The organism is Psychrobacillus sp. NPDC093200 (assembly GCF_050280345.1).
Lineage (GTDB): Bacteria > Bacillota > Bacilli > Bacillales_A > Planococcaceae > Psychrobacillus > Psychrobacillus faecigallinarum.
The window spans coordinates 56,172-113,842 of sequence record NZ_JBNNVC010000002.1 but is presented as its reverse complement, the minus strand read 5'-3'; the positions used below and the strand labels follow the sequence as shown (position 1 = coordinate 113,842).

Below are 57,671 nucleotides of genomic sequence, written 5' to 3'. Positions count from 1 at the left end.
TCCTGAGGGAGCACCATCTATAAACACGTCCCCCTGCAAAGAATTCATACGTTCCTTCATCGATACTAGACCATTGCCAAATTTCTTCATCTCTATTCCTATTCCATCGTCCTTTATGTGTACGCAGAATAACCTATCATTTATGCTTGTATGTATCTCACAACGTTTCGCTTGACTATGTCTAAGAATATTAGTTGTCGCTTCTCTTAAACAAAGAGATATCATAGTTTCTTCTACACTAGATAACAACTGCTGGAAATTATTATTATAGTGAACGATAATACCAGCAGATTTTAGCAATTCCTGTGTATGTTCTAACTCACTTTCTAGAGATACAAATTTCATATCCGTCACTAATTCTCTCACTTGCTTCATAGCAGTCCTAGTGGTTGCTAAGATGTCGTTTAGCTCTCCCTTTACCTTGGTTTGTTCCGGCTCTACTAATTTCGAAGCAAGCTCAGTCTTCAGCTTGATCATCGTTAAAGTATGGCCGATTGTATCATGAAGATCTCTTGCAATTCGTTGCCTTTCTTCTTGTTGAACGAGTTGTTTATTTACTTCATTTAATTTTGTTTGTAGGTTCGTTGTTTTTAAAAGAAAATATCTAAGTATTGGCAAGGCAAGCTGAATAATCATGAATGCCACTAATACAGCGAAATCTATACCACTAAGCTGCTCCTTCCAGAGAATAAGAAGAAACAGGGTGGCAACTCCTACTATTCCAAGCCCTATGTGAAGTTTAGACTTAGCTCTCCCTAACAAATCTGCAAACAAAAAACCAAAAGTAATAATTACTGAGCCTTCGAAAAAGCTTAATATTATAAGGAAGAAGTAACCTGCTAGCACAGCACATAGAAGGCGCCAATCCTTATTCCACAATGCAATATAGTAGGAACAAACAATCGATAGGAGGAGGATTAGCTTCAGGCCATTATGCAAGTCTGAATCAGACAACATTACTACGGTAAAAAGAAAAACTATTGAGGCTACATCTATGATCAAGTATTTGGCGGCTTGATCTTTTGGATAAAATTTTATATTGATCACCTCAATTTTTAAAATTATTTAGATACTATCGCTACCGCTTTTCTTCTCATCCACTCTAACGGTCCAGTGTGTAGCTTCCTTATACAAAAATAGGCAAATAGAAATTGAAATAGAGTAATACTGAGCCAAATAGTAATGATAGATAAACTTCCTAATTTCCCGCCTAATCCTAGACCCCAGCCATAAAATACAATAGAAGCTATGAGATTCTGTGATACATAGCAGCTTAGAGACATTTTCCCAACCTCTTCAAATCGAGACCAAAGCCACTCAAACTTTCTATATTCTATTAATATACCAAATAATCCTATATAGCCAAGAGACATAATTGGTGCGAATAAATAACGAACAGGTAAATCAAATGCTCCTCCTGGTATAAAAATAAGAAGATTTAACGGAACACCTATATACATCCCTATTTGAAACAGTTTTTTACGCTGACTTTTGCCCTTCTCTGTTTTTGAAAATACTCCTGAACGCATAAGAAACACTCCTAATAAAAACAAGCATATGTTCATCGGTACTATCAAAATAGCTTCTAATCTATAATAAACAAAATTTAGTAAACGATTTTCAACCTGTTTTAGCCATGTTCCACTTTCATAGAGTGCAGCTCCTTCATATGGACCTAAGGACATGTTTACGACCCCTACTAGTGCTCCCACTAAGATCAATAGAACAATTATCGCATGAAAACTACCAACTCCAATCATTATTTTTTTTATAAAGGTATCTCCTCTTTTTAGAACAAAAGCAACGATTAATCCAGTTATCGCATAGCTCATCAAAATGTCATATTCCATTACTAGAGTAAAATGAATAAACCCTTCTAATAGTAAAAACAATAAAGTCCATATATATACACCAGGCCAGGCATTACCCTTCCTGATTGCCTGCTGATATTTCATCTCTAATCCCACTCCAAACATAATCGTAAGTAATCCGAGAAGCTTCCCATTAACAATAAAGAGCACTACCATTCGTAAAAAGTCCTCTAATACCCACCATTCGGAAAAGTTAGCAGTCGTTATATAAGATAGGTCTCCCAAATAAGCAAAAATCCAAATATTAGTTCCCAGCGTTCCAAGCACTGCAAAGCCTCGGAGAATATCGATTAAGCGCAGTCTTTCACTTGTCATCAGAAATCCCTCTTTCATTTTAAGTATGAGCTCATGGCCCCTAGATAAAATATAAAGAAAAACGACAGTAACTAACATTCACAGCAGTCAGGAGTATAAGATGACACATGTCATAAGGAGGTTTTACATGAAATGTTGGTTATGACTATTTATTTTTAGTAACAAAACCAATATATTATACCGATATAATTATTGATTTATATTGGAGGTAAGCGAATACATATGAAAAATCTAATAATAGCTGCTTTAATATTTCCAGCTTTGTTAATAACAACTGCAACATTAGCAGAAGCATCAACAAAAGTGATGTGGGGAAAAACTGAATCACGAAATGGTCAAATTGGTAAAGTGACTGTGTTATGTACAACACAGCTTTATCAGAAGGATAATGAAAGGATACTGAGACACAGTAATAGGCCTTTATATAAAGGGGAAGAGTTTAGAGTTCTTAAGTATGAAACTCCATCCAAATTTAAACTTGCTTTGTTAAAAACAATACTGTAGACGAGAAATCTAGTCTACCTAAAACTAAAATTGAAAGACTCCCTGTAGCTGAAGATATGTCTAATGCTCCAATATCGAATGGTCAGACTTCACCAATTTCTAACGAATTCACCGATAAATAGTTATATCAACAGTAACCTTACCCTTGCTAAACAACCTCCCAGCTATGCCTGTAAGTTTCCACGGGAGGCTTGAACATCTTGTTGATGAAAGAAGAAGTAAGGAAGTCAAAGTTAGTTGTTATCTTTAGTTTTAGGGAGTCAAATGTTTCATATAAAAAGATAAGAAAACATTGTTCTGCAGTTTATCGATATCGAGACTCAGATCCGATTAGACTTCTATTTCCTGCAGAATGCATCTTCCCTTACCAAATGGAATACATAATGGCGTACCAAACAGTGGATCTTTTGTAATCTGACAATCCATACCAAATACATTTTTTACTAAAGGACAGCTTATAATATGCTCTGGTTTACCCTGAGCATATATTTCCCGGTCCTTAATCGCTACTATATTATCCGCATATCTGCATGCCAAATTGATATCATGTAGTACCATTACAATCGTTCGTTTCTCATTTTCATTTAGCTCATAAAGCAAATCAAGAATTTCAATTTGATGTGTCATATCAAGATAAGTAGTTGGCTCATCCAGTAGGATAATATCTGTATCTTGAGCTAAAGTCATGGCAATCCATGCTCTTTGACGTTGCCCCCCGGATAAAGAATCCACCGGTCGATCTTTGAGGTCTTCAATACCAGTTGCTTTTAAAGCATTTTTTACTTTTTCTTCATCTTCCTCTGTCCATTGTTTTAACCATGTTTGGTAAGGATATCTTCCTTGCTTCACTAACTGTAGAACCGTTAATCCCTCAGGCGCAATTGGCGATTGTGGAAGAATAGACATTTGTTTAGCAACATCCTTAGTGGACATTTTAGATATTGCACTACCTTCAAGCAATACTGCGCCATTTTTTGGCTTTAACAAACGAGCAATTGAACGAAGAAGTGTTGATTTCCCACACCCGTTTCCACCGATGAAAACAGTAATTTCCCCTTTTGGTATTTGAAGATTTAAATCATCTATAATAATACTTTCCCCATAAGAAAGGGTTAAATTTTGTGTCTCAATCACTTGTTTCATTTCAATACACTCCTTCACATTTAAGCATTCCTAGTTTTAAACAATAAGTAAATAAAATAAGGTGCTCCTATTCCTGCCGTAAATACACCTGCAGGAATTTCCAAGGGAGAAAACATCGTTCTTCCAATTAGATCAGCCAGCATGACTAGGATTCCACCTATTAATGCAGATACAGGCAAAAGTGCTCCAAATGAAGAGCCTACTAGCCTTCTTGCCATATGTGGAGCCATCAAACCGACGAAACCAATACCACCTGCAAAAGCTACAGCCCCTCCTACAAGAGCAGTACTTATTAATAATAGAACGAAACGGTGGCGTTGAATGCGTCCTCCTACTCCAGTAGCTATGTCATCTCCAAGCTCTAAAATATTTATATTTTTAACCATAAAAAAAGCAATAGCTATAAAAATAATCGTCCATGGAACTAATATAGCAACATTATTCCAACTAGAACCATAAACTGTGCCAGTTATCCATATATTCGCCTGACTTGCTCTATAAATCGGTCCCATAATCATCATCAATGTAGTTAATGCTTGCATGAGCGCAGATATCCCTATACCGATAAGTACTATTCTTATAGGTGATACGCCATTTTTCCACGCAAGAAAATATACAAGTAGTGCAATGACCACTGCGCCAACAAACGCTGCGAGAGGTAACCATTTAATACTTACTGTCAGAGAATTATTTGTATCACTGAATAAAGTTAAAAAACTAACAACAGCCACAGATGCACCGCCTGTTATCCCTAAAATATCAGGCGATGCCAAAGGGTTTCGAATCATCCCTTGAAGGATGCCACCAGCTACCGCTAAAGCAATCCCCACCATTAATGCGACAATAATTCTAGGCAAACGAAAGGATTGAACTACAAGTTGTTCCAAATCGCTTCCACCACCAAAAAAAACACTCAGAACGGTTAAGGGGCTTAATTTCATATCACCTAAACCTGTGCTTACGATAAAAACAATTCCTGTAATTACTAGGAGACTCATTAATATGAATATAGCTTTTTTATCTAATAGAAAGGATACTTTTCCTTTAAACACTCTAAAATTTTTATATTGATTCATCGTGCATTAAACCCCTTTCTTGCAATGTAAATGAAGAATGGAGTCCCTATGATAGCAGTCATAACTCCTACTGGAACTTCTTGAGGCATGATGATATATCTGGCGAATATATCTGCAACCAACAACAAAATTCCTCCTAGAAGACCTGAAAAAGGTATAAGCCAACGATGATCGATACCAACGATATATCTAGTTAGATGGGGAATAACAATTCCAATAAAGCCAATTGGTCCAGCGATAGCTACAGATCCTCCAGCTAAGAGTATAACGATAATAGCAACTATTATTTTTAAAAATCCAGTGTTTACTCCTAGACCTTTGGCAACATCTTCTCCCATAGATAAAACATTCATTTTAGAAGCTATAATAAAAGATCCTATCCAACCTAACAGTAAATATGGAAAAACATTTAATAAAATTTCCATCTTTCTACCTTCAACTGATCCAGCTAACCAAAATAACACCTGCTCAAAAGCAGCCTCATTAATGACAAGAAATCCTTGGGTAAAAGAAGCAAACATAGCTGACATAGCTGCTCCAGCTAAAGTTAACTTCATTGGTGTAAGTCCTTCTCTTCCTGCAGAACCGATTGTATATACTGCAATTGCTGCCACAGCAGCTCCTGAAAAAGAAATCCAAGCGAATGCTTGAAGATTAGTTACTGAGAAAAGAGTTACTGCTAAAACTACTGCAAACCCTGCTCCAGCGTTAATGCCAAAAATCCCAGGCGATGCAAGCGGATTTTTCGTTAGAGTTTGCATTAAAACGCCAGAAATAGCTAAGCTACTTCCAACAGCTGCAGCGATTAGAGCTCTTGGGAGTCTAACTGTTTCAATTACAATATGTTCGTTTGAACCATTATTATTTTGAAAAGCATCTAGCACCATTTTCCAAGATGTCTGTGTATATCCATAAATAACACTTGCACACATTAAGAAGACTAGTATAGAAATGACAATAATTAGTCCCACTAGTCTTTGTCCGTTCGTTTTTAATAACATAAAAGTAACCTTTCTATTATCCGTAAATTTACACTATTTACCTCTAGTCTATTGCATGTTATATAGAGTGTCAATGAGTTTGAGAATCATTTTCATTTTCATATTGACATAAGTTTACAAGAGAACTATTATAAGGTTTGTATTGAAAATGATTATCATTAATATTTAACTTTAGGAGGTAAGCTAATTGAATAAAATAAAACCTTTTTTCGCTATTATTTCTATATTTTCTTTATTGCTATTAGCAGCTTGTGGGCAAACAGAAGAAGATACTACAACTGGTAAAGAAAAACAAGACGACACTAGCTACACAGTAGAACATGCAATGGGTAGTACTACACTCAAAAAAACACCTGAAAAGATTGTAATTCTTACTAACGAAGGCACGGAAGCCCTGCTCTCTTTAGGAGTGAAACCAGTTGGTGCTGTTCAATCTTGGCTTGGAGATCCTTGGTACGACCACATCACTGACGAGATGAAGGACGTAGAAGTTGTAGGAGTAGAGCAAGAGGTAAATTTAGAAAAGATAGCAGCATTAAAACCTGATTTAATTATAGGAACCAAAGTGCGTCAAGAAGCTGTATACGATCAACTAAGTGCAATTGCCCCAACTGTATTTTCTGATACTTTACGAGGCGATTGGAAAGAAAACTTTAAATTATATGCTAAAGCGTTAAACCTTGAAGAAAAAGGCAATGAAGTATTAAGTCAGTTTGACGCACATCTAGATGAAGTAAAACAGAGTCTTGGGGATAAAACTGATCAAGAAATTTCTATTGTACGCTTCATGGCAGGCCAATCTAGAATTTATTATACTGATTCTTTCTCCGGCGTAATTTTTGAAGAATTAGGATTTAAACGTGCTTCACAACAAACCGAACTTTTTACTGCTGATAACAAGCTTGGGAATTTAGCTATAGAAGTAGGCAAAGAAGTTATTCCTAAAATGGACGGGGACGTACTATTCTACTTCACATATGCACCACAAGGTGATAAAGCTGCCCTAGATACCGCAAAGGAATGGACAAACGATCCTCTTTGGAATAATTTAAATGCTGTTAAAAGCGGAAATGTTCATGAAGTAAGTGATGCTATTTGGAATACAGCAGGTGGAGTTTTAGCAGCTAATATTATGTTAGATGAAATCGAAGATATTTTTAATAAATAAAAGATTATAAATGAAAAAAACTAGACAATCTTGGTTGTCTAGTTTTTTTACAAAGCTTTACCCTCTCTATACTTCATCAATTTGCAAGGAAGTTTAAGGAATTCAATTAAAAATACCTACACTTTAGTAGCTATTCTTTTGTTAGTGTCCTAAATTTATTCTTTAAACATCCCTTCAATATTATTAAGCTCTATTCGATCTTCCTCCCTTCGATAATCGCTATAATCATTTTCCTCCGTTATCTTTTTCAAACCTTTTTGATAAAAAGATAATAAACGCATAGCTTCATTAATAACCTTGGGCTTAATACTATTAAGTAGTTCTCTTTTACGGTCAAATTCATTTTTATCCCACTCATCTTTTTGTTCTACCTTGGGAATGGCATCAATTCCAGTAATATAGGTAAGACCTAAATATCGTAGAAATGTGTATCCACTACAATAATCCTCATATAATTGTTCTAAAATATCTACTAAGTCATTCTTTTCTTTTATTATGCTTTCCAAGAGTGACATGATTCGTTCCTGTTCAAATGCATAAAACGGAATTTTCGTCTCGATAAGATTCAATAATTCATTTTTTATGTATTTCTTTCTATAATTCAAATCAAGTAAATCAAAGTAAAAATTAGAGCCATAAATACTTTCTATTTCTTTTGTTTTATAAAGCCATTCTTCAAATTCAGATACAGTAATATATCCTTTATAGATCCTGTAAAACTGCTTTTGTATATTAAATTCATTATTCATTCTTAAACTTAAACTCCTTAATTTGCAGTAACCTCTTTAGTTAAGTTATAAAAAAGAGCAATATATAATAGCTCACAATATAAAGTTGCCTTTTCTTTAATCAATTGACGATATATTTCTACAGACATCTTTCTTTAGCGTACTTATGTAACAAAAGATCATTTATTTTGTTCACAACGATTCAACCAATCGGTTAAATAAGCATTAAATAGAACAGACCTTTCAATTTGTAAATTATGACCAGCCCCACTTAAAATTGCAAAGGATGCGCTAGGAAAATTTTCTTTTAAGTCTAGTGCATCCTGATAACCTACCACGTCATCCTGCCTTCCAAGTAAAAACACAGCAGGATTATTAAATTGTGGCTCTTCAAACCAATTACTAAAGGCATAGTTACCGGCGATTTTCTGTAAAAACGCTACATCCCCTCGCTTCATTCCTGCAACAACCTCTTCAGTCCATCGATTAAATGTTAGTTCGTTTAATACTACACAGTTATTCTCGAACTCTTTTTGTATATTACTAGACAATTTTTTAAAGAAACATTCGTCTCTTTCTGCTATATTTTTAACAGGAAGTGTCCTTTGATCATGGTTTGCATTAATAACAGGACAAATAAAGAAAGCACCTAGAATAGGAAACCTATTTTTGGCAATAACTCCACGAGCTAAATAGCCACCGTATGACTCTCCTGCAATTAAAAATGGCTCATTTTGCATTTCCTTCTCTATAAAACCAATAACTACTTCCATTAAATCATCTGTATTGTTTAGATGAGCAAATTGTTTTGATTTTCCCATCCCCGGTAAATCTATGTATATCCTTTTATAAGATCTTCTAGTTTTTTGAAAAAACGGCTCCATGCAACCCTTCATCAGCTCCATATCTGGTGAAAATCCATGAAGCATTAAAATAGGAGTCCCCTCTCCGTATATTTCATAGCAAACTTCTACATCATTTACAGTTGTATACATTTAATTGTCCTCCTCTTTTACTGACAAGCACCAAGTGGATTACCATCCGGATCAAAAAACGTAAAGTATTTCTTTTCCTCATCACCTTCAAGGGGTTTTACTGCAATTCCTTTGTTTTTTAGCTCATCGTAAAGTTTCTCAATATTTTCTGGTATAAAGTTAACATATTTCCCCACTCCAAAATTATTGGAAGGAAATTTCATAGGCGTATAATTTTCTACTTTAACTAAACAAACGACAGTCGGTGAATTATTCGATATTTTCATGACAGCTGCTTCTTCTTCAATATAATTTAACTTAAATCCTAGAACGGTTTCATACCATTGTGCTGAAACAGCTGGATTCTTCACAGGAATAAAAATTCCCTCTACTCCATTTAATAACGATGTTCCCAATATGTGTCCTCCTACCTTTGTATATTATGTATTTACTATTCGATGTCTTTCCAGATTTCCCTTTAATAATTCATGATTTCCCACTACTTAATCAACTAAATAATTTACTATTTTAATCTATTTCCCCAAAGATTATTTTTCAAAAAGAAAACCTTGAAGCTAAATCAGCTTCAAGGTTTTTAGTTCTTTTCCATATTCTCGATTAAGTCCAATAATCTTTGTCTTTTATCATCGGCTTCCTCATGAATAATTTTAAAATCATATCCTGTCTTATCTTCGTTAATAGAAATCTCTAAAAGATCTCCTTCTTTTGCGTCGATTGTAAACTTCTCTTTTAAAATAACTAGCTTATCAGCTTTATCATTTTTCCCAAAAAGAATAACAAAAAAATCATCGAAATGATTTAGTACATATTTTTTCGCTTCCATGTTTACTAACCCCCTTTTTTTAAAAGCTAATATATTCAAAAATAATAAGAATTTATTTTAATTATTTTAGGTGAAGTGTTCCTAAATCTTATTCTATACTATATAGTTACTTATTTTCACCTATTTTGTCCACTATTTATATAAACTTTTTAAAACGTTCAAAATTTAACCTTTTTAATGAAAAGCATGAAACTTTTTCTATATAACATAAATATTTGGCATGTTTTTAAAAAAGTTGAATAAAAATCGTATAAAAGGCTAATTTTTAACAAAAAAAATTGCTTCCCATTAGTATGAGAAGCAACTAAAATATTATACAAATTTAATCATTTTATAGTTTTTCTTACCTCTTCTAATAATCATAAATTCATCTTCTAATCTGTCCACTTGCCCTACAACATATCCAACTTCTGTAATTTTTTCGCCATTTATAGAAATAGCACCATTAGTTACATCTTCACGTGCTTGTCTTTTAGATGGAGATACAGTTGCTTCTACAATGAAATCAACTATATTTTTTTCATCCTTTGTCATTTCTACCGATGGAACATCCTTAAAAGCATCCTTCATTTCGTCCGCTGTAAGCGCCTTTAGGTTTCCACTAAACAATGCTTGAGAAATTCTCACTGCTTGATCCAACGCCTCTTGACCATGTATCAAGCGAGTCATTTCTTCTGCTAAAGTCATTTGAGCTTTACGTAAATGTGGCTCATTTTGTACAGTTACTTCTAATCCTTCGATTTCCTCTCTCTCAAGGAAAGTAAAAATTTTCAAGTATTTAATAACATCTGAATCGGCTGTATTTATCCAAAATTGGTAGAACTCATATGGAGATGTTTTTTGTGCATCTAACCATACTGAACCTGAAGCTGATTTACCAAATTTAGTACCATCTGCTTTAGTCACTAAAGGAATCGTAATGCCAAATGCCTTTGTTTCTTCCTCATGTGTTTTACGAATTATTTCTAAACCAGTCGTAATATTGCCCCATTGATCTGATCCACCCACTTGAACTCGGCAGCCATAATGATTGAATAAGTGATTAAAATCGATTCCTTGAATTAATGTATAGGCAAACTCTGTAAAGGAAAGTCCTGAGTCTAAGCGTGAAGCAATAGAATCCTTCCCTAGCATATAATTGATATTAATAAGCTTTCCATAATCTCTTAAAAATTCGATAACAGACATAGGTCCAATCCATTCACGATTGTTTACCATCTGTGCTCCATTTTCAGATTGGAAATCAAAAATACGTTCCATTTGCTTTTTAATCCCTTGAACATTTAAATCAATTTGTTCGGTAGTTTGTAGTTGTCTTTCTTCTGAACGACCAGACGGGTCACCAATCATTCCAGTAGCTCCGCCGACTAAAAGAATTGGACGATGACCATGCATTTGAAATCTGCGAAGTGTTAATAACGGAACAATGTGACCAATATGCATACTGTCTGCAGTTGGGTCAACTCCACAATATAAGGATACTTTTTCAGTGGATAGAAGCTCATCCATTCCTTCTGCATCAGTTTGCTGATACAAAAGTCCTCTCCATTGCAGGTCTTCAATTAATGAGTTTGTCATTTTTGTCTCCTCCTTATTATTGGAAAAGGCAGTACTGATTTAATTGCCAAAAAACAAAAAGTCCCTGCATGATAAAAATCATGCAGGGACGCTTATTAGTTAGCGCGGTACCACCCAGCTTGAAGGAACAATCCTTCCGCTTTTTCACATGTAACGTTGTGACGACGTATAACTCCAAGCCTGTAATTCGCATCTTAACCACCGACTAACTTTCACCAACCGTTAGCTCTCTAAACAGTATGTATAAGCACTACTTCGGACTTTTCTTCGTTAAATGTTATACCTATTTTACCTAATTTGAATCGTATGTCAATAACTATCGTCTATAATATAGGACTATGATATAATATTGTTGATTTGGAGGTCGAGAAATTAATGAATAAATGGATGGAGAAATTCCACTTATATAAAGAGAAAGTAGATGCCTGGCAATCAACCAAATGGGCAAGAAGATTGCGTATATCTTCAAGTGTAGTGTGGAACTTATGCTTAATATTTTTAGTAGTTGGTCTAACACTTGGAATATTTGCCGCTTCTGTTGGGGCAGGTTATTTTACTTCTTTAATAAAGGATGAACCTTTACGAGAAAAAGAAAAAATGCGAGCTGCTGTGTTTAATTATGAAGAAACCTCAGAAATATACTTCGCTGGAGATGTCTACTTAGGGAAACTTAGAACAGATTTAGAAAGAACTGAAACAAAATTATCGAATGTCTCCCCATATGTCATTGATGCTGTCCTAGCTACAGAGGATGAATATTTTAAAGTTCATAATGGAATAGTTCCTAAAGCAATCATCCGTGGTCTATTACAAGACATGACAAACTCAGATACGCAAACAGGTGGTTCAACACTTACTCAACAGCTGATTAAAAATCAAATTTTAACAAATGAAGTTTCTTATGAAAGAAAAGCAAAAGAAATTCTCTTAGCCATGCGATTAGAGGAATTTATGTCTAAGGATGAAATATTAGAAGCCTATCTAAATATCATCCCTTATGGAAGAAACGCTAACGGTCGTAATATCGCTGGTATTGAAACTGCCGCACAGGGAATTTTTAATGTGAAGGCGAAAGACCTTACACTTCCTCAAGCTGCATACATTGCTGGGATTCCCCAAGCCCCATTCAAATATACGCCTTTTAGTAATGGTGGTGTTTTAAAAGAAGGAGAATCGTTACAGCATGGAATTGACCGTATGAAGGTTGTTTTATATCGTATGAAAGAAACAGGTTACATAACTGAAGCTGAATATGAAGCTTCTGTTAACTATGATATTACAAAAGATTTTAGAAGTAAGGAAGCTCTTCCAGAAGAAAAATATCCTTGGTTAACCTTTGAGATTGAAAAGAGAGTACGAGATATTTTAAGCGTTCAGCTAGCTGAAAAGGATGGAGTCGATTTAGAGGCCTTGGAAAACGGTGATCCTCTAATCGAGAAGTACAATATTATGGCTCAACGTGCTGCAAGCACTGGTGGCTATCGTATTCATACTACTATCAACAAAGATATGTATGAGAAAATGCTTCAAGTAAGGGACGAATTTGAATCCTATGGTCATACTTATACTAATATTAGTGTGAAGGACCCTACTACTGGAGAAACAATTACAAAAGATTTTCCTGTCCAAGTCGGCAGTATGCTGATTGAAAACGGAACCGGTCGGATTCTTTCCTTCCTAGGTGGACGTGATTATAATGTAGAGCAATATAATCATGCTACTCAGGCTGTGCGCTCAATGGGTTCTACTATTAAACCATTGGTAGTATATGCACCTGCTCTTGAATACGGTGTTATCGGAGCCGGAAGCCCCCTTGCAGATGTTAAATTTAATATTAATGATAACGGAAACAAATGGGCACCAACTAACTATACAACTGCTCAGGAGTTAGGAATTATTTCAGCTCGACAAGCAGTTACTACCTCCCAAAACTTATCGACCATTAGACTTTACGATCAAATAAAGGATAAAAAGCCAACTGATTTCATGATGAAAATGGGCTTCAAAAGCATTGAAGAAGATGAATATGCTAACCTTGCACTTTCTATTGGTGGTATGAAAAAAGGAGCTTCTATAGAAGAAACTACAAATGCATATGGAACTTTTGCTAATAATGGTCAGTTCATTCATGCATATATGATTGAAAAGATAGAAGATGTTGAAGGGAATCTTATTTACCAGCACAAAGTAGAGCCTGTCGATGTTTTTAGTCCACAGACAGCTTACATTATGACTGATATTTTAAGAGATGTTATGACACAAGGTACAGCTAAATTAGCAAATTCTCGTCTAAAATTCCAATCAGATTTTGGAGCAAAAACTGGTACAACACAAGGACACAGTGATTCGTGGCTAATAGGCTATAACCCTAATGTTTCCTTAGGTGTCTGGCTAGGTTATGACGAGCAAAAGCTTACGCTATTCCATATGAACAACCGTTATGGACACCCAAGCGTTCGTATTAATACACTTTGGTCCAATATGATGAATGCAATGTACGATATCAACCCCGAGCTTGTGGATGCACCAAACGCTTTCAAAGCACCTGATGGAGTGGTATCTAGGTCATTCTGTGGTATTTCTGGTCTAGCACCTTCTACTGCATGTGAACAAGCAGGTCTTGTGAAATCTGACTTATTTAATGCAAAGGTGATGTTGCCTACTCAGGCTGATGATAGTTTAATATCATCGTCTTACGTAGTCATCAACGGAAGTAAGTACCGTTCATTGGACTCTACTCCAAGTGAATTTGTTGTTGCAGGTGGACATGGAGTAAGTGAGAGCTTTATAAAACGAATGCTTGGTCGCTTTGGTGGGGACGCTAGTAAGCTATTCCCGAACGACTCATCATTTGCTAGCAATGTCGTATCAGAAAAAGTATTTGAGGCAGACGGTGCTCCACCAGCTCCAGTTGTCACCTCTCTTTCAGGAAACACAATGACTTGGACGAAATCAGCTTCTAATGATGTAGTTGGTTATCGTGTATATCAAGTGGTGAATGGAAACAGAGTTCTTATAACGACTAAGCTCGAGGCGGAAAACTATAGTCATCAAATTACTTCTCCTGGACAATATGTGGTAGTAACAGTAGATATCACTGGTCTACAGTCTGGTGCTTCTAATATAACTACTTTGAATGCGCCAGATCCAGTAATCCCAGTTCTTCCTCCCGAGGAGCCAGTGGGAGAAGAGCCTGAGCAGCCTGCCCCTGGTGATGGTAATGGTGGCGGAAGTGATGTAATTATCACTCCTCCTGTAGAGCCAACTACACCAGAAGAGTCTACTCCGTAACTAATAAAGAAGAAGGCGGTGACAAAAGTCACCGCCTTCTTTATATACTCACATCTTTAGAACGTTAAAAACGACGTGTGAGGATGGGGAAGTTCTATCTCTCCCCCTCTTAAAAAATCGATTAACATTACTTTTTTATTTCTCCAAATCAATGTTGCATTAAGTAGTATAATACCAATCGAAACCCCAAAATTTGGTCTAATAAAAGTTCACAAGTTCAAAATTAACCATATAACTACTCAACGCAAGAACCAGTTGATGCTCGATCGCTCTGTAGAAAGAACAGAACAGGAAAATAGACTTCCCATCACCTAATCATAATAAAAGCCCTACCTCAATAAATCACTGAATTGAGGAAAGGGCTTTTCATTATTGAATCAAATTCAGGAACTGTCGTGTCCGCTCTTCTTTAGGATTTGTGAACATCTCGGACGGCTGGCTTCGTTCGACGACCTTCCCTTGATCCATAAAGATAACTTCAGATGCTACATCGTTTGCAAACCGCATTTCATGGGTAACTACGACCATGGTAATGCCCGTCCCTGCGAGATCTTTCATGACCTGCAGTACTTCCCCTACGAGCTCGGGATCCAGTGCAGAAGTCGGTTCATCGAAAAGCATTACTTTTGGCTCTAGCGCAAGGGCTCTGGCAATCCCTACACGCTGCTGTTGTCCGCCAGAAAGCTGATGTGGATAATAGTCAAGTTTGTCTCCCAGCCCTACTTTAGTCAATAATTGTGTTGCTTTTTGACGGGCTTCTTCTTTTGATTTCTGTTGCACGATCATCGGCCCTTCCATGACGTTCTGAAGTGCCGTCATATGAGGGAAAAGATTGTAGTGCTGGAAAACCATTGCTGATTTTCTTCTGATTAAATCAACTTCTTTCTTAGGTACAGGTTTGGAAAAATCAATCGTTTGGCCGTCAATGGAAATGCTTCCAGCCGAAGGGACTTCCAGTATATTCAGACAGCGAAGCAAAGTCGTTTTTCCAGAACCTGAAGGTCCGATGACAACGACCACTTTACCTTGATCGATTTCCAGGTCGATTCCCTTCAAAACTTCAAGGTCGCCAAATCGTTTGTGCAGTCCATTAATTTTTATCAATCCTATTCTCCTTTCTACTTCATCCGTTAAATAGATTTATTTCATTACGTAGCGATCGAATCGATTTTCCAATCTACCTTGGACAAGCGAAAGCAAGAAACAGATGATCCAATACAGGATAGCAACCTCAGTATAAAGTAATAGGACCTCATAGTTGAATGCCGCAATCTCTTGCGCTCTTCTAAACATTTCGGTTACTAGAATAGCAGATGCCAAAGAAGTATCTTTCACCAGACCGATGAATGTATTCGAAAGAGGCGGGATGGATACTCTTGTAGCCTGAGGCAAAATCACTCGGCGCAATGTCTGGGAATATGTCATCCCTATCATTTGTGCAGCTTCCCACTGCCCTTTAGGGATAGATAGGATAGCCGCACGGATCACTTCAGAAGCGTATGCCCCCACATTCAATGAAAACCCAATAACAGCGGCTGGGAACGGGTCAATGACAACCCCAACTGATCCCAAACCATAAAATAGAATAAACAACTGTACCAATAAAGGCGTTCCCCGAATGGCGGAGACATAAATGCGTGCAATCCATTGGAACGGTTTGATGGTTGATATTCTAGCCAACGCTGTAAGAATTGCTAGTACAAGTCCACAAACGAATGTAATTAGCGTCAATGGGAGCGTATATACAACAGCACCCTCCAGCAGAGGGAGGAGAGAAGATTGAGCAATATCTATATAGCGCTCCACTTTATCAGGATCATTCCAAAACATTTTCGCCGAACCATTTCTCAGAAATTTCGTTGTACGTGCCATCTTCGATCATTTCGTTCAATGCTTTGTTTACAGCTTCCACTAGTGTTTCGCTTCCTTTACGGAACATCAAACCACTTTGTGCAGCATCGTCAGCTTCTGCTACAATCTTGATATTTGCTTCAGGTTTTTGTTTTTGGTAATCAAGTACAGTTAATTTATCGTTGATGGTTACATCTACACGGTTTGAATTCAACAATTCAATTGCTTGAATGAACCCGTCAATGCCAACTAATTCAGCCCCATATGACTTCGCTATTTCACCGTAGTTGCTTGTAAGGGATTGAGCAGATTTCAAGCCTTTAATATCTTCAAATGCTTTAACGTCATTGTTGTCTGCTTGTGTTACCAATACTGCAGATGATGAAATATATGGGTCAGAGAAATCATATTTTTCTTGGCGTTCTGGTTTAATTCCCACTTGGTTGGCAATCATATCGAAACGTTCTGAATCTAGACCCGGGAACATTGCATCCCACTGTGTTTCCATGAATTTTGCCTTTACGCCAAGGCGTGAAGCAATTTCTTCTACAATCTCAACGTCAAACCCAGTCAACTTACCAGACTCATCATGGAATGTGAAAGGTGCGTATGTTCCTTCAGTACCGACCAATAGCTCACTGCTGTTTTTTACCTTCGCTAGCAGATCCCCATCAGCATTGCCCGATTCGTTTTGATTTCCATTTCCGCCTTCGTTTCCGTTCTCTTTGCCGCTGCATGCCGCTAACACTAGCACAGCAGAAATAATCAATAATAGCAAATAGCTAAATTTTTTCATGTCATGATTCCTCCTAATTCAGATAAACATACTTGGTAATCATTATCTTAATACATGGATACCCACGAGTCAAAACAATTATCTCCAAGTATTAATACCCAAATCATTAAGAATTATCACATATATTTCAATCGTTTATAATATAGTAGAAGGTCTAATTATCGCAATAAATTTGAAAACATTGTTATTATAACCAAGACCACTAATTTCTGAACGTTTAATACTAAGCTTTCCTACCAGAGTACATCCTTATTTTCTTTAGTTGGGAAATTTCAAGAGATTGTTTTTTGATTTCGCGATGAGAGCACAAAATAAAAATTTTTGTTCAATAATTTACAAATATTATTTATCACAATCGAAAAAAACTTCTTCAACTAAACTATCGCTTTAGTTTAAGTGTAATATTTCACAATGGATTTCTTCTGAGGTCAACTGGATGATTAGATAAAAAATAGACCCTCATAAAATGATGATCTTGTTTTGCTAAAGCACTCGTTAGCTTAAGTACATTTCTTCACAAACTAAAAAAATAGAAAGTAACAATTTTTTACACTGCTTATTTGATTTCTTCAGCCAACTCCAAAATAATTCCCTCTGGACCACGAACGTAGCATAATTTATAACTTTCTTCATATCGCTGTATCTCACTAAATATTTCCGTACCCTTCTTTTTCAGTTTAGCAACAACAGCTTCAAGATCTTCAACAGTAAATGCAATATGACGGATACCAAGGGTATTAGCAAAGGTTTGCTGAATATCTTTTTCATCTGACGGTGAATAAAATTTGATTAGCTCTATCCATGTCTGACCGTCTGGTGTTCCCAATCCTACACACGCTACTTTAGCGTTATTAAGCCTAACTGCATATCCCATCAACTCTCCTTCCATTTCCCATTCCCCTTTCACCTCAAGTCCAAAATCGAGAAAAAACTCTTTAGCGGCAGAGAGATCATTTACGATTACACTAACATGATCTATTTTTTGGATTTTCAAATTTAATGCCTCCTAAATTCATGTTATCTTGCATTATCCTGTATTGAAATTCTAGTATTAACAAAGGGATGATTAAAATAGTAAGATACTAGCATTGCCCGTAATAAAAAGAATCATTTCACTAATTTTGCAATAAATTATTTTTATATTCTTACTCATCTCCCCAACAGTATCAACTGGGGCTATTCATCTACTTTTCACCTGTTTTTAATAAATGTTTCTCTTTGATTATTGAACAATACTGACCGTTAGTACAATAAGAAAAAAGGCTTTACATTTCTTAAAGTAAAGCAATCGGTAGTTGAGTAATCAGGAGATTAAGTCAAATAACCTATTCAATGAGTTTAGAACAGGAAGAAGAGGTAACAAAACAGCAAAAACAATATTACTTTCTAAGACTGCTTTCCATAATTTTAATCCATTTAGAACCTTATAAATCAACAAAAATCCTGAAATAGTAACAAAAGAAAACAACAGCCATAAAAATTCCTTTTGTCTATTTACTGCATATTCAATTTCATCAATTTTCCAAGTGTCATCCTCAGAAAAGAGCAGAGTTATTATATGTTTTTCAACTCCTAAGAAATTGAATGATATTAGCGAAACATAATCTTTTTTTATTTCTTCAATATCATATCCATTTGGTAAAAATGAAAGTTTATACACCATAAGATAGGAAACATAAAAAAGAGTACTTGCAATTAATAAAAATGCTAAAATTTTTTTAATATTCATTGATCAACCACCTTAAATTCCTCCACATTACCATAAAAACCTGAATGTTAAAGGCAATAGCCTCTTCTTAAAGTAAAGCTCCCAATAGTTTAATAAGCAACTGTAACTCTGTTCTACATAATCTTCATTATGTACGACAAAAAAGCCAACACCATGTGCCAGCTTCCTCATTCGGTTTATTGTGAGTTACTTAATGTTTAGAATAAATTATTTTATTGCACTTTCATCCATGTAAAAAAGCTCCCAAAGATGACCGTCAATATCCTCAAAACTCCATCCATACATAAACCCATGGTCTTGTGGATCCATTGAAGGTTTCCCGCCTGCTTCTAAAGCCTTGTTTACAATCGCAACGACTTTTTCTTTACTATCAACAGATAGTGCCAAGATCGCTTCATTACTTCTTGTAGAATCGGCGATTTCTTTTTTCGTAAAAGTCTTAAAATGTTCTTCAACTAACAACATAGCAAATATATTATCACTAATAATCATGCTTGCTGCAAATTCATTGGTAAACTGGGAATTGAATTCAAACCCCAATTTAGAAAAAAATTCCTTAGTCTTATTTAAATCTTTTACTGCTAAATTTACGAATATCTTATCAGCCTGAAACCCCATATTACTCACCTCTACTATAGTATTGTCATTCACACTATAGTTCTCTATTTCATAAATGAATTCCTTCAAAGAATAAAATTATTATACAGAATCTGTTAAGCAACATATGAGGCTGGATTTCTTTTATTCAACTGATTGCATATCTAACTCTAAATTCTTGTTCTGTATCTTTAAAGGAATAAAAGAAATAAACTTGCCTATCAGGCTAACAGTCTGATGGTAGTTAATATCTATATCAGGGCCCTATTCTTGAATAACATATTTAAAGAAAATCGTATTAAACTGAGGGAGTTGAAGCAGAACATTTTATATTGACAAAGTTAAATTAATCTATAATATAATATATAATTAATATTTGCATAACGAAGATTTGTTTAAAACATTTCGGGATATAAGAATAAAGGCTATGATAAGAAATAGTAGCAATCATGCAAACAGACAGAAAGTTACCGGTTGATGAGAGGTGCATGTTGAACGATTGTGAATTCATCTTGGAGCAGTGTACTGAATAGGATTCCTTAGTAGGCTACACCGGCTTAGCACCCGTAATCATGTGCTAAAGTATCGTCAGATGACTGTACTTACAAAGGTAAGCAATATGAGTTGCTTATGCATTAAAGGTGGTAACACGAGTTGAATCGTCCTTTTGGTTAATCCAAAAGGGCGTTTTTTTTATACTTTGTTTTTTATATCCTTGCAATATTAGAAATAATATTTTAAGGAGGAATAATGATTGAGTAAAGGTAATCAAAATCAGAGACTTCAACGGGGTTTAGATAATAGGCATATCCAGTTAATTGCACTTGGAGGTGCAATTGGAGTTGGATTGTTCTATGGTTCGAGTGCAACCATTCAAATGGCTGGTCCATCCATTTTGTTCTCATATTTAGTCGGAGGCTTAGTTATTTTTACCATTATGAGAGCACTTGGGGAAATGGCTGTGGACGAACCGGTTTCTGGTTCATTTAGTTCATATGCACATCGATATTTAGGGGCGTTTGCAGGTTACTTAACTGGCTGGACCTATTGGTTTATGTGGGTTGTCGTTGGGATGGCAGAAATAACGGTGACTGGTGTTTATGTGAATTACTGGTTTCCTGATATTCCACAGTGGCTGGTAGCACTGGCTGTACTTATCGTAATTACACTGATAAACCTTGCTAATGTAAAAGCATATGGAGAGTTTGAATTCTGGTTTGCACTGATTAAAGTTGTAGCCATTATCGGAATGATTCTCCTTGGACTAGGAATCATCTTCCTGGGAATCGGGAACGGAGGACAGCCAATCGGTTTGGACAATCTTTGGATTCATGGAGGGTTCATGCCAAATGGAATCAACGGTATTGTAATGTCCTTGGTCCTCGTGATGTTTTCATTTGGAGGGATAGAATTAGTTGGAATTACGGCAGGGGAAGCGAAAAATCCTCAAAAATCAATTCCGTTGGCCATCAACAATGTTATCTGGAGGATATTAATTTTTTATATTGGTGCATTAGGAGTCATGATGGCTATATATCCCTGGAATGAGGTAGGCACAAATGGGAGCCCATTTGTTTTAATTTTTGAAAAGGTAGGAATTCCAGGTGCTGCGCATATAATTAATTTTGTTGTCATAACAGCAGCATTATCTGCTTTTAATAGTGGGTTATTCGCTTCTGGCAGAATGTTACACAATTTATCACTGCAAAATAACGGTCCGAAATATTTCGGAAAGCTTAGCAAAAATGGTAGTCCAAGACGTGGAATCCTGTTCTCTTCATTGTTTTTATTAGTCGCAGTAGTTTTGAATTATATTGTTCCTGAAAAAGTGTTTTTGTATATTTCTGCTGTTGCCACGGTTGCGGTTATTACCAGCTGGACGATTATCCTGATTGCCCAACTAAAATTCAGACAATCAAAAACAAAAAAAGAAATAGAAAAACTAGCATTTAAAATGCCGTTATATCCAATTTCAACCTATCTAGCATTAACATTTTTAGCGCTTGTCATTGTCTTAATTGGATTTATTGAGGACATGCGAATAGCATTAGTTGTAGCACCTATATGGTTTTTGATTTTATATATAGGATATAAAATCAAAAAAAAGGATTTTACAGAAGGTCCCATTGAAAGTGAGATTGTTGAATAAACCTCTTTTCTAGAACTCAAAACCAAATAACACCCGTATGTGACTAAATATACATATAAAATGATTAAACTTTACTTATAATACCGATATTTAAAATATGCAAGAGAAGAATCTATTTTGATCAAACTTTCTTTCAAAATGGATTCTTCTTGTTTACAGTAAAATATGGGTTCGTGGATATTTTTGATTAAACTTTATTACAAAGTAACAGGTTTTGTTTTCGTATAATTCAGACTATACCACCCCACGAAAAATCAATCATGACCTTTTACATAGCCATTTTTATGTAAATGTTATTTATATCATTCATAAAAAAAAGCCGTAGCATTTTTTTCAATGCTACGACCTTTATTATCAATCTTCCATCGTAGATAAGTCGCCAGTCGGAAGTTGTAATTCCCAAGCCTTTAAGACTCGGCGCATTATCTTACCACTTCTAGTTTTAGGAAGCTTATCCTTAAACTCAATTTCTCTTGGAGCCGCATGAGCAGCAAGACCCTTCTTCACAAATTGTTGAATTTCTTCAATCAATTCATCAGAAGGCTCATACCCTTCATTTAAAGCAACAAACGCTTTAATAATCTCTCCACGCACTGGATCTGGCTTACCTATTACACCTGCTTCTAGAATAGCAGGATGCTCTAATAATTTACTTTCCACTTCAAATGGCCCAACTCGCTCACCAGAAGTCATAATTACATCATCCACTCTACCTTGGAACCAGAAGTAGCCATCATCATCCATATAGGCAGAGTCACCTGAGAAGTACCACTCATCATTAATAAAGTAGGATTCAAATTTTTCTTGGTTTTTCCAAACTTGACGCATCATAGATGGCCAGCCTTTTTTGATAGCCAAGTTACCCATTGTAAATGGCGGAACTTCCACGCCATTGTTATCAATAATAGCAGCTTTTACACCTGGTAATGGTTTACCCATAGAGCCCGGCTTAATAGGAAGGCAGCCATAGTTACAAATCATTTGAGCACCTGTTTCTGTCATCCACCAAGTATCATGAATTCGCTTATTGAACACCTGCATGCCCCACTTAATAACTTCAGGGTTTAGTGGCTCACCAACCGATAATACATGGCGTAGGGAGGTAAGATCATACTTCTTCACGATACCATCCCCTGCCCCCATTAACATACGAAATGCAGTTGGAGCACTGTACCAAACAGTAATCTTATATTCTTCTATTGCTTTATACCAAGCATCTGGTGAAAAACGTCCACCTAAAATAAGTGAAGTTGTTCCTGCTAGCCAAGGGCCAAAAATTCCATAGGATGTTCCAGTAACCCACCCCGGGTCAGCTGTACACCAATATATATCATCATCTCTTATATCCATAACCCATTTCATGGACTGGTATTGTTGTACCATCGCATAATGAACGTGTAAAATTCCTTTTGGCTTCCCGGTGGAGCCAGAAGTATAATGTAAAATTAGTCCGTCTTCCTTATCTACCCACTCGATTTCAAAAGCATCAGATGCATTTTTTAGAGCCTTATTAAAATCTATAAACTTATCATCTTCTTTAATATTGTCTCCTACTAAGAAAACAGTTTCTAAATCTGGTAGGCGATCCAATGGTATTCTTCCTAGCAAGTCAGGTGTGGTTACAATGGCCTTTGCCTCACTATCAAGAAGACGATCATATACTGCCCCCTCCATAAAGGCTTCAAACAATGGGCCAACGATTGTTCCCATTTTTACTGCTCCTAACAACGCAAAATATAACTCCGGAGATCTTGAGATAAAGATGAAAAGACGATCTCCTTTTGCTAGGTTAGAGTGCTCTTTGTAAACGTTTGCAGCTTTATCAGTCCAAGTTTTCATATCACCGAAAGTATACGACTCCTTACGATCAGCATCTTGATAGTAAAGTGCAACTTTGTCCTTTTTATCTGATTTTGCGTGACGATCAATCGCTTCGTATGCCATATTCACCTTCCCTGTTTCATACCAAGTAAAAGTCTTTTCGGCTTCTTCCCATTGGAAATCTCGTGCAGTAGCATCATAGTCCTTTAATTGATACTCCTCTTGTACTACAGGTAGCGCTTCGATTTTCATCCCATTCACCCTTTCTATAAATATACACTCTTATATTCTACAATACTCTCATTAAATAATGCTAATGTTTTTACTTTTTAGAATCTTTTGTTACAGTTTTATAGAATTCCCTTTCTTCATAAAAAATCATGTATAATAGTGGCAACTGTTACTAAATTATAGGTGGTGAATATGTGGAACACAAAAAAGTTTTTAATTCGATAGAGAAAGATACGAAACATGGCACTATCGTTATTGAAGGACCGGTACCATCTGAAGATTTAGCAAATCTGACTTTCCATGAAGAGTTAATAGCGTTCCGTAATCCTGTACAACAGCATAAGGCAATTATCGAAATTGCAAAATTACCCGAAGGCAGGATTATCATTGTCAGAGATAAGAATATGATTGTCGGATACTGTACGTTCCTCCATCCAGATCCACTAGAAAGATGGTCCCAAGGGAATATGGAAAATTTGATAGAATTAGGTGCTATTGAAGTCATTCCAAAATTTCGTGGAACCGGCGTTGGAAAAGAATTACTTCGTGTGTCAATGATGGATGACGCAATGGAGGATTACATTACGATCACGACTGAGTATTACTGGCATTGGGACTTAAAGGGAACTGGTTTAAATGTATGGGAGTATCGAAAGATGATGGAGAAAATGATGATGGCCGGAGGGCTTGAATATTACGCTACTGACGATCCAGAGATTAGCTCACATCCTGCCAATTGCTTGATGGCCAAAATTGGAAGTCGAGTTGACAATGAATCCATTCAGCAATTTGATCAGCTGCGCTTTATGAACCGTTTTATGTACTAACAAAGATGTTTTAAATTTCTTATAAAGGGGTTTGGTTTTATGCTTGTAGAAGAAATCATGAATACATCAGTACCTACTTTAACACCATCACATACAATAAATGATGCTTTAAAAGTTTTAAAAGAACAACGTATTAGGCATATACCAATTATTAACGAGGAACGTGAAGTACTAGGGGTGGTAACTGATCGTGACTTAAAGGAAGCAACCCCCTCCTCCCTTCAAGTTATACAAGATGCGGATGTTTTAAATATGCCATTAGAAAAAATTATGACTAAGAATCCTATAACAGGACATCCGCTAGATTTCGTGGAAGAAACCGCATGTATTTTTTACGACAATCGAATTGGCTGCCTGCCTATCACAAGCCAAGGAAAGTTAGTCGGCATGATTACAGAATCTGATCTTCTTTATAAATTTATAGAGTTAACTGGTGTCCACCAGCCGGGATCCCAAATGGAAATAAGAGTGCCCAACCGACCTGGTGTCTTATTTGAAATATCTAAGGTATTTTATGAGCAAAAAATGAATTTACTTAGTGTATTAGTATATCCTGATAAAAACGATAGTGAGTATAAAATTTTAGTTCTACGCGTTAAAACGATGAATACTCTTAAATTAGTGCAGGCAGTAAAAGATGCTGGGTTTGAAGTTTTATGGCCAAGTCAACCGGGATTGATTGTATGAAAAAGAATGCCGTCTTTATCTTTTCAGAGAATCAGCTTGGTTATAAATTTTCCGATACACATCCCTTTAACCAAAAACGTCTGACACTTACTGTAGACCTTCTAAAGGAAATGAATGCATTATCAACTTCAGAGATCGTTGCACCTCGCATAGCCACTGACGAAGAACTGAGTCTAGTGCACGACCCTAGCTATATTGATATAGTAAAAAAAGCTAGCCTCGAAACTGGTGATACCTCTAAATACGAGAGTTATGGGATAGGTACGGAAGACACTCCCATTTTCCCTCATATGCATGAGGCAAGCGCTAGTTTAGTTGGGGGCACCTTAACTGCCGTTGATTATGTTATGGAGGGAAAATCGACGCATGCAATAAATTTAGGTGGTGGGTTACACCATGGCTTCAAAGGCAGAGCATCTGGGTTTTGTGTGTATAATGATAGTTCTGTTGCTATCAAGTATATGCAAGAAAAATTTAATGCTCGTGTTCTTTACATAGATACAGATGCTCACCACGGTGATGGAGTACAATGGAGCTTCTACGACGATCCAAATGTTTGCACTATTTCCATTCATGAAACTGGAAGATATCTCTTCCCCGGAACAGGTAATATTACTGAGAGAGGGACAGCAGAAGGTTATGGTACTTCTTTTAACTTTCCTATTGATGCCTTCACAGAGGATGAGTCGTTTCTAGATATATATCGTACTAGCTTTACTGAGATTGTAGAGTGGTTTAAGCCAGATGTCATTCTAAGTCAAAATGGTGCAGATGCCCATTATTTTGACCCTCTTACCCATCTGTATGGAACGATGAATATTTATCGGGAAATACCTAAGCTTGCTCATGAATTAGCACATAAATATTGTGATGGTCGATGGATTGCTGTAGGTGGAGGCGGATATGACATTTGGAGAGTTGTCCCAAGAGCCTGGTCTTTGCTTTGGATGGAGATGAATGATATCCAATCTCCAACAGGAGATCTACCAAAAACTTGGATAGAAAAATGGAGTCCAGAATCACCGGTTCCCTTTATCCCAACTTGGATGGATCCTCATCCTCTCTACGAGCCTATACCTAGAAAAATAGAAATTATGGAAAAGAATAAACAAATGCTCGATAAAGCATTATATCAATTGCGAAGTCAAAAATCATACAAGGATATAGACTAGCTGCTCTTGCAGTTGAAAGTCGTTGATCCGCATTTATAAATATTTAGGATAATAGAAGAAGCCCAGCTACCAAAAGGTAGCTGGGCTTCTAAAGTTTTGCCTCTGTAACTATGATTTTTATTTATTGTTGATTAGGTAGCGTAAGATTACAGTATTTTCTTCGACTTTATAAGAAAGACCTAACCAATAAAGTCCTTTCTCTTCCTCAGAAAGATCTATTGTAAACCTTTCTGGGTTATTTTCCCATGTATTTACATCTAACTGTATCTCTTTATTTGTAATAGTTTTGTTAAGTCCAGCTACATCAGGTCTTACTTTTTTACCATCGAACCCTGTAACAAGGTTTTCTACTTCTACTAGGGGACCTTTTAATTCTCCCACATCAACAAATTGAGGGTCAGCAATTAACGTTTTTAAATTTTTTAACTCTTTTAATGGAGAAAAATCTGTTATTTCATTCCCAGAAATATCTAGTGTCTCTAAATTTTGTGCGTACTCTATACCTTCAAGAGAACGTACTCTTTTCGATTCACTTGTTAGTGATGTGAGCTTACGCATATCATTAAGCGTAATTTCCTCTTTTAAGCCTAATGTACTTTTAATAGATTCTCGTAAATAATCGTCTTTAATCGTAATTACTTGTGTTAATATTACTTCAACTAAACCTGCTTTTGCTGTTTCTAATGCATTTACCGCTTCATCGACCTCTGTTTGAGTAGCATTTGTATTAGCTAGAACTTCTTCTGCTTTTGCAAGGCTAGCTAATAGAGCATTCATGCTTTCTTTCGTATAGTCTTCTGCATTAATAGCTTTTGCAGTTTCAATAATCACCATTAAATCCTGCATATAAATTCTCTCACTATTAGCGAAATGTAATTTAGCATTACCCCATGTTGCATGGTCAGATCCATTTCCATTCCCACCGTCAGTTACGACTAATTTTATTTCTTTTGCTCCAGCTAAATTAACTTCAACAAACTTTTGAGCATCTCTAGAATTCATGAGCCCACTGTCGAATCGCTTCTCACCATCGACAAATACTTGGAATATAACAGAGCCCACAGTGCCATACATTTGACGGTCTACCCCAACAAATGAAGTAAAGTAATCTATATCCTTATTTGTTAAATCATATACAATTGTTGAATTTGAATGTGCTCCAATCCCTTTTTCATAGGAGACTTGACTACCACTCTCATTTGTTAATCTTAAAATGTTATCACTTACTGCTTTATCTTTCTTAGGAGCGGTATAGCTATTTTGTGTGGACTTCCAATCGAAATCTGAAAGATACTTGTAGTCTTCCATGTTTACTACTGAAATTGTTCTCATTTCTGTTACCGTAATATTATCATTATCTGTTACAGTATATTTAATCTCATATTTACCAGTTTTATTGAAGTTAACTTTATCAACTCCTGTAACTTCTACTCGATCAGTCAAATCACCATCTTCCGCATCTACAGCTGAATATTGTCCTTTGATATCGATAGGCTGTCCAACCTTAGTTGCTTCTGATTTAACAGTAATAACTGGTTTACTAGAGTTTTTTGTAAACTTTGCATCCGCCCACACTGTATGGTCAGATCCATTATTTCCAGCATCGGTCGTTACTAGTTTTATTTCTTTAGCTCCAGTTAAAGGAACTCTTATAAATTCACTGTCTGTGTTTGAATTGAAATTATTGCTTATATATTTCTTTTCGCCATCTACCCATACTTCAAATGCTGCAGATGAACCTTTTCCTCTCATGGCTTGATCAATTCCTATATAGCTTTCAAAGAAATCAAATCCCTTACCATCAATGTTATACACGATTTCTGAAATAGCATGTGCGCCGATGCCTTTAGCGTACGTTGCCTCTAGTCCCTGTCTAACAAGACCAATTGTTCCCCCAGATGGTGATTTATCTTTTTTATATCCACCCCATGCTATGTTAGAAGATACAGGATTCATATCAGAAGCGTATTCGAAGTCACTTACTACTGTCACTTGTGTCGTTTTCGTTTCTTTAATATCTTTATTGATTACTTCGTAAACAATCTCATAGTTCCCTTTTTGGGTTGTATTTACATTATTTGATTTAACGACAACATCTTCTGTAATATCTATGCCTTGATAGTCAGATGCCTTCACATAAGACATTGGATCGAAGCTTTGATTTAGTTTAAGTGTCAGATGGTCTTCAACTGAAAGCGTAGGTTTAAATACCTTAATTTCTAACGGCTCTGAGGTATTTAATTTCTTATCATAGGCTACTATTTGATACGTATAATTTTCTTTCGAACTAATATTTTGATCGACAAATGATGCTGTAGAAGTAAATCCAATCATTTTACCATTTCGACTAATTTCATATCCAAGTAAGTCGTCTTTATTAGCTTTGTCCATAACGAAATGAATTGTATTAGTTTTCTTTTCAGTATCACGAACAATGTTTACATCTACTGAAGCACCTTTAGAAAATCCAACACCCTCATATCCTAGTACACTATTATTTAAATACCATACTTTCTTAGGCTTTGGATATTTACTAACTTTTTCTTTTGTTTCCTGGTTCACTGTGAAGCCATGTCTAGCAAAGTGTTCACTTAAATCTTGACCGACTACTTCAGATGAAAGTTCGACTAGATACTGCTGTTTAGCATCTTCCGTAGCAGCTGAGATATCTCTTTCTCTGTATAGCTTATTTAATTCTCCCCAATAATCCTTATGATACATTTCCAATTGCCAGAATACACCCAGTCTTTTGAAGTACCCTTGTGGCTCATATGGACTAGGATTATCATCGAAGATCGTTTTATAGATATCATCTTCATAAGGAATTCGTTGATCTGTTTTTCCATAATATACTGACATTTGCATTGCAATCATATTGTTTGTTGTTTCCCCATAAAGTCGAGCGTTAACATCCATTCTGTGCCCTATTTCATGTGATACTCCCCAGCCATAGCTGTCTGGCACTAACATACTTTCCATAACGTCACCTTGAACACCTATATGATTCGTATATGCATACATATAACCAAATGGCTGTGCTAACCTTATATTCTCACGAATATATTTCGGATCGTTCTTTTCATTACTTCCGTCTAACCCATAAAATTTAAAAATTTCATCCATATAATTATTATAGGATTTTACAGTGTCTAAAGGGTTGTAACCATTCACGGAATAAGTTTGATAGGCGCCAGTTGCTGTCCCAGTGAATACGAGGTGGTCACTCACTACCTCCACCACATCGATCAGCTTTCTATCTTCCACATTTGGATGATTCTGTTTGTCCAAATCCAAACGATTTTTATAATCGATTAAAAAAGCTTTAAACTCCTCTGGATTTGTATCTTTCGTTACAAAAGGTATTCTTTCTCCACCCTCAATACGAATGATTGGTGAAGTCTGTTGTTCTGGCGTATATGGATTATAAATGTAGATTGTCCCGCCCTTTGTAACTTCTTGTTTATACCAGCTATCCTGAGGCACTGCGGGTACAGTAATTTCATTTTTTCCCGGTTGTAAATTTACTGTTCTAGCCCAGTTAGCAAAACTTCCTTCCTGTTGAGCGAATACAATTTGTGGTAGTGGCCCATCTGAATCCGCCTCTACATAAACAGTTACTTTATCTCCTGGCAGTGCAGCAATTCCTGTTGGTTGATAATTATTCCCGAAACCAAACTTTAAATTTTGGTTAGCATGACTCATCATATTCCCATGCTGCTCTACTTGAATGATTCTTCCATCCGTAACGATTTCACCTTTTAGTAGCTGTTTGGCTAAATCTAAACGGTATTTTAAAATACTATATAATGGATGTGCCTTTGCTTCGTTTTCTAACGCATTAATTTTAGCTACCTCATTATATTCAGATGTAAGCTCACTCATTGTATCATCAGTGAAAATATTGTTTATTTTATCTTCTATAGGATCTTCTTTATAGAATGCTATTTCTGACAATGTTGCCCAATTTTGATTTGATTTTTTGAATACAAATTTCACACGTTTAAATTGTGTAGGCACAAATTTGGCTTCCACTAAGCCGCTAATTACATTGTGTTTACCGGTAGACACTAATTGATATGTATCACCTTTAGACGTTTGAGAAGCATAGATATCGAAGTTCTCTGCAAAGCCTTTACGGTCAGATCTTGCCCCATACACGATTCTATTTAACGTTATCAATTCATTAAATTCTAATTCTACCTCATTTGAAAAACTAGCTGTATTCGTTCTATTTGTTTCCCAGTATGTGCTTATGTTCCCATCAATAGCATTCGCGAGGACAGCACTGCTATAATGCCCACCATTATTACGAATGTTTTTTATGTTCTCATTATTCATTTTAAATAGCTCTGTATATGCTACGTTATCATAGTAACCAAAAGCTCTTGTTACCGCTGTGGTTGTCTCTACATCTTCTTGATTTATTAATACATAGGCATTGGTAAGATCTTCTTTGAACTCGACATCATATAAAGGATGTTCCTTGACGCTATCTTCTAAGATATTTAATTTTTCTACCGTATTAAACTCAGCTGCTACTCTATTTTTATTGATATCCGTAAACAACTTTGCCATTTTGTTAGATGAAACATCTTCTTTATAAAATGCTAATTCTGATAGCGTTGCCCAGTTTTGATTTGACTTTTTGAACACAAATTTTATTCGCTTAAAATTTGTAGGTTCAAACTTAGCTTCCACTAATCCAGTAACTAGATTATGTTGTCCATTTGCTACAAGCTGATAAGTATCACCTGTTGATGTTTGAGAGGCATAAATATCAAATTCCTCTGCAAAGCCTTTATTGTCAGGTCTTGCTCCGTACATAATTCTATCTAGAGTAATTGCTTCTTTAAAGGTCACTTCTACTTCGTTAGAAAAACTAGTCGTGTTAGCTCTATTTGTTTCCCAATATGTACTTATATTACCATCCACAGCATTTCCAATCACAGAACTGCTATAGTGACCTCCATTGTTTCTAATGCTTAGAATATTATCGTTATCCATTCTAAATAGTTTTGAATACTCGTTATCCGAATAATATTTAAATTGCTTCGTGGTCGCTATTGTAGATTCTATTTTTTCTTCCGTAATTAAAGCTCTAGCATTCTCAATATTTTCTTTATATTGTTCATATAAAGGATGATTTTGCGCTTCTTTATCTAAGTTATTTAAAGCCTCGACACTACTAAATTCAGCACTTACTTTAGTAAAAGTGCTATCTGTAAATAATGATTTCATACTAGCTCTTACATGGTCTTCTTTATAAAAGCCAAATTCAGCAGCACTTGCCCAATCTTGATTTGCCTTTTTGAATACAAATTTGATTCTCTTAAACTCTGTTGAATCAAATTCGATCTCAATTATATCTCCTGTTGTACCTTTATATTCTCCTGGAGATACTAATGCAAAGTCATCACCTGTGTCAGTAGAAGAACTATATACCTCAAACTCTTGGGCGAAACCTTTTCCTTGCGCACTTGACTGTCTTGCAGCATAAACTATTCTGTTTAATTCAGTTAAATCCTTGAAGGTGAATATCAACTCATTAGTAAATGCAGTACTATTTGGTTTTCCAGTTTCCCAATGGGTATTTAAATTTCCATCTATCGCATATTCAACAGGAGAGCCAGAATAATTTCCGCCGTTGGTTGTGACGGATGTAATACCCTCTCTCGCTACTTTAAACACTTCGTTATACGCGTTTAAATAACTATTTTCGTACAAGTCAAACTTACTAACAGTTGCCTCTTTCGCTTCCTTTACTTCGAGCTCTACAGCCGTTTTTATTGCATCAGTACTCGATGCCGCCAAAACGTTTACGGCACTTCCAGAATAACTAGCAATTAAGGCAGCCGAGGTTGCAACTACAATCATTTTTGACATAGTTTTCTTAGCCTTCTTCATACATTACCTCCTAATGTTTTTTTGTGAAACATGGAAAAAGAACTCTGCCGGGTAAGAAACTATTTTCCCCAAAGACTTACTAAATAAAATGTAAGATAAGTTATTTTCAAATAATGAGTTCATGATAAACTATTAGATTCTTTAGCTATCTCTTCCTACGCTTCTAAAAGTTACCTATCCATTTATTCACAATTTTATTATTATAACGTTCACAATAGTGTGTCAACATTTTATGAACTCTAAAATGCTATTTTTTTGATGTTCAATACTTTTGAACGGTTTATATGTACCATTTTAGACACAATAATATTACTAATTACCTCTTGTTTTCAAAATTTTTTAGAGGGTTTTAAGTTGCACCTAAATGGTATTTATAAGTTTACAAAGTATCCTTTTCGAATAAAAATAAAGTAAATAATGTAAAATAATAGCTGGTATTTTAAAAGGTGAAGAAGCCTAATTTTTTATAGAAGTAAAAATGAATATGTAAGATATTTTAGTACAATTCTTAATAATACTTTTGGACTTGTAGCTTAGAAGCTACAGTGAATAAAAGGACGCCATCCTATTGATAATATTCCCCAGTAGTGAATATAAAATGGTCATTAACGAGAATACAAAAAAGCTGCTTCTATTTCCTAATTAGTTAGGAATTAAAAGCAGACAATGGAATACAATTTTATTCAATTACGCACATGCTATAAAAAGTGAATTTTATAGATGGATGTTTTTAAGTATCCCTCTAACAAATTAACATCTTACATGTTTACGTTTAAAACCAAGCCTTTCTTTTTCAATCTCTTTTTGAATATTTTCGTAAGCATTAAGAAAACTGTTTTTTTTCTTCTCACGTTTTATTTCCACAGGACCTATAGCCTTAGCAGTTTCTAATGCTTTCTTATGGAGCGGTAAATAGGAAAGCCCTACTGTGTAAATAAAGTTATTCATAGAGGATTTCGCTCGTTCTGGCGATTCATGTATCGTATTTTTTACCATATCAAGCATATTGGAAATTTTCTCATCTGAAAATTCATCGTCTTTTCGATTTCCTAAAAGCCAGCAATAGCAGCTCCATCCAGCAGACATTCTTAGCTCTTCCCCGCTTGCAATCCATTTGTCAGCAACTTCCTGTGCAATATCTGACTCAGATAAAGTAACTGCTACTACAAAATCAGACAGCATATAAAAATAAGCAGCATCCATCCATCGATCATAATCGGACACACTCATTGCATTTGGATCTGCAATAATACCCGCAAAGTACATCGCATCATAATTCCCAGTGGCATATAGTTCCTCAGCTAAATGCTGATTTATTTTTATCTTCTTTACGATTGGTTTCATTGCACCTGTTGCAACGCCAAATAGCGGTTCATGTGCTCCGTTAGAAAGATATATCTTTTTAGTTCTTTCCTTGCCTAGTGCTTCAAGCTCCTGCATTACCGTTTCTAAGATCATTGTTTCACACTTCCCTTTTTAAGAATTCTTCAACCTAATATTTATACCCATCCAATACATCAATATTATCCTATACAAAGGAGTCACTATGCGCGTATTCTGCTCACTAATATAAAATGAATGAAAGTGTTCGCTCATATCTGATTTGCATGCTTATCTACCGAAATGAGATTTTTGTTGTACTATATCACAAGGTTAAAATTAACTATAAAAAACAAAAATATTTTTAAACAAGGTATTTATTACTTCATTATGAAGTGCCAAGTTTTGCAAACCTATTACAAATGTTTTCTTTAAAGTTAATATCTATCCTTACATAATAAAAAAGCTACCTAGATTAAGTAGCCTTACCTGTACTTATCAACTATTATTTAGGAAATTACTTTTTTTCCATTACTGCAAAATAGTTCTCTTCATTGTCTGCAAAGTTAAATACTCTACCAGTCGGCATATTTACTATCTCTCCGACTGTAATTTTTTTATTTAATAAGTCATTGTATAATTGTTCGATATCCTCTGTGAAAAACATTAATGAAGGAGTATCAAGATTTAATCCAGGAGACATTTTAGAGACAAAATCTTTATTATGCAGAATGAGACTTGTTTCTGCACCATTTTTCGGAGCAATTTCAATCCATCTAAAACCCTGATCATTGTTCTCTTCGGCTATTACAGTAAACCCTAAATTTTCTGTCCAGAATTTCACAGCATTATCTTGGTTATTTACATACAACATAATTTGACCGATTTTACTTAACATCTTCTCCGTCACTCCCTTTTAAAAAGACTGATTTACTATCTTAACTAATATTCTTTGTTTGGGAAAAAGAATCCTTCTTAATTTTACTGCTTAGTTTAAAATAAACCCTGGAAATGATGGTCATTTTGAACTTATCCCATTACTTTAGGTACTTTGTTTCACAAGCTTGTCCTTTTCTCCGTCATTAATATAATTTGCAATAACTTCACATTTTTTTATAGCCCATATGTAATGATTGGAGGTATTTGCTGCAAAATAGCTGTATAAATTACTTGTCTTAGTCCACTTATAGTATTTCTTTGTCATGATTTCTTCATTCGTATGTGCCTTTATTAAATTCATTACTCTCTCATGGCTTAACTTAAATTTTTTTATAGCTTGATTTAATGTTACATCTTGATAGTTTTTCCAAATCTGCATATTAAGTAGCTTGATAGTACTCCATTTATAACCGGGTGCTGGTATAAAAGGGATATCTCCATCCATCCCTTCTCTATACCACCTTTCAAGCATTACATGCCACTCATACAGATGCATTATTACATCACGGAAATTCTTATCTCTTTCTAGAGTCTCAATAGAAACACTTCTTTTTCTGCTTGGTACAGACTCAATTATTTCAAGAAGTGATTTAAAATTTCTGTCGCTATTCAGTATAAGAACTTCTTTTTCACTTACTACCATCATAATCATTCCATCCTTTTTACTATAAGCTTTTATTATCAAATGGTCTTCCGCAAAAATAGTTTATATCATTAAATATTCCATACAATAATTTCTATCCTACTTTTACTACTTTCCAATTTTGTTGAATAACAATAACAGAATCATTTTATTAACTTTAAATTATCTAAAGGAAGAAAAACAATTTCTGCAGACCCTAAAAATTTGTCCATCGGTACAAAACCAACACTAGGATCTCTACTATCCATACTATTAAGACGATTATCTCCCAGTACAAAATAGTGTCCCTCTGGCACAGCAATTTCACCTAGTTTTTGGTCTAATGTAAAGTCTTGAGTGAGTGTATCATTGCCTAGCAAAGCTTTTTTATATTCATCCAAGTAGGGTTCTTCGTACTTCTCACCGTTAATAAAAAGTTCATCGTTTTCATAAGCAATACGGTCACCAGGAATACCTATAATACGCTTGATATAATTTGTATCTTCTTTTGCTTCAAATACAATCACATCAAATCGCTTGTACTCCGTCAATCTTGGACCAATTTTATTCACTACTACTTTGTCACCGTCTTCAAAGGTGGGCATCATAGAAGCACCATCAACGACAATAGGTGTTAATATAAATACTCGAACTCCCCAGGCAAATAAGATAGCAATGCCTATTGCTTTTACCCATTCCAATAATTCATTTTTATCTTTAGTTTTTCTCACTTTTAATACCTCTTTCTCTAATAGAATAATTCCTTTAATTAACACCTTCGACATCCCTTTAGTAATACCTGCTTTTTAAACTAAACAGCATTGTTAGTTTAAGCAAAATATTTTCTCACTGAATCACCGAAATTGTATCATAGACCATCGAGATGATGAGCTGGTTTAATTAAGAAATGTTACAGAGTAGTCGTTCAAATATCGTTCCCCCCACGAAAACCGTCAGTCGAAAGACAAGTTTGCCATCTATTGATCCTACTTTTTATATAAATTGAATTTAAATTTAATAGTTGATTTTGTTTTATCCATACGGCAATCTAACTTCCACACAACTTTTGATTGGAGCAGCATACGGCGACTCCAATGGGATCAGTGCGACAGATGAGACGCGTAAGCGACGGTGATGGCTTATCATTCCCCCACGGAAAGCGTCCGCATAAAGCTGAAATCGACTATTCTTTGTTCATTCTCCCGGATCTAATAAAATAGCAATTATGTGATTAAATGGATATGTACTAATATGCAAATGGTTCTCTCCATAAAAAAGAAGAGTCATGAATGTATCATGACTCTCCCTCAACAATGTTATTTAACTGTATTTCTTTCCTCAATACGATAAGGAAGCACTACATTTTGTTCCTCAATCTTTTCTTTATTCATAAACTTAGTCAGCAATCTCATGGAAACCGCTCCAATATCATATAAAGGAAGCACTACGCTAGTTAATTGCGGTCGTACCATTCGAGCAAGTTTGGAATTCTCAAAGCTTATAATTTCAATATCATTAGGGACATTTAAGCCACTATCCTGTGCTCCGTGAATAAGTCCGATTGCTATTTCATCACTTCCTGCAAAAAATGCAGTTGGTGGATTGTCCAGTTTACAAAGCTGTTCCCATGCCGCTAAACCGTCGTCGTATGTATTATCGACGCCTACTATTAAATCCTCATCCACTTCGATATCCGCATTTTCCAACGCTTCCTCATAGCCCGCAAGCTTAAAGTCACGATTAATCGGAGATGAAATGGAACCTGATATAAAGGCGATTCGCTTGTGACCGTTTTGAATAAGTCGATTCACTGCATCAATAGCAGCCTCACGATATTCAATATTCACAGAAGGGAACGAATTAGAATGCTCCACTGTTCCTGCTAAAACAACCGGTGCATTTGCCCGGTTCATCTCATGTAACATTTCCTCTGAAACATAGTCACTCATCATGACTATACCATCTACTTGTTTACTTAAGAGGGTCGACAATAACTGAACTTCTTTTTCTTCCTGTTGATCGGAATTCGTTAAAATAATATTATAGCGATACATAGTTGCAATATCTTCAATACCGCGAACTAATTCCGCATAAAAAACATTTGATATGTCCGGGATAATAACCCCTACGGTTTTTGTCTTTTTACTTGCTAAACCTCTTGCCACAGCATTAGGACGGTAATCTAGTCGTTCGATCACGGCCAACACCTTTTGGCGAGTTGCTGGTTTTACGTTTTGATTGCCATTAACTACACGTGACACAGTAGCCATAGATACATTAGCTTCTCTTGCTACATCATAAATAGTGATAGTCATTGCATACCCTCCTTTTCTTATCTAATTTACAGTATATATTAAAATAATACTTTATATCCTCAACAACTTTCAATTAAATAATAAAACCGACTCTTATTTAGAGTCGGTTTTGTGACAATACTATATTTTAAGCGTGAACTTCATGATTTTTCATGAATTTTTGAATGGAATCATAGAACTCATCAAATTGCTTTAAGTTCATTTGCTGAGCAGCATCAGACAATGCCACTGCAGGATCTGGGTGAACCTCTGCCATTACTCCGTCAGCTCCAATAGCAATTGCAGCCTTAGCAGCAGGTAGTAAAATATCACGACGACCAGTTGAATGCGTCACATCAACAAATACAGGCAAGTGAGTCTCTTGTTTTAAAATAGGCACTGCCGAAATATCTAAAGTGTTTCTTGTAGCTCTTTCATATGTGCGGATACCACGCTCACATAAAATGATTTGGTCATTACCTTGAGAGATAATATATTCAGCAGCATGGATAAATTCATCTAAAGTAGCTGCAATCCCACGTTTTAATAGGATAGGTTTATTTATTTGACCTACTGCTTTCAATAGTTCAAAGTTTTGCATATTTCGGGCACCGACCTGTACAACATCTACATAGTCCAGTGCTTCCTCTAAGTGACTAGGTGTTACGATTTCCGAAACAACCGCTAAACCGAATTCTTGAGAAATTTGTTTTAAAATTTTCAATCCTTCTAAGCCAAGTCCTTGGAAATCATAAGGAGACGTACGTGGTTTGTATGCTCCTCCGCGAATTAGCTTTAATCCTTTAGATTGGATCGCAGCAGCAACTTCTGCAACCTGCGTATATGATTCAACAGCACAAGGGCCAAATACAAACGATGGCGTTCCTGTACCAATTTGTTCTCCATTAATTGTTACAATTGTATCTTCTGATTTCTTTTTGCGAGAAACGAGAAGTGCTTTTTTCTGGTCATCCACTTGTAATTCTAGAGCTGTTTTAAAGATTTCTTTAAATATATGCTCCACAGTTGATTGTGGCATTGGACCGTCATTGTTTTCTTTAAGATGATCTAGCATATGTCTTTCACGAAGAGGATCATATCTATTTACACCTTGCTTTTCTTTAACTCTACCTATCTCTTGCACTACTTCCGATCTTTCATTGATTAAACGTAGAATTTCTACATTAATCTCGTCTACACGGCTTCGTAAAGCCTCTAAATCCACTTGATTCATAGATATTTCTCCTTTCGTCTCAGCTACGACTCTTTCTATCGCCTGAAAATTATGATACATTTTAGGATATAATTCATATTATAATCAATCATTTGAGAAATGTCACGCTTTTTATTTTAGCGATTCAACTCGCTAAAGTGTCTCATATTAAAAAGGAAGTGAGAACTTGTCATCTACCCTATTTGCATTAGATATCGGTACACGATCTGTCGTAGGAATAATTCTAGAACAACGAAATGAAACGTTTCATGTAGTTGACATACTTGTGGAAGAACATAAGGATCGAGCAATGATGGATGGTCAAATACATAACGTGCTCAAAGTAGCAGAGGTAATACAATCGATAAAGGAAAAACTAGAAGCTAAGCATGGTCCTTTAGAAAAAGTAAGCGTTGCTGCAGCAGGAAGAGCTTTAAAAACTGAGCAAGCCGAGATAAAAATGAATATAAAAAATAGACCGATTTTTTCCGAGGAAGACGTCAGTAGACTAGAGCTTTCAGCAGTTCAGCAGGCTCAAAATGCTCTTGTTCAGCCCGACAGTGGAAATCAGTCTAGTCACTATTATTGTGTTGGATATAGTGTTTTATACTACAAATTGGATGGAGAAGAAATTGGGAGCTTGGTTGACCAACAAGGTGAGGAAGCCTCAATAGAAGTAATAGCTACCTTTCTTCCGCGAGTTGTGGTTGAATCTCTGATTTCTGCTTTAAAGCGAGCTAATTTAGAAATGGAGGCTCTTACATTAGAGCCAATCGCAGCTATTAATGTATTGATTCCCACATCAATGCGTCGTTTAAATGTTGCCCTCGTTGATATTGGAGCAGGAACATCAGATATAGCAATCACTGACTTTGGTACAGTAGTCGCCTATGGTATGGTTCCATATGCGGGAGATGAAATTACCGAAGCATTAAGCGATCATTATTTATTGGACTTTCCTCTTGCTGAAAAAGCAAAGAGAGCAATCAATACTAATGATTACATTCAAGTGCAGGATATCCTTGGTTTTGAACAGGACATACCAAAGGAAGAAGTTATAGAAGCTCTAAAACCAACAATTACAGAACTAGCAACTGAAATTTCAAAAGAGATACTACGTTTAAATAATAATCGCTCTCCTAAAGCTGTCATGCTTGTAGGAGGTGGTAGCCTAACACCTACCATCACCACCTCTTTAGAACAAGCATTAAATTTGCCAGCTAATAGAGTTGCTGTTAGAGGTATCGATGCAATACAAGATTTAACAAAGGAAGAACATATTCCAATCACACCGGAGCTTGTCACACCGATTGGTATTGCAATTGCAGCGAAAAAGTCTCCTATTCAGTATATGTCTGTAAAGGTGAATGGGCAGGTTGTTCGTTTATTTGAACTTAAGGAAATGACAGTTGGTGATGCGTTATTAGCTGCGAATATATCAACCCGAAAATTATACGGGAAACCTGGTGCTGCTCTATCTATCCAACTTAATAATCAAACTCTTCATATCCCAGGAGAACATGGTCAAGCGGCTTTGATAATGGTAAATGGAATGGAGGCTAATACGAAAACCATTATAAAAAATAAAGATACAATTGAGCTTCTAGAAGGAAAAGATGGAAACCCAGGAGTAGCTACTGTTCGAGACTTGTTGGATGAGGCATCTGTTCAAACAGTCACCTTCCAAGGAGTTATGTATATTGTAGAACCAAAGATTTATATCAACGGTGCTTCTTCTACAATAGACACTCCTTTAAAGGAAAGAGACAAGGTTACTGTGGAAACAGTTCAGACAGTAGAACAGTTCCTACAAATCATCAACAAGGAAAGCTATATAGAGAAGCTAAACCCTTACACAGTTACCATTAACGATAAAAACCACTATATGCCCGCACTTTCTCCTAACCTACTCATTAACGGGATGAAAGGCAAATTACAGAGTTCCATTCAAGATAATGACGTAATAGTAATCAATACTTTAGAGTACACTACGTTGGAAAAATTGGCTGAGATATTAAACAAAAAATTATCTATTAGAACAGTAGTCACCTTTCAAAGTGAAAAAGTTGAACTTTTTAAAGAGCTTGCTATAGTTTCTATGGGAGAATTGACTCTTCAAGGAAGTGATGTCATACCAAACAATGCTCAGATTGTATGGGAAGAAGCAAATGATTCCTCCTGGATTTTTCAAGATGTGTTTCGCTTCACAGAGTGGACTCTTCCAGAGAATGCCACCTCTTTTCAAATTTTAAGAAATGGTCAACCTTCCCGATTTGATGAAGAAATTTTCGGAGGAGATCAACTGGAAATTCGATTAGGGTAGAAAAATAAAAAAGAACAAGCATCTCTGCTTGTTCTTTTTTTATTTTTTTGTAGTGGTGGTCTTTTTAGAGTTTGAATTTGAATTAGAATCGTTTTCTTCTGTAATCGCTTCTTTAATAGCTTCAGCAACTGCAGTAGCATTTTCCTCTTCTTCTGTTAACTCTTCTGTCGTTTGAGAAATAGTCTCCATGAAATCCATTGGTTCTTCTCCTTCAGATGAAGCAGTACCATCATCTAATGGTGAAGCAGGTGAACCTTTAATGTTTTTCACTTTGTCTACTAGCTGACCAGATTGCTCTTGCAGCTGTTTAGAAATTTGAGTTGTTTTTTCTTTAGCAGTTGAAGAAAGGTCGATTGTTTTTTCTTTCAGCTGGCCTGCTTGAGATGTTAAGGAGTCACGAAGCTCTGTCCCTGTTTTTGGGGCTAATAATAGTGCTGTCGTAGCGCCTATGATACCACCGATAATTACTCCCATGATGAAGTCCTTACCGTTTACTTCTTCATCCTTATAGATATTGTGGCGGCTTTCCTTATAAGAAGGCATTGGTGGATAGCTAGGCTGCCCTTGTCGATCGTAAGATGATTGGTTTGCATAGTACTCGTGGTCAAATTTTGCATCATTGTAATTTGGTTTGTTTGATTCGTAATTAGTCATTTCAATTCCTCCAGTTAGCTTATTTTATATTGTCTTTTTCAAATGTATAAAAGCCAGCTTGTTCCATTGCTTTGCGTTCTTTCCACTTGTCACGTATGCCAAGGAAAATGCTGCTCCACTGAACAACCTGTGCAATTTTATCTTCATTTTTTTCCACTTCTGAAGTGACAGAAGTTGACAGGCGTTGTATTGAGTTATTGAATCCATTCACCGATGTTCCAACATTTTTCACTGCTTCTACAACCGTATTAAGCTTCTCGGATTTATCTTGAATATCCACTGCCAGTTCGTTTGTTTTATGCAAAAGTTCAGCAGTTTCTTTTGTTACGTTTTGTAAATGAGCCTCTAACCCATCTAATGTATCTGCCACATTGTTCAAGGTCTTTTTAACGGAAGACAAAGTTACCGCCAAGCTTATACATAATATTAGAAATGCTATGGCCGCTACAATTGCAGCTATGTATAATAGATTTTCCATTTGGACACTCCCCATCATTTTTGTTATGTAGTATTTTTACCCTAATTGAACCAAACTAAACTTCTTACTCTATATACTATACTACTTTTTTTTGAAAACTCCTCTAAAAAATGCTTAATCTACATAAGAGATTAAGCATTTTTATTAATTATTTAGTTTTTTTTCAAATGCCTTTTGATATTTTTGGACATCTCCTGCACCCATAAACATAAACACAGCATTTTCATGAGTTAATAATTGTTCCACCGACTCCTCTTGAAGGATATGACTGCCATCTATAAGATCACCTAGTGTTTCGATAGTTAAAGAGCCTGCGTTTTCTCTAGCTGATCCAAATATGTCGCATAAGTACACTTCGTCAGCCAAGCTAAGGCTTTCTTTAAACTCATTTAAGAACTTTTGAGTTCTAGTAAATGTGTGTGGTTGGAATATCACTACAAGCTTTCTATCTGGATACTTTTGACGTGCGCCTTCAATTGTTACAGCAATTTCTGTCGGGTGATGAGCGTAATCATCAATAATTACACGATCTCCTATAACTGTTTCCGTAAAACGTCTTTTAACACCCTCAAAGGATTCTAAACCATCCTGGATAACCTCTACAGGCACACCCTCATAATGACATAAAGATATAACCGATAAAGAATTCAAAATGACATGATCACCGTACATTGGTATCGTAAACCGATGATAAAACTCATTTCTTACAAATACGTCAAAGGAAGTCCCCTCTGTTGTCTTTTCTATATTACGAGCAGCAAAATCATTATGCTCCCCGAAACCATAATAGACAACAGGCACAGACGCTTTAATGCGTTGAAGATGAGAGTCATCTCCACAAGCTATAATGCCCTTTTTAACTTGCATCGCCATTTCCTGAAACGCGTTAAATACATCCTCAATATCTGTAAAATAATCTGGATGGTCAAAATCGATATTAGTCATAATCGCATAATCTGGACTATATGCCAAAAAGTGTCTGCGATATTCACATGCTTCAAAAACGAAATTAGAGGCGTTTTTAACCCCTTTACCAGTGCCATCACCAATTAGATAAGAAGTAGCGTTATAACCGCTTAAAACGTGAGCGAGTAGACCTGTAGTTGACGTTTTCCCATGAGCTCCAGTTACTGCAATTGAAGTAAACTGGTTCATATAATCACCTAAAAACTTATGATAACGAATAACTTCCAACCCAAGTTCCTTAGCCTTCACTATTTCAGGATGAGTGTCAGGAAATGCATTTCCTGCAATCACTGTCATTCCTTCTTTTACATTATCTTCATCGAACAATAGAACATTTATCTGGCGATCATGTAATGGTTTTTCTGTAAAAAAATATTTTTCAATATCGGATCCTTGAACTTCATGACCTTCATCATGAAGGATTTGAGCTAACGGGCTCATACCCGATCCCTTAATCCCTGTAAAATGATACTTTGTCATACATTGTAAACCTCCTGGGATTAGTCCCACTTATATACATTGATTATGCGTTCGCCTATTAGACGTATTCCCCATTATATCACTTTTTAGTACGTTATATTAATAAATATATTTAACTAAAAATTTGGTCAATGCTATCATTTGTCAATAACACTTCTCTAGCCTTACTTCCTCGTTGATCAGAAATATAACCACTCTCATACATAGCATCAATCAGCCTAGCTGCCCGATTATATCCTAAGTGGAATTTCCGTTGCAATAATGATGTGGATGCACTGCCCTGTTCAACTACAAATCGACAAGCTTCCTCAAATAATTCGTCTTGTTCGGAGGCGGTCTCTGTTTTTTGTATTAGCTCATCCTGTTCAAACATATAATTGGGAGTTCCTTGGCTTCTTGCATAGTCAATAACACTTTCTATTTCATCGTCTGTCACATAAGTACCCTGAATCCTTACTGGACTCGACATACCATTGCCTTGATAAAGCATATCTCCGCGACCAAGCAATCTCTCAGCACCTTGCTGGTCTAAAATAGTCCGTGAATCTATTTGGGATGATACAGAAAAAGCAATTCGTGTAGGAATATTTGCCTTTATGAGGCCTGTAATTACATCAACAGAAGGACGTTGTGTTGCTAAAACAAGATGTATTCCACAAGCTCTTGCTTTTTGTGCAATACGACAAATAGCATCCTCCACCTCGGTTGGAGCCATCATCATTAAGTCAGCTAGCTCATCAATTACAATAACAAGGTAAGGTAGTTTTTGAGCAAACTGTCTTTTTTCCGTGGCCAATGTGTTATATCTGCTAATATCACGCACTCCGATATGAGCAAACAATTGATAACGACGTTCCATTTCTTCAACTGCCCATTTGAGAGCTGCTGTTGCAGCTTTCACATCTGTGATTACTGGACTTACTAAATGAGGAATATGGTTAAAAGGAGCAAGCTCCACCATCTTAGGATCGATTAACAATAATTTCAATTCATCTGGAGTTGCCTTATATAACAGACTAACAAGCAAAGAATTGATAAACACAGATTTCCCCGAGCCTGTTGCTCCTGCAATTAGCCCATGTGGCATCTTTCTCAAATCGATTGTCACAGGTTTACCAGTTAAATCTAAACCAAGGGCTGCTTCTAAAGGAGATTCAGATTCAATAAATACATTCGTGTTAAGAACCTCCGATATACGTACAGCACGTGATTTTCTATTAGGAATTTCAATACCTATTGAGCTTTTTCCTGGTATAGGAGCTTGTATACGAATGTCCTTCGCTGCTAGAGCAAGCTTAAGATCATCTGCTAGGTTGCGAATTTTACTTACCTTCGTACCATGTCCTACTGTAATTTCAAATTGAGTAACTGCTGGTCCTTGAAACATTTGAACAATTTCCCCGCTCACTTGAAAATACGAAAGGGCTTCCACTAAAGTGGCAGCTTGATCCTCCATCCACTCTTTATCCTCATCCTTCATCTCTGGTGGTAAAAGATAACTAAAGGAAGGTTTTTGATAGCTAGAAGTGTATTCTTCCTGCATTTCCTCAATTGGTTCTGTTACAGAGTTTTCTTCCACCCTTACTTCTTCTTTATGTCGGGCTTGTGTCGGCTCAGCTACAGAAACAGGCGGCATGGATGAAAAGCTCTGTTGGTTAGGTATTATTTTATTTCCTAGTTTATTCAACTTATCCTTATCTGACTTCAGCATTAAAACGTTAAAGGGTCTGATTTTCTCTGTTCGAGTTGCTTCAGGCGTCTTAATCGGTTCTCCTACTGATTCCCCTTTGACTTCAAGCGATTCTACTACTTGCTGTTCTTCTTTTCTTTCAAGTTGCTCGACTAGCGGTGTTTCTTTGGTTTCAAGTAGCTCTGTTACCGTTTGTTGCTCTTCGTTTACTTCAAGAGCATTAACTACTGCTTCTTCTTCGACTTCATGTTCTTCTTTTCTTTCAAGTTGCTCGACTAATGACTGTTCTTCTACTTTAAGGAGCTCAGCTACCATTGGTTGCTCTTCGTTTACTTCAAGAACATTTACTACTGATTCTTCTTTGACTTCAAGCGGTTCTATTACCAGCTGTTCTTCTTTTCTTTCAAATTGCTCGACTAATGGCTGTTCTTCTACTTTAAGGAGCTCAGTTACCATTGGTTGCTCTTCTTTAACTTCAAGATTATTTACTACTGATTCCTCTACTACTTCAAGCGGTTCTGCTACTTGTGATTCCTCTTTTACTTCAACATGCTCTAATTTCGGCTTTTCCACATTAGAAATTTGTTCCAATTCTTGTTTTACTTCTACTATCTCGTTTGGCGATTCCTCTAAAGAAGTATTGATACTCGGAGCTTTATCGAGAACCTCCGATGTTTCTTCACTTACTACAAGTACTGGATCCTCTATGGCATTTTCTTTGATTTCCACTGATTGCTCTGCCTTTACCTCCTGTGGCATGGGGAAAGGACTCACAATTTTTTCTTTACTTATAATAGGCTCTCTCTCTATAATTGGTTCCTTGTGGGTTGTCCCATATTTTTCCTTCGGCTTATTATAGCCATATACTGGAGAAGGAACTTGAGTTGGAGTGAAGGGTCTCTTTTTCTTTACGATAGCTGTTTCTTCAACTATTTCTTTTTCCACTTTTTTGACTACTGGCTGTATTTTTCTTTGTTGCCAGCCTTCATAGATAGGAGGAGCTTCATATACTTTTTTCTCATTTACAATCGGCTCGTTAATTATTTTTTCTTCCTTTACTCCATACAGGAATTCGTTTTTTTCATTATCCGATATTAATGGAAAGCGGAAAGGAGTTTTCGTTTCTTTTGGAGATAACTCCTCAGCTTCAAATTCTTCTATATTTTCTTCCTCATTATTTGAAAATAATTTTTTAAACCAGTTCATTTACATCACTCTTTCTACTCGATACCATCTATTTTACCAATAATTACGGTATACGTCTGTTAAAAATTAAAAGATAGTAGAAAAAAAGCACACCTATTAGGCATGCTTTAAGAACTTCTTCATACTTTTATGAAACAAAGGCACTTCCTATTTCATTGTTATCTTCCAAAACAAGAATACCTTTCACCTCAGGAGCATTTGGTAAAGCAAGCTCTCTGGCAGAGCAAAGCATTCCACTTGAAGCAATTCCTCGAAGTTCTGCATCTTTAATAACCATTCCAGAAGGCATAACAGCTCCAACTTTAGCTACCACTACCTTTTGGCCAGCGTCCACGTTTGGAGCGCCACAAACAATTTGTAAGGTTTCAGTTCCTACGTTTACTTGGCACACCTTTAACTTGTCCGCATTTGGATGCTGCTCTAAAGATTCCACATAACCAACTACAAACTTAGGAGACAGGTCCACCTCTAATTGGTAATCTACTTCATTTGAATTTAATACTGCTTGAATTTTTGTCACAAGCTCCTCATTTAAAGTAACTTGTCCGTTTGCTTCTAGTTGTGCATATTTACTAAATCCAAATATATTGATTGCAAGAATCTCAGCTGATTGCTGATCCTTAACAAGCGTTACATCGCCTTTAGTTTCAGTTATAACTTTTTCTGTTTTTTCTGGTGTTAATTGGACTAATAACACGTCACCTATACCGGCTGCATTGTAAAATATATTCATTTGTCTTCGTTCTCCTTTGTTACTCGATTTTTAGCCAGGATAAAGATTGGCTCTAAATCTCCTTTGTCATATATAAAAGATAATGAGGTAATTGGCACTGTCCCTACTGTAAAGAAATGCATAGTCATTTGAGCAAGAACATCGTAACCTGTCTCATTTCTTATATCACCAATAATCATAACATCTTGATGGGGTACAGAAACAGTCATATCTCCAGAAATCTGTTTTTTCATTTCTTTTAATAGAGATTCGTTTAAGATTCTGCTTGCATCATAACCGTCATTATTGTTAAAAAAGTAAAAGATATTGCCAGCAACTTCATCCGTTTTATAATTTGTTTTTAGATTTCTAACCTGGAATAGAGCTCTCTCCCTTATCTCAGTTTCCCGCACATTCCAGCTCGCTAACATCTTCTCATCTAGCAAACGATAAGTATTTCCTAAATCTAAAGCATAGTAAACTCTAGTTTCAGCAGTATGGTCTTTCGTAACAAATCGGTTTCCCTCGTTAGATTTAAGAGGAAAGGAAGTAGAACGAATTACAGGATAAACCGCTAACGTTGGATCAATTTCTCCTGCCATTTCCTTCTCCATAGCTGAAAATGTCTCTTGTATTGTGTATACTACCTCGTTAATTGCTTCCTCTTTTTTTGTTTCATATTTCGCTAATATAGGAGGAATCGAAATATCCATACCTTTTCCTAGTTGCTTATGGGTTAAACGAAGCTTATTCGTTTCACGATTGTAATCATACATATATATTTCTTCTGTCATTTTAGTTTTAAATAATCTTATCAATTCAAGTGCTTTCAAAGTATCCCTTCCTTTCTTATTCACAAAAGACTTGCCTATGTGAATTCTATCGCTATATAGCAGTTAAAAACAAATATTATGTATGGAATCCCAAATAAAAACGGCTCACAATTTGTGAACCGTTTAGTCTCTTAGATAGATTGAAGAAATAATTCAATTTCTTCTCTTGTTTTACGATCTTTACTTACGAAACGACCTATCTCGTTTCCATTTTCAAAAGCGACAAAACTCGGAATACCTAAAATGTTTAACTCAACACATAAATCTATAAACTCATCTCTATCTACGGAGATAAATTGGAATTCAGAAAACTGCTCTTCCACCTCTCCCATAAACGGGTCGATAAAATGACAATCTGGACACCAATCGGCTGTAAATTTAAATACAACCTTCCCAGTATTCTTTAATTGTTCGAATTGATCAATGGATTGTAAGTTTTCCACGTGAATTCCCCCTATTTCGTTTGAATAGATCTGACTATCATCATCATCTGTTCAAGATTATTAGCAACATCTTTCTCTTTAGTAATAGTTGTTAATTTGATACCGCCAATACTGGTTATTAACTCATATCTATCTTCGCTATTTTCTAAAATGGCAACAAAACCAAACCGATCATCTTTTTCAAAGGTTGCTTCCTTAATGATTTTCACATTTTTATTTGCCATCATTAAATCATAGTATAATTTACTCGAAGACGATTCATTAGGATTGATAAATAAAATAAAAGAATTTTTCCCTTTGTTGAGAAGAATATTAGTTTCATCGGAATCATCTTCAATAGAATATCCACTTGGTAAGAAAAGTTTTATACTGTTAATTTCTTCGTTAGGATCTTCAGCATCCCCTTGAAAGGCTTTTTCAGCTTGTTCAAGGCCGTCTACAGCTTGTTCATCTATAGATGCGCACCCTGCTATTAAAATGACAGCTAGCGACGCGAGAATAACCCGCATCCAAATTCTCGTCAAATTCTTTCCTCCATTCAATGCATAACTGCTATATATTTTAACTATGATTTTATTTACTTGCAACTAGTATATCTTATTAAGTTAGTTGGTTTTTCATTCCTGTAAATCTAATTTCGCATTTTGAGTCTTTAAAGAAAGTTCATACTGACCAATGAGCAATAACATAATATGCTCGAACATATCACTTCGTTTTACAAAACCGTTTGTAAATACTCCTATTGCTCCTTCGTGATGACGTATACCTTTCTTGTTAGTATAGACGTCCATTATGGGTCCAAGTTCCGCACCCTCTTTTAAACTATCTGCTATTTCCTTTGGTAAGGCTACACCTGCTCCGGTAGCAGTAAACACTTCTCCGGTTTTGGTTGCAAGAGCACCCCAGTTACAAACATACATAGTATCAGCAATCTCCTGTACACCGCCTTCTAAGCCGATGCCAAAGATACCATCAAAGTCTTGCATTAATCGTTTTGCTCGGTTAATAGCTCCCTGCCTAGTTTCCTCGTTGCTCATAGGCTGATTCGACACTTGTGAGGAAACCTCCTGATTTACAAAAATAGCATCAGGATAAAATTTGCCAGCTACCACTTCAACTGCCTTTGTTTTAGCCCTATTATTAGTTCCAATTAGTATTTTATGCATCGTTTAATCTCCTTCTTTGAAACAAGCCAATGAAAACAATAAGAAAGTTCAATTTCATCGGCTGAAAAAGATATGATTTTTGGACTGTCTGTTGCTATCTATTATTCCAAGCAATATGTATTGAATATGTATAATTTATATCTTTAATTTTAAAAAAAGATGCCACTCGGGGCATCCTTTTTAGACGTTTGCTTTAATAGTCTCAAGTGTTGAACGATCGCATGCCTTTACAAGCTTCACAATTAATTCCTTCGCTGCTGCGTAATCATCTGTATGAATAATAGACGAAGAGGTATGAATATAACGTGAACATATACCAACTACTGCACTAGGTACACCTTCTAACGAAGTATGAACTCTTCCTGCATCTGTTCCACCTTGTGAGATAAAATATTGATATGGAATATTATTAGTCTCAGCAGTATCTAATACAAATTCTCTCATCCCTCGATGAGTGATCATGGAGCGGTCAAATATACGTAGTAGAGTACCTTTCCCCAATTGACCAAACTCATTTTTATTGCCAGAAGCATCATTTGCGGGGCTAGCATCTAAAGCGAAGAACAAATCAGGCTTGATCATATTAGTGGAGGCTTGTGCCCCGCGAAGACCTACCTCTTCCATAACATTTGCTCCAGAGTACAACATATTTGGTAACTGTTCATTTTGAACTTCTTTTAATAATTCAATCGCAAGCCCACAACCATAACGGTTGTCCCAAGCCTTAGCCATAATTTTTTTATCATTTGCCATTGGAGTAAACGGACAAACAGGGACAATTTGATCGCCAGGTTTAATACCCATTCTAAGTACATCCTCTTTATCATCAGCACCAACATCGATTAACATATTTTTAATATCCATTGGTTTATTACGAACCTCATCACTCAACAAATGAGGAGGAATAGATCCGATTACACCTGGAATTGTTTTGTAACCTGTAACAATTTCTACACGTTGAGCGAGTAGAACTTGGTTCCACCATCCACCTAGTGGCTGGAAACGTAGCATTCCATTATCCGTGATGCCAGAAACCATAAATCCGACCTCGTCCATATGCCCAGCAACTAATATTTTAGGACCATTTTCATCGCCCTTTTTCAATCCGAAAATTCCACCTAAATTGTCTTGTACTATTTCGTCTGCATATTTTGTTAACTCGGTTCGCATAAATGCTCGAACAGCATGCTCATTTCCTGGAGCCCCAGGTAACTCGGTTAATGTTTTAAACAACCCGCGTGTTTCTTCATTCATCTCAGTAGATGCCTCCTAAAGCATAGAAAAGTTAATTTTGCCTTTTTAAATACATTTCCTATCTATTGTAATAAAAGTTTGAATTGTTTACTACTAATAAATTTCGACAATCGAAAAATTTTACGAAATCGAGTTATGTGATAAACTAAAATAAACAAGAGGGAGGAATTGGAATGAAATTAAGAGACTATATGATGGGATTAGGTACTGGAGTCGTTTTAGGTATTGTTGCAAGTCAGGCTGCAAATAAAATAAATCCAAACAAACCAGCAGATCTAGTGCTTAATAATATAAAGAACTCTTTTAAAGAAGAGGGACCAATCGATGGCTCATGGATTTATATGAGTCCAGAACCTTTCCAAAAAGAAGCAATCCGTTTGGAAGTATATAAAGGCGGAATATCAAGAGTTAAAAATGGAGAGCTTGAACAATTTGAGTTTGCAGCTGATTCGAAGTCTGGAACTGTCGTAGACCTTACAAGAGTATAATACAATGATGTTGCTTTCAGTCATGGAGCATAAATCCACCTCTTAAGTGTAAATTATCTGTAGGAGGTGATATTCCATGAGTAGCAAGAACAGTAAAAAAACCATGAACGAGCGAACGCACAACAGCCAAGAATTATACAAAAATCCTACCGTAAACCCAGATACAGAAATGGGAATTGACTTTGCTGAAGTCTCGAAAAATAAGGTAACGAAACATATTAATAAAGAATCGAATAACAAAAAATAAAGCAAAGGTGAGTTAAAAGCTCACCTTTTTTCTTTTTTAGTGGAGTGTTGCAGAAACCGCCTGAAATGTTGCGCAAAACTTGCGGAGTGTTGCGGGAAAGTCTCCAACTGTTGCACAAATGCTCTGAAGTGTTGCAAGTACAAAAAGTGTTGCGCAGAAGTCTCTAAGTGTTGCGGGAAATAAGTGAAGTGTTGCGCGAAATAAGTGAAGTGTTGCAATCAGCTTATTGAAGAAAAAATTTTATTATTCTCAGTTAACTTCTTCACACTGTAGGCCATAATTTGTGGTCCTTTAATAGCTCCATTAAATCACTCTTGCTCCTATTCAAGTAAAGACCTTTTATCCCAGCTCGCTCCGAGCCATCAATATTTTCCATTTTATCATCAATAAAAACACTTTCTTCTTTACTAGCAGATAACTCCTTCAGGGCAAGATAATAAACAGCTTCACTTGGCTTTTCTAGAAGGACTGTAGACGATAATATAATGGCTTCAAAATAATGTCGTATTCCTAAACGATCAAAAATCCAATCCATACTTGGCATTGCATTAGAAATAACTGCTAGTCGATAAGTTTTACTTAACGTTTCTAGAACTTCATTAACCTCCGGAAACAATTCACAGTTAACAGCGTAATGAGCAAAGAGCATCAATTCATCTTCTAATTTCTTTTCCCCAAGGTGCGCAGCGATTGCTCCATAATAACTTTTGTAATATTGTTCCTCTTCCTTCCAATTAGTTATAAATGGCAGTTCTAGCTGACTGGCTTTATGTATAGCGGCTACAATTTCGGATTGTGTGAATCCTCGTTGCATCATCAAATTAGTGACTCGTTGCTCCCCTTTTACTAAGGTGTCAAAAAGAACCCCGCCCGCGTCAAAGAAGATCACGTTCACATCCTTATTTAATAAGTCCATTCTTTTCTTCTAGCTCCATTCCTTTTAGTATTCTTATAGCTTCTAGAATGATATCTGGCCGATCTAAATGTATCGAGTGACTGGAGCCTTTTGCAAAGATTAACCTACTATTTTTTGTTATATAAGCTTGCCCCTCGATAAGCTCCTCCCATTTATTTTCTAGAAGTTCAGCTTCTTTTTCAGGCAATCCTTCTTCCACTGCTAATGATATACAATGAGCTTTATCTCTGCCAATGACTATCAAAGGGAGATTGAGAGAAGTATTTAAATTTTTTATTGTTTCAGCATCTCTTTCCCAGTGACTTATCTCCAAATACATTGCCTTATATAAATTTGGCTTTACTTGAAACTCTAGTAGTCTTTTTTGAATGTCTATAGGAAATTGTAGTTGCTGTTTTGTCAGCGTTGGTTTTAGTTGAACCCGCAGCCTTTCTTCATTCATAGAGGAATAAAAAAGGCATTTTTCTAACCAAGCTTCATCCGTGGAATCTTCATTGATCACCGGTAAATCCAATTGATCGAGAGCTTTAAAGTTTACAGATGTGGAATCTACCAATACTACTCCCAACACCTTCTCTTCATGCTTCTTCATAAAATGCTGGACACATAATCCTCCATAAGAATGACCAACAAAAATAAATGGTTCATCTATTTCAAGGAGACGAATAATCTCTGATATTTCATTTATGACAGTTTCTGTATTTCGTAATTCCTTTAGCAATTCACTTTCACCAAGCCCAGGTCTATGAAACATTATCACACGATTCGTTTTACTTAATGTTTCGGTTATTTCATACCACTCATCAAATGAGGAGCCCATACCCGAAACAATCATTACTGGGGTACCTTCACTTCCTTTAAATAAAATCTCCATGTTCTGTTCGTCTATATTTAAAAAAGTCCTGATTATACTCACCTCAAACTTTAGTAGTTTATCCTTCATTAATTCTCTATAATTTACCAATAACCTTCTATAATTATGTGAATACACAACAAAAAAACAGCTATAAATGTCCTTAGACACTTATAACTGTTTACATCATTTTCTCGTTCTCTCTAGCTTCTCTATAATTTCCTTGCCATCTGTAGACCATTTAATCATTCGATGGTAAGCATCATGATAAAAACTAAACCAATAATTGTTTTGTAATGCCTCATTCACCCATTTTTGCTTAGCAAACACAGAAGTCATTGGATAATCATCATAAGCTAAAACCCATAAAGGATTTTGGTGAGCATTCGTTGGCATTAGATCGGCCATATGAATGATCGTTTCGCCAGATTGTCTTAATAGTACAATGCTGTGCCCATCGCTATGCCCACCTGTGTGAACCATCTGAATATCTTCTAATATAGTAATAGAATCCTTGAATGTTGTGACCTGAGATTGAATTGGTTCCCAGTTTTCCTTCCAATAAGTATTGCTAGATCGAATATTAGGATTCTTCATTTCATTCCACTCTACATCTGAAACATAGATAGTAGCATTCGGGAAACTAGAAATTAACTCTCCATTTACCCACTTAGTTAATCCACAAGCGTGATCAAAATGTAAATGTGTCATTAAAATGATATCGATATCCTCAGCTAGTAGACCTAGCTCGACAAGATTTTCATCTACCATCGATTCGTCTGTAATCCCATAGTTTCTTATTTGCTTTTCTGAAAACTTACCAAATCCTATGCCCGCCTCTAGCAAAATGTTTTTACCTTGATATTGGATAAGAATTGGATCGGAAGGAAGCTCTATTTGATTTTTTTCGTTAACAGGATATTTTTTTTCCCATAAAGGCTTTGGCACTACTCCAAACATGGCTCCCCCGTCCATATGTGTCGTACCACCCTTTAACCATGTTAATGTCATCTCTTGAAACTTATACGTATCCATACTTTCATCCCCTTTGAATAGTATTGACCTTTTACTTGTTGCTCAAAAACCTAGCCTCTAGTCTATAAATCGGCTGTCCTTTTGCTGAGAATTTCTCCTCATATTCCGTCATAATATTATCTTCTGGCATATTCGCATGTAAATCAAGCGATACATAAGTCAACAGCATCCCATAAGCCGACATACTTGTTAAAGAATATTCAAATAACCCTCTATTATCTGTTTTAAAATGCACTTCTGCATTGTCTACTAAAATAGATTCATACAGCTTTAAAAACCCTTCGTGAGTTAAGCGTCTCTTTGCATGTCTAATTTTTGGCCATGGATCTGAGAAGTTTAAATACACACGGTGTACATCATTTTTTTGAAAATATTTTGCTAAGTCAGCACCATTCACCTTAAGCAAACGTAAATTTGGTAAAGGCTGTGCTTCTAATGCGTTTTCTAAAGCAGATACAATGACACTATCATAAAGCTCAATTCCTATATAATTGATATCAGGATTTTGTTTTGCCATTCCTGTGATAAATTGGCCTTTACCTGTACCTACTTCAATGTGAAGTGGATTCTCGTTATTGAACACTGAATTCCATTTTCCTTTTTGTTCTTCTGGATTTGGAATTACTATTTCTGGATGAGCGTTTATAAAATCCTCTGCCCATGGTTTGTTTCTTAATCTCATTACTTTAACTCCTTTTACTTGGTGGTTTTGCTAAATTCCAAGCATCGGACTCCACCTTAAACGTATAAGTACTACCAGGAGTAGTCATACAGGAAAATTCTCCATCTACATGCCCATATACTTCATCGTTCATTTGAATGGTGAACTCTTTTGCTTGAATTTGTTTAATTTCTTTATAAGCAGTATGTTTTCCAAAAAACACAGTGCCAAATATAAATAATAGCTTTGTTCTTTTTAAATGGTGTACTATGGTTAGTTCGATTAATGAATCGTTCGGTAAGGAGGACGGAGAGATTTTCATACCTCCTCCAAAATAAGGCTGATTACATACAGTGATAAACCAAACATCCTCAAACTTTATCTCATCTTCTTTATTTAGTAAAGAAAAAGAAAATTTTTGAAAACAAAATAACTCCTTCACTAGATAAAGTATGTATACTAGTTTACCTAAGCCTAATCTATTTAACCACTTTTTCCAGCTAGAATTATTGGCTGCATACACAACATGAGCGTCAAAACCAAAGCCCGCATTATTTACAAAATGAAATTTCTCTGAATTGGTTTTTAATGTTCCCATGTCCATATATTCTGATGATTGAAATTCCAAAACATATTCATTTAATTGTTCTATTGTTTTAAACACAAAAAAAGTTCGACCAAAATCGTTTCCACTTCCTGCAGAAACAACTCCAACTCGAACATGATTGTATCCTATCAAACCTGAGAGTATTTCGTGTATGGTACCATCTCCACCTATTGCAATAATAAGAAGAGGTTCTTGGCTAGCGTCAGCATATTCCTTCGATATAGCAGTTGCATGCCCACTGTATTCAGTTTTAAAGAGTGTAAAGGAGAACGGGAGCCGGTCCTTCCATGACTCCCATAGCTTTTTAGCTCTTCCCTGACCTGCTACCTCATTTACAATTATCACTACATTATTCATTTTCTATCTCACTCTCTAACTCCCAGCCTGCTCGAGAGTAGGAGGTGGTTTGAACAAGATTAAGTAATGCTTGCGCTGCCTTAAACTGCATATGCTTCATAGGTGAAGGAGATGATTTTAAGGATTGAAACCAAGCAGAAAAACTTCTTGTATCCACTAATTGAGTCTGATAGGTGGAACCTGGATAATCGATATACCCATTCCTAGACAAGACTACCTTTCTTATTGGCAAGTCAATCTCTTCCTTTTTAAACACTTGTAAAAGAATAGATTCCATTCTATTTAAGCTAATCATCGGACTTAATGTTTTACTCTCTGCTTTCCCACTTTTTTTCACCCAGAATCGATCCCCGCTACCGATAAAAGCGTCTGAATCTCTACCCTCTAAAACTACTAAGCATATAATTTCTGTAGGTAAAACAATAATGATATCTAGTTCTACAGGAGCTTTTTTCAATTTAAGAATCGGATAATAAAACAGAAAATAATTATCAGGCAATTGTAGTGTTAATTGCCTCAGCAAACTATCTCTCATATACTTGGGGTCCACATATGATTTTTCCATTAAGGTAGAGCTAGCCCATTTTAATTGAAAATGGAATAATTGATCCAAATACATTCTTCGTAGCTCTTCTTTAGAATTTGGATTATAAACAATATTAGGCTCAAAAAAGAGAGTTGTAGATTCTTCTTGTACATCATGTCCAATCTCTTCTTTTTCCTCTTCCAGTAATTCTGCAGAGGTTTCTTCTTTATTTCGGGAAAATAGTTTAGAGATAAAGGATTTCTTTTCCTCTACCTCTATATCTTCCTCCTGCTCATTTTCAATCCACGATGTATCTAAAGCTCCGTTTTCCCAAGAAGCGTTAATACGCTCCCATTGTTGTTTTTTCAAACGAACAAATTGTGTAGGATAGCGCTTTAAATCAATCTGATATCTGGATATATAATCTTGCAGTTTGACTAACTGAGCCATTCCGTTGCCTCCCTATCACACGTTTATTCTTGCAAAATGTTCGTAACGTGGAGTACTCGCTGGATTTATTTTGTAGATGATAAAATCACGGACTTCAAAAGACTGTTTTTCCAGATCAAATGAATCATAGACACATTTTTCTTTTGACATCCACTTTTTAGCCAGTGTTATATGTGCATGGAAGTCCTTAGAAATATTTAACTCTAAAAAATTCAAAACCTTTTGAACAATTGCCTGCTGCAGTTTCATTAACTCATCTTTTTCTTCTAAGGCAACGAATACAACTCTAGGAGTTTCATCGTTACCAAAATGAGCTAGTCCATCTGTAGTTAAAGAAAAGGCATCCCACTTAATTTGATTCAAAGATGCTATTAAGTCCTTTAATACATTTTCATCGACAGCAGCCAAGTAAGCTAATGTGATATGGAGATCCTCTGCAAGGGGCAACGTTTTATGTGTTCTATGCATATTTGTTGTCGCCCTTGCCTTTATGAGAGATCTTCCAACCATCTCAGGTACTTTGATTCCTATGAAATAATGTGTGTTCATACTTGTAGAGTGGAGGGAATCTTTTGTTCAAAAGCCTTCTGAAGTTTTCTTGTAAATTCTCCAGGTTTTCCATCGCCGATAGCTTTATCATCAATCGAAATAATCGGCATAACCTCAGCGTTAGTAGATGAC

52 protein-coding genes and 2 other annotated features (2 of these 54 cut by a window edge) are annotated in these 57,671 nt (G+C 35.9%); of the genes, 10 read left to right on the top strand and 42 right to left on the bottom strand.

From position 1 onward, the window contains the following. Together ACQKNZ_RS08180 and ACQKNZ_RS08175 are read right to left on the bottom strand one after the other, a co-directional pair. Positions 1-1,047: the 5' portion of a sensor histidine kinase gene (locus tag ACQKNZ_RS08180; protein ID WP_260866563.1), read on the bottom strand. The gene continues 39 nt to the left of window position 1, outside the view; 1,047 of the gene's 1,086 nt are visible here — the first part of the coding sequence; its start codon is at positions 1,045-1,047; the stop codon falls past the left edge of the window. 14 nt (positions 1,048-1,061) lie between these two features. Further along, the gene (locus ACQKNZ_RS08175) at positions 1,062-2,186 is read right to left on the bottom strand and encodes a DUF418 domain-containing protein (protein WP_427659082.1); all 1,125 of its coding nucleotides are present in this window, start codon (positions 2,184-2,186) and stop codon (positions 1,062-1,064) included. 222 nt (positions 2,187-2,408) lie between these two features. Here ACQKNZ_RS08175 and ACQKNZ_RS08170 point away from each other — a divergent pair, with 222 nt between their 5' ends. Further along, positions 2,409-2,690: a hypothetical protein gene (locus ACQKNZ_RS08170; RefSeq protein WP_427659080.1), complete on the top strand. Its 282-nt coding sequence runs from the start codon at positions 2,409-2,411 to the stop codon at positions 2,688-2,690. Between the two features lie 330 nt (positions 2,691-3,020). Here the strand turns inward: ACQKNZ_RS08170 and ACQKNZ_RS08165 are convergent, their stop codons facing one another. Genes ACQKNZ_RS08165 through ACQKNZ_RS08155 form a run of 3 tightly spaced genes read right to left on the bottom strand, consistent with a single transcriptional unit; the run spans position 3,021 to position 5,910 of the window. Beyond that, positions 3,021-3,833 (bottom strand): ABC transporter ATP-binding protein, encoded by an 813-nt coding sequence (locus ACQKNZ_RS08165; RefSeq protein ID WP_427659078.1) that lies wholly within the window; start codon positions 3,831-3,833, stop codon positions 3,021-3,023. Positions 3,834-3,853: 20 nt separating this feature from the next. After that, positions 3,854-4,909, bottom strand: coding sequence for a FecCD family ABC transporter permease (locus tag ACQKNZ_RS08160; protein ID WP_151113504.1), 1,056 nt, complete (start codon positions 4,907-4,909; stop codon positions 3,854-3,856). Continuing rightward, positions 4,906-5,910, bottom strand: a complete 1,005-nt coding sequence (locus ACQKNZ_RS08155) for a FecCD family ABC transporter permease (RefSeq protein ID WP_154310336.1) — start codon at positions 5,908-5,910, stop codon at positions 4,906-4,908. Before ACQKNZ_RS08155 ends, ACQKNZ_RS08160 begins: the two co-directional genes overlap by 4 nt. A 187-nt stretch (positions 5,911-6,097) precedes the next feature. On the opposite strand from ACQKNZ_RS08155, the gene ACQKNZ_RS08150 reads away from it, so the two are divergent. Then, the gene (locus ACQKNZ_RS08150; protein ID WP_427659075.1) at positions 6,098-7,078 is read left to right on the top strand and encodes an ABC transporter substrate-binding protein; all 981 of its coding nucleotides are present in this window, start codon (positions 6,098-6,100) and stop codon (positions 7,076-7,078) included. Between the two features lie 155 nt (positions 7,079-7,233). Here the strand turns inward: ACQKNZ_RS08150 and ACQKNZ_RS08145 are convergent, their stop codons facing one another. From ACQKNZ_RS08145 to tyrS, 5 genes are all read right to left on the bottom strand, one after another. Further along, on the bottom strand, positions 7,234-7,827 hold the full coding sequence (locus ACQKNZ_RS08145) for a hypothetical protein (protein ID WP_427659073.1): 594 nt from the start codon (positions 7,825-7,827) through the stop codon (positions 7,234-7,236). Positions 7,828-7,985: 158 nt separating this feature from the next. Continuing rightward, positions 7,986-8,801: an alpha/beta fold hydrolase gene (locus ACQKNZ_RS08140; protein WP_427659071.1), complete on the bottom strand. Its 816-nt coding sequence runs from the start codon at positions 8,799-8,801 to the stop codon at positions 7,986-7,988. A 17-nt stretch (positions 8,802-8,818) separates the two neighbouring features. Continuing rightward, a complete protein-coding gene (locus ACQKNZ_RS08135) occupies positions 8,819-9,196 on the bottom strand; it encodes a VOC family protein (protein ID WP_144535306.1) in 378 nt (125 codons plus the stop codon). 179 nt (positions 9,197-9,375) lie between these two features. Further along, positions 9,376-9,624 (bottom strand): DUF3006 family protein, encoded by a 249-nt coding sequence (locus ACQKNZ_RS08130; protein ID WP_154310330.1) that lies wholly within the window; start codon positions 9,622-9,624, stop codon positions 9,376-9,378. Between the two features lie 312 nt (positions 9,625-9,936). Next, a complete protein-coding gene (gene tyrS / locus ACQKNZ_RS08125) occupies positions 9,937-11,202 on the bottom strand; it encodes a tyrosine--tRNA ligase (protein WP_144535302.1) in 1,266 nt (421 codons plus the stop codon). 81 nt (positions 11,203-11,283) lie between these two features. Then, positions 11,284-11,479: a binding site (T-box leader), on the bottom strand. Between the two features lie 98 nt (positions 11,480-11,577). On the opposite strand from tyrS, the gene ACQKNZ_RS08120 reads away from it, so the two are divergent. Next, entirely contained in the window at positions 11,578-14,493 is a 2,916-nt protein-coding gene (locus ACQKNZ_RS08120) for a transglycosylase domain-containing protein (RefSeq protein ID WP_427659069.1), read from the top strand. 369 nt (positions 14,494-14,862) lie between these two features. Here the strand turns inward: ACQKNZ_RS08120 and ACQKNZ_RS08115 are convergent, their stop codons facing one another. The 6 genes from ACQKNZ_RS08115 to ACQKNZ_RS08090 form a co-directional block, all read right to left on the bottom strand. Further along, positions 14,863-15,597, bottom strand: coding sequence for an ATP-binding cassette domain-containing protein (locus tag ACQKNZ_RS08115; RefSeq protein ID WP_144535298.1), 735 nt, complete (start codon positions 15,595-15,597; stop codon positions 14,863-14,865). A 36-nt stretch (positions 15,598-15,633) separates the two neighbouring features. Then, positions 15,634-16,323: an amino acid ABC transporter permease gene (locus tag ACQKNZ_RS08110; RefSeq protein WP_144535296.1), complete on the bottom strand. Its 690-nt coding sequence runs from the start codon at positions 16,321-16,323 to the stop codon at positions 15,634-15,636. After that, positions 16,310-17,140: an amino acid ABC transporter substrate-binding protein gene (locus tag ACQKNZ_RS08105; RefSeq protein ID WP_151113490.1), complete on the bottom strand. Its 831-nt coding sequence runs from the start codon at positions 17,138-17,140 to the stop codon at positions 16,310-16,312. Before ACQKNZ_RS08105 ends, ACQKNZ_RS08110 begins: the two co-directional genes overlap by 14 nt. A gap of 556 nt (positions 17,141-17,696) precedes the next feature. After that, positions 17,697-18,134, bottom strand: a complete 438-nt coding sequence (locus tag ACQKNZ_RS08100) for a VOC family protein (protein WP_427659066.1) — start codon at positions 18,132-18,134, stop codon at positions 17,697-17,699. Between the two features lie 309 nt (positions 18,135-18,443). Continuing rightward, on the bottom strand, positions 18,444-18,869 hold the full coding sequence (locus ACQKNZ_RS08095; protein WP_427659064.1) for a hypothetical protein: 426 nt from the start codon (positions 18,867-18,869) through the stop codon (positions 18,444-18,446). Between the two features lie 207 nt (positions 18,870-19,076). Beyond that, entirely contained in the window at positions 19,077-19,487 is a 411-nt protein-coding gene (locus ACQKNZ_RS08090; RefSeq protein ID WP_427660128.1) for a VOC family protein, read from the bottom strand. A gap of 397 nt (positions 19,488-19,884) precedes the next feature. Beyond that, positions 19,885-20,136 (top strand) — a binding site (T-box leader). Between the two features lie 84 nt (positions 20,137-20,220). Here ACQKNZ_RS08090 and ACQKNZ_RS08085 point away from each other — a divergent pair. Beyond that, positions 20,221-21,615 carry an amino acid permease gene (locus tag ACQKNZ_RS08085; RefSeq protein ID WP_427659062.1) on the top strand — a complete coding sequence of 465 codons (1,395 nt, stop codon included), beginning with the start codon at positions 20,221-20,223 and terminating at the stop codon, positions 21,613-21,615. Positions 21,616-21,969: 354 nt separating this feature from the next. Here the strand turns inward: ACQKNZ_RS08085 and acsA are convergent, their stop codons facing one another. Next, the gene (gene acsA, locus ACQKNZ_RS08080) at positions 21,970-23,688 is read right to left on the bottom strand and encodes an acetate--CoA ligase (protein WP_427659060.1); all 1,719 of its coding nucleotides are present in this window, start codon (positions 23,686-23,688) and stop codon (positions 21,970-21,972) included. A 173-nt stretch (positions 23,689-23,861) separates the two neighbouring features. On the opposite strand from acsA, the gene ACQKNZ_RS08075 reads away from it, so the two are divergent. The 3 genes from ACQKNZ_RS08075 to ACQKNZ_RS08065 are packed head-to-tail and all read left to right on the top strand — an operon-like array spanning position 23,862 to position 26,353. Further along, positions 23,862-24,494 carry a GNAT family N-acetyltransferase gene (locus ACQKNZ_RS08075; protein WP_427659058.1) on the top strand — a complete coding sequence of 211 codons (633 nt, stop codon included), beginning with the start codon at positions 23,862-23,864 and terminating at the stop codon, positions 24,492-24,494. A 39-nt stretch (positions 24,495-24,533) separates the two neighbouring features. Beyond that, positions 24,534-25,181 carry an acetoin utilization AcuB family protein gene (locus ACQKNZ_RS08070; protein WP_144535279.1) on the top strand — a complete coding sequence of 216 codons (648 nt, stop codon included), beginning with the start codon at positions 24,534-24,536 and terminating at the stop codon, positions 25,179-25,181. Further along, positions 25,151-26,353: an acetoin utilization protein AcuC gene (locus ACQKNZ_RS08065; protein ID WP_151113479.1), complete on the top strand. Its 1,203-nt coding sequence runs from the start codon at positions 25,151-25,153 to the stop codon at positions 26,351-26,353. Before ACQKNZ_RS08070 ends, ACQKNZ_RS08065 begins: the two co-directional genes overlap by 31 nt. 117 nt (positions 26,354-26,470) lie before the next feature. Here ACQKNZ_RS08065 and ACQKNZ_RS08060 read toward each other — a convergent pair whose 3' ends face one another. The 7 genes from ACQKNZ_RS08060 to ACQKNZ_RS08030 all read right to left on the bottom strand — a co-directional run bounded on the left by ACQKNZ_RS08060 (position 26,471) and on the right by ACQKNZ_RS08030 (position 38,666). Further along, positions 26,471-32,257, bottom strand: a complete 5,787-nt coding sequence (locus ACQKNZ_RS08060; RefSeq protein WP_427659055.1) for an NPCBM/NEW2 domain-containing protein — start codon at positions 32,255-32,257, stop codon at positions 26,471-26,473. Between the two features lie 750 nt (positions 32,258-33,007). Continuing rightward, the gene (locus ACQKNZ_RS08055) at positions 33,008-33,715 is read right to left on the bottom strand and encodes a DNA alkylation repair protein (protein WP_427659053.1); all 708 of its coding nucleotides are present in this window, start codon (positions 33,713-33,715) and stop codon (positions 33,008-33,010) included. Positions 33,716-34,094: 379 nt separating this feature from the next. Further along, positions 34,095-34,475, bottom strand: coding sequence for a VOC family protein (locus ACQKNZ_RS08050; RefSeq protein ID WP_427659051.1), 381 nt, complete (start codon positions 34,473-34,475; stop codon positions 34,095-34,097). A 144-nt stretch (positions 34,476-34,619) separates the two neighbouring features. After that, positions 34,620-35,162 (bottom strand): ClbS/DfsB family four-helix bundle protein, encoded by a 543-nt coding sequence (locus tag ACQKNZ_RS08045; RefSeq protein ID WP_340863455.1) that lies wholly within the window; start codon positions 35,160-35,162, stop codon positions 34,620-34,622. Positions 35,163-35,302: 140 nt separating this feature from the next. Further along, entirely contained in the window at positions 35,303-35,869 is a 567-nt protein-coding gene (gene lepB / locus ACQKNZ_RS08040; protein WP_427659049.1) for a signal peptidase I, read from the bottom strand. Positions 35,870-36,454: 585 nt separating this feature from the next. Next, entirely contained in the window at positions 36,455-37,453 is a 999-nt protein-coding gene (gene ccpA / locus ACQKNZ_RS08035; protein WP_144535263.1) for a catabolite control protein A, read from the bottom strand. A 127-nt stretch (positions 37,454-37,580) separates the two neighbouring features. Then, a complete protein-coding gene (locus tag ACQKNZ_RS08030; RefSeq protein WP_144535261.1) occupies positions 37,581-38,666 on the bottom strand; it encodes a bifunctional 3-deoxy-7-phosphoheptulonate synthase/chorismate mutase in 1,086 nt (361 codons plus the stop codon). Between the two features lie 166 nt (positions 38,667-38,832). Between ACQKNZ_RS08030 and pilM the strand changes: the two genes are divergently transcribed. Further along, positions 38,833-40,968 (top strand): pilus assembly protein PilM, encoded by a 2,136-nt coding sequence (gene pilM, locus ACQKNZ_RS08025; RefSeq protein WP_427659046.1) that lies wholly within the window; start codon positions 38,833-38,835, stop codon positions 40,966-40,968. A gap of 39 nt (positions 40,969-41,007) precedes the next feature. On the opposite strand, the gene ACQKNZ_RS08020 is transcribed toward pilM, so the two are convergent. From ACQKNZ_RS08020 to ACQKNZ_RS07975, 10 genes are all read right to left on the bottom strand, one after another. Continuing rightward, positions 41,008-41,622, bottom strand: a complete 615-nt coding sequence (locus ACQKNZ_RS08020) for a YtxH domain-containing protein (protein WP_144535257.1) — start codon at positions 41,620-41,622, stop codon at positions 41,008-41,010. A gap of 19 nt (positions 41,623-41,641) precedes the next feature. Next, positions 41,642-42,100, bottom strand: a complete 459-nt coding sequence (locus ACQKNZ_RS08015) for a DUF948 domain-containing protein (RefSeq protein WP_144535255.1) — start codon at positions 42,098-42,100, stop codon at positions 41,642-41,644. A 144-nt stretch (positions 42,101-42,244) separates the two neighbouring features. Continuing rightward, on the bottom strand, positions 42,245-43,546 hold the full coding sequence (gene murC, locus ACQKNZ_RS08010) for a UDP-N-acetylmuramate--L-alanine ligase (RefSeq protein WP_427659044.1): 1,302 nt from the start codon (positions 43,544-43,546) through the stop codon (positions 42,245-42,247). Positions 43,547-43,658: 112 nt separating this feature from the next. Further along, the gene (locus ACQKNZ_RS08005; protein WP_427659042.1) at positions 43,659-46,442 is read right to left on the bottom strand and encodes a DNA translocase FtsK; all 2,784 of its coding nucleotides are present in this window, start codon (positions 46,440-46,442) and stop codon (positions 43,659-43,661) included. A gap of 127 nt (positions 46,443-46,569) precedes the next feature. Continuing rightward, positions 46,570-47,175 carry a YtpR family tRNA-binding protein gene (gene ytpR, locus ACQKNZ_RS08000; RefSeq protein WP_144535249.1) on the bottom strand — a complete coding sequence of 202 codons (606 nt, stop codon included), beginning with the start codon at positions 47,173-47,175 and terminating at the stop codon, positions 46,570-46,572. After that, positions 47,172-47,987: a DUF1444 family protein gene (locus ACQKNZ_RS07995; RefSeq protein WP_144535247.1), complete on the bottom strand. Its 816-nt coding sequence runs from the start codon at positions 47,985-47,987 to the stop codon at positions 47,172-47,174. Before ACQKNZ_RS07995 ends, ytpR begins: the two co-directional genes overlap by 4 nt. 131 nt (positions 47,988-48,118) lie before the next feature. Then, positions 48,119-48,430, bottom strand: a complete 312-nt coding sequence (locus ACQKNZ_RS07990) for a thioredoxin family protein (RefSeq protein WP_427659039.1) — start codon at positions 48,428-48,430, stop codon at positions 48,119-48,121. An 11-nt stretch (positions 48,431-48,441) separates the two neighbouring features. Next, complete coding sequence (locus tag ACQKNZ_RS07985; RefSeq protein WP_144535243.1) at positions 48,442-48,954, bottom strand: hypothetical protein; 513 nt, start codon at positions 48,952-48,954, stop codon at positions 48,442-48,444. 93 nt (positions 48,955-49,047) lie between these two features. Then, entirely contained in the window at positions 49,048-49,596 is a 549-nt protein-coding gene (locus ACQKNZ_RS07980) for a DUF84 family protein (RefSeq protein ID WP_427659037.1), read from the bottom strand. A gap of 180 nt (positions 49,597-49,776) precedes the next feature. Then, positions 49,777-50,850 carry a M42 family metallopeptidase gene (locus tag ACQKNZ_RS07975; protein WP_151113457.1) on the bottom strand — a complete coding sequence of 358 codons (1,074 nt, stop codon included), beginning with the start codon at positions 50,848-50,850 and terminating at the stop codon, positions 49,777-49,779. Between the two features lie 173 nt (positions 50,851-51,023). Between ACQKNZ_RS07975 and ACQKNZ_RS07970 the strand changes: the two genes are divergently transcribed. Both ACQKNZ_RS07970 and ACQKNZ_RS07965 read left to right on the top strand, forming a co-directional pair. After that, a complete protein-coding gene (locus tag ACQKNZ_RS07970) occupies positions 51,024-51,338 on the top strand; it encodes a hypothetical protein (RefSeq protein ID WP_144535237.1) in 315 nt (104 codons plus the stop codon). Positions 51,339-51,414: 76 nt separating this feature from the next. Next, entirely contained in the window at positions 51,415-51,585 is a 171-nt protein-coding gene (locus ACQKNZ_RS07965; protein ID WP_427659035.1) for a hypothetical protein, read from the top strand. A gap of 262 nt (positions 51,586-51,847) precedes the next feature. Here the strand turns inward: ACQKNZ_RS07965 and ACQKNZ_RS07960 are convergent, their stop codons facing one another. The 8 genes from ACQKNZ_RS07960 to dat form a co-directional block, all read right to left on the bottom strand. Then, the gene (locus ACQKNZ_RS07960; protein ID WP_427659033.1) at positions 51,848-52,501 is read right to left on the bottom strand and encodes an HAD family hydrolase; all 654 of its coding nucleotides are present in this window, start codon (positions 52,499-52,501) and stop codon (positions 51,848-51,850) included. Next, complete coding sequence (locus tag ACQKNZ_RS07955; protein ID WP_427659031.1) at positions 52,485-53,375, bottom strand: alpha/beta fold hydrolase; 891 nt, start codon at positions 53,373-53,375, stop codon at positions 52,485-52,487. Before ACQKNZ_RS07955 ends, ACQKNZ_RS07960 begins: the two co-directional genes overlap by 17 nt. 165 nt (positions 53,376-53,540) lie before the next feature. Continuing rightward, a complete protein-coding gene (locus ACQKNZ_RS07950; RefSeq protein WP_427659029.1) occupies positions 53,541-54,389 on the bottom strand; it encodes a YtnP family quorum-quenching lactonase in 849 nt (282 codons plus the stop codon). 31 nt (positions 54,390-54,420) lie between these two features. Beyond that, positions 54,421-55,071: a tRNA (guanosine(46)-N7)-methyltransferase TrmB gene (trmB, locus tag ACQKNZ_RS07945; RefSeq protein WP_144535231.1), complete on the bottom strand. Its 651-nt coding sequence runs from the start codon at positions 55,069-55,071 to the stop codon at positions 54,421-54,423. Between the two features lie 4 nt (positions 55,072-55,075). Beyond that, on the bottom strand, positions 55,076-56,014 hold the full coding sequence (locus ACQKNZ_RS07940; RefSeq protein WP_144535229.1) for a diacylglycerol/lipid kinase family protein: 939 nt from the start codon (positions 56,012-56,014) through the stop codon (positions 55,076-55,078). Then, a complete protein-coding gene (locus tag ACQKNZ_RS07935) occupies positions 56,007-56,990 on the bottom strand; it encodes a nuclease-related domain-containing protein (RefSeq protein WP_340844638.1) in 984 nt (327 codons plus the stop codon). Before ACQKNZ_RS07935 ends, ACQKNZ_RS07940 begins: the two co-directional genes overlap by 8 nt. A gap of 15 nt (positions 56,991-57,005) precedes the next feature. Beyond that, on the bottom strand, positions 57,006-57,539 hold the full coding sequence (gene thpR / locus ACQKNZ_RS07930; RefSeq protein WP_144535225.1) for an RNA 2',3'-cyclic phosphodiesterase: 534 nt from the start codon (positions 57,537-57,539) through the stop codon (positions 57,006-57,008). Then, positions 57,536-57,671: the end of a D-amino-acid transaminase gene (gene dat, locus ACQKNZ_RS07925; protein ID WP_144535223.1), read on the bottom strand. It continues 716 nt past the right edge of the window; 136 of the gene's 852 nt are visible here — the last part of the coding sequence; its start codon lies beyond the right edge, outside the window; its stop codon occupies positions 57,536-57,538. The genes thpR and dat overlap by 4 nt, the downstream gene beginning before the upstream one ends.

What these genes read in the sequence shown, in the direction of transcription:
- trmB (WP_144535231.1), bottom strand. Translation starts at nt 55,071, where the DNA reads ATGAGATTAAGAAACAAACCATGGGCAGAGGATTTTATAAACGCTCAT.
- ACQKNZ_RS08090 (WP_427660128.1), bottom strand. Translation starts at nt 19,487, where the DNA reads ATGGGGTTTCAGGCTGATAAGATATTCGTAAATTTAGCAGTAAAAGAT.
- ACQKNZ_RS08045 (WP_340863455.1), bottom strand. Translation starts at nt 35,162, where the DNA reads ATGATGGTAGTAAGTGAAAAAGAAGTTCTTATACTGAATAGCGACAGA.
- ACQKNZ_RS08070 (WP_144535279.1), top strand. Translation starts at nt 24,534, where the DNA reads ATGCTTGTAGAAGAAATCATGAATACATCAGTACCTACTTTAACACCA.
- ACQKNZ_RS07965 (WP_427659035.1), top strand. Translation starts at nt 51,415, where the DNA reads ATGAGTAGCAAGAACAGTAAAAAAACCATGAACGAGCGAACGCACAAC.
- ccpA (WP_144535263.1), bottom strand. Translation starts at nt 37,453, where the DNA reads ATGACTATCACTATTTATGATGTAGCAAGAGAAGCTAATGTATCTATG.
- ACQKNZ_RS08105 (WP_151113490.1), bottom strand. Translation starts at nt 17,140, where the DNA reads ATGAAAAAATTTAGCTATTTGCTATTATTGATTATTTCTGCTGTGCTA.
- ACQKNZ_RS08055 (WP_427659053.1), bottom strand. Translation starts at nt 33,715, where the DNA reads ATGATCTTAGAAACGGTAATGCAGGAGCTTGAAGCACTAGGCAAGGAA.
- ACQKNZ_RS07975 (WP_151113457.1), bottom strand. Translation starts at nt 50,850, where the DNA reads ATGAATGAAGAAACACGCGGGTTGTTTAAAACATTAACCGAGTTACCT.
- ACQKNZ_RS08175 (WP_427659082.1), bottom strand. Translation starts at nt 2,186, where the DNA reads ATGACAAGTGAAAGACTGCGCTTAATCGATATTCTCCGAGGCTTTGCA.
- ACQKNZ_RS07950 (WP_427659029.1), bottom strand. Translation starts at nt 54,389, where the DNA reads ATGGATACGTATAAGTTTCAAGAGATGACATTAACATGGTTAAAGGGT.
- ACQKNZ_RS07960 (WP_427659033.1), bottom strand. Translation starts at nt 52,501, where the DNA reads ATGGACTTATTAAATAAGGATGTGAACGTGATCTTCTTTGACGCGGGC.
- ACQKNZ_RS07940 (WP_144535229.1), bottom strand. Translation starts at nt 56,014, where the DNA reads ATGAATAATGTAGTGATAATTGTAAATGAGGTAGCAGGTCAGGGAAGA.
- ACQKNZ_RS08160 (WP_151113504.1), bottom strand. Translation starts at nt 4,909, where the DNA reads ATGAATCAATATAAAAATTTTAGAGTGTTTAAAGGAAAAGTATCCTTT.
- acsA (WP_427659060.1), bottom strand. Translation starts at nt 23,688, where the DNA reads ATGAAAATCGAAGCGCTACCTGTAGTACAAGAGGAGTATCAATTAAAG.
- ACQKNZ_RS08170 (WP_427659080.1), top strand. Translation starts at nt 2,409, where the DNA reads ATGAAAAATCTAATAATAGCTGCTTTAATATTTCCAGCTTTGTTAATA.
- ACQKNZ_RS08015 (WP_144535255.1), bottom strand. Translation starts at nt 42,100, where the DNA reads ATGGAAAATCTATTATACATAGCTGCAATTGTAGCGGCCATAGCATTT.
- ACQKNZ_RS08130 (WP_154310330.1), bottom strand. Translation starts at nt 9,624, where the DNA reads ATGGAAGCGAAAAAATATGTACTAAATCATTTCGATGATTTTTTTGTT.
- thpR (WP_144535225.1), bottom strand. Translation starts at nt 57,539, where the DNA reads ATGAACACACATTATTTCATAGGAATCAAAGTACCTGAGATGGTTGGA.
- ytpR (WP_144535249.1), bottom strand. Translation starts at nt 47,175, where the DNA reads ATGAATATATTTTACAATGCAGCCGGTATAGGTGACGTGTTATTAGTC.
- ACQKNZ_RS08005 (WP_427659042.1), bottom strand. Translation starts at nt 46,442, where the DNA reads ATGAACTGGTTTAAAAAATTATTTTCAAATAATGAGGAAGAAAATATA.
- ACQKNZ_RS08155 (WP_154310336.1), bottom strand. Translation starts at nt 5,910, where the DNA reads ATGTTATTAAAAACGAACGGACAAAGACTAGTGGGACTAATTATTGTC.
- ACQKNZ_RS08050 (WP_427659051.1), bottom strand. Translation starts at nt 34,475, where the DNA reads ATGTTAAGTAAAATCGGTCAAATTATGTTGTATGTAAATAACCAAGAT.
- murC (WP_427659044.1), bottom strand. Translation starts at nt 43,546, where the DNA reads ATGACAAAGTATCATTTTACAGGGATTAAGGGATCGGGTATGAGCCCG.
- ACQKNZ_RS08020 (WP_144535257.1), bottom strand. Translation starts at nt 41,622, where the DNA reads ATGACTAATTACGAATCAAACAAACCAAATTACAATGATGCAAAATTT.
- ACQKNZ_RS08110 (WP_144535296.1), bottom strand. Translation starts at nt 16,323, where the DNA reads ATGTTTTGGAATGATCCTGATAAAGTGGAGCGCTATATAGATATTGCT.
- ACQKNZ_RS07970 (WP_144535237.1), top strand. Translation starts at nt 51,024, where the DNA reads ATGAAATTAAGAGACTATATGATGGGATTAGGTACTGGAGTCGTTTTA.
- tyrS (WP_144535302.1), bottom strand. Translation starts at nt 11,202, where the DNA reads ATGACAAACTCATTAATTGAAGACCTGCAATGGAGAGGACTTTTGTAT.
- ACQKNZ_RS08065 (WP_151113479.1), top strand. Translation starts at nt 25,151, where the DNA reads ATGGCCAAGTCAACCGGGATTGATTGTATGAAAAAGAATGCCGTCTTT.
- ACQKNZ_RS08060 (WP_427659055.1), bottom strand. Translation starts at nt 32,257, where the DNA reads ATGAAGAAGGCTAAGAAAACTATGTCAAAAATGATTGTAGTTGCAACC.
- ACQKNZ_RS07980 (WP_427659037.1), bottom strand. Translation starts at nt 49,596, where the DNA reads ATGCATAAAATACTAATTGGAACTAATAATAGGGCTAAAACAAAGGCA.
- ACQKNZ_RS07955 (WP_427659031.1), bottom strand. Translation starts at nt 53,375, where the DNA reads ATGGAGATTTTATTTAAAGGAAGTGAAGGTACCCCAGTAATGATTGTT.
- ACQKNZ_RS08140 (WP_427659071.1), bottom strand. Translation starts at nt 8,801, where the DNA reads ATGTATACAACTGTAAATGATGTAGAAGTTTGCTATGAAATATACGGA.
- ACQKNZ_RS08120 (WP_427659069.1), top strand. Translation starts at nt 11,578, where the DNA reads ATGAATAAATGGATGGAGAAATTCCACTTATATAAAGAGAAAGTAGAT.
- ACQKNZ_RS08145 (WP_427659073.1), bottom strand. Translation starts at nt 7,827, where the DNA reads ATGAATAATGAATTTAATATACAAAAGCAGTTTTACAGGATCTATAAA.
- ACQKNZ_RS07935 (WP_340844638.1), bottom strand. Translation starts at nt 56,990, where the DNA reads ATGGCTCAGTTAGTCAAACTGCAAGATTATATATCCAGATATCAGATT.
- ACQKNZ_RS08095 (WP_427659064.1), bottom strand. Translation starts at nt 18,869, where the DNA reads ATGAATATTAAAAAAATTTTAGCATTTTTATTAATTGCAAGTACTCTT.
- ACQKNZ_RS08030 (WP_144535261.1), bottom strand. Translation starts at nt 38,666, where the DNA reads ATGAATCAAGTGGATTTAGAGGCTTTACGAAGCCGTGTAGACGAGATT.
- ACQKNZ_RS08165 (WP_427659078.1), bottom strand. Translation starts at nt 3,833, where the DNA reads ATGAAACAAGTGATTGAGACACAAAATTTAACCCTTTCTTATGGGGAA.